Here is a 57671-nt window from a genome sequence, read left to right as displayed (position 1 = left end):
ATTTAAGCGTTTTGAAAAAATATTATATATCTTAATATTTTTATGAGATGACAGGTAATCATTAAACAGCAACACACTTTTTTGAAAAATTCAAAGGAGGGAAATTATTCAAAAAGCTTATCAATTTCTGCTCTGATCATGATATTTTCATTCTTTGAGATACTCATATGGCGATATAAGAACGCGCTGTAGAGACAAGCACAAATATATTGGAGTATAGAGAATAAGATAAGGACAGAAGCGATAATAACAGAAACTACTTTTTTAAAGTTTAATATTCCGATCTCTAACAAATAAAACAACCAGAGACAATTCTGAATATTTTTATGAGGATCTTCAAATTATTGTTCATTTGATCAATAAGAATATAAGATAAAGATACTCTAGCAAGCAACTACACCCATTTCTAGGATTGTAGGCAAAACCTTGATTATGTTAAAAGGTCACTCCAACAAAGCAGATGATTGTTTTAAAGAAACATCTCTCAACGTATCCAAACTTATTTCGCGTTGGTTACCGGTAAATAGAATAGCATAATAATAAAGTCATTAAACATAAATACCTTTACGCTTGTGAAGAAACAGGCCAGCACCACCAAATTATTTTTCAGCTCTGGAATGTTGCAAGCCCTTAGCACTTAAGATTCTTCATAAGAGGCGTTTTTAGTTCTGACTTTAACAGCTCTCCCCACACAGCTGCCCCAATTTTGATGGGAAAGCTAATGGTTTTGATTGATTCAATATAAACAGATATGATATTCGGGTCTCTCATTCAATATGAGGAACGATAAATTATTATTATAAATCAATGTATTATTGATCATTATGAAAGTTTTTTATTGCGTTTAATATAAATAAATCCATATCCCAGCCCCATAAGAGCAGATAAACCAGAGCCACAAAGAACCCCAATTTTTGCTGCATCGAGCAGGATAATATCTTTAAAGGCAAGCATTGAAACAAAGATAGACATTGTAAAGCCAATTCCAGCTAAGAATCCAATAAGTAAAATGCCTGTCCATGTCATCTGAGGAGGAAGGCGGCATAGTCCTGATTTTACGGCGAGATAACTGGCAGTGATAATGCCAAGGGGTTTACCAACGAAAAGACCAATGACAACACCAAGAACAATTAAGAATGATTTGTCAGAAGAAAGGTCAAAGTTTGCAAAACTTACACCTGCATTTGCGAAGGCAAAAATCGGCATGATACCGTACGCAACCCATGGGTGTAATATTTTTTGAACACGTGTTACTGGAGCAATCATAGCACGCTGTCCTTTGCGCATTTTTTTCAATGCCGTTGAAATATGATGGAGATCTGTTTTTGTGTTTTTTTCTTGAAGGATTTGCATAGCATTGCTGAGCATGGTGAGCGGTGCAACAAGCGTGCGGGTAGGATAAACAGGGGTCATCATACCTAAGATGACACCAGCAAGTGATGGATGAACGCCTGTTACCATTAAACCCCACCAGATGATTGCACCAGGTAAAGTGTAAAGCCACGCTGAGGCAAGCCCAATCCATTGAAAAAAGAGGACCAGAGCAATACCTGCTCCTGCAATCATTAACCCACTAGGATCAATGTTTGTTGAGTAGAAAAAAGCAATAATGAGAACAGCGATAATATCATCAATAATCGCTAATGATAGAAGAATGATATGCAGATTAGAAGGAATTTTTTTTCCAAGAAGAGCCAGAATACCAAGAGCGAAAGCAATATCTGTTGCTGTTGGTACAGCCCAACCGTGGATATGTCCACCATTAGAGTTGAAGATGAAATAAATGATTGCAGGGACACAAACACCACCTATTGCAGCAACAATCGGTAAAATTGCTTGTTTAAAATCAGCAAGAGCACCTTCATGAATTTCGCGTCGAATTTCCATGCCTGCGACAAGAAAAAAAATAGTCATAAGGGCATCATTAACCCAGAAATGTAAATCCCATGAAAGAGTGAAATGCCCCAAATTAAAGCCAAGAGGTGTATGCCAAAAAGATTCATAGAGATCAGCATATTGAGAATTGGCAAAAATGAGTGCAGAAGCAGCAGCGAGTAAAAGAACAATACCACTCAAAGCTTCAATATGGAGAAAACGCTCGATAGCGGAAAGCGCCTGATTGGTAACACGAGAAGCGCGATTAGGCAGACGATTTGAAGATAAATCAGACATGAACAACTCCAACTATCGGCAAATTTATGATTCTATATTTTCTATGTAAATGACTCTATTCTGATACTTTCTGTATCATATAAAAGCAAAAAGAGGAATAAGGTTCTAAAGTTTATAGACAAGATCATCATATTGAAAGCGCAATATGTTCAATGATGTTTAAGGAGATTTTTCGTTTTTAATAGCGAGATCTACTTTGCTCAACACTTTAGATAGATCATTTTGTAGAGCAGATTCAAGATCAACCATTGTGAGCCCTTTATTATCTTTTGCTTTAATTTTAACGATCAATGTTTGCGGTTTTTTAGCAAATTCACCTAAAGATTTTGAAATTTTTTCTGCTTCGTCATGATTTTTTAGCAATATTTTTGGAGTTTGCGTCATCATTAAATAGAAATCGTCATAGAGTTCCTTTTTAAGATCATGTTGGCTATCGTTAAGGTTTTTCGCGAGATAAGAAAATAGCTTATCAATAAAACCAGCATCCCTATATTGTATATCAATTTCATTGATGCCAAGGTCTTGAGACGCAGCCATCATGATGTTTTGTTGACCAGAAAAAAGTTTTTCATCAACATCAATAATTTTAGCCGATATATTCCCAGAGCCAACGTCTTTCATATTGAAAGACATTGCATCAAGAAAGAGCATACGTTTTTTTTCGTCGTAAAAAATATCAAGTTTTCCTGAGATGTCAAAGCGCTCAAAATTCAGATTTTTGAAGAACTCTAAGTCTTTTTCATTCATTTTTTTAGGTAGAACGGAAAGGTTATTGAGAGAAAGAAAAAGCTTTTTGGGGATAGGATGTTTCCATAAGCTTGGTTTAAAGTGGAATGATTCGAGAGTTGCTTTCAATGATGGGATATCAACGGTGACATTATCAACTTTGGCATCTGCTGAGGTAATGGCGAGCAGTATGTTTAGAAGAAGACCATTTTGTGCTGCTTTTTCTGCAATTTTATTATTCTCTTTTCTTGCATTAAGATAAGCTTTGACTAATTTTTCAGGGGCTTGTTCAAGCGGTTTCATCTTTAGACCAGATGTTTTAAATTGGCCGAGGGAGAAAGTGCTATTTTTTTCTGCTTCTTCAAAAATATCGATACTGATATTGCTCATAGAAATAGGGCCAGTGACGGTTTTTCCTTTATTGAGAACGTCATTTTTTCCGAAAATGATAGAATAGGCATAATTGATGTCGATGTCTTGGGCTTTTATTGTATCGCTTTTAGCCATCAGCTGCATCTGTTTATTATCATTGACTGCAACCGTTTTAAGATCCATATTTTTGAGGCTAACGGAACGGATATGGCCGCCTTTAAAATCAGAAAGCTGAAAATTCTTAAATTCAATCGTTTCTGTGCGCTTTTTTCCATTTTCTATAGAAAGTTGTATATTGGGTGCAGTAATTGAAGCAAGACTAATACGCATCACTGATTGTAAAAGATGTGATGTGATTGTTCTATCTTTTTCTTTTATGGATACACTTTTAAGAGAAATTTGCGGAATTTTTATATGAATATTATTATACTTTAAATCAACATTATAAAATGTAAAAGTTCCAGGAATAAAAGAAAGAGGAGGACGGGCAGAAATGGCACCAATTTTCAGTGATATACCGGCCGGAACGGGGAGTATAACATTTTTCAAATTGACTTTACCCAGAATGCTGACTTCAGATGTTTCTGCTTTTATGGCACGACGGGCTATCTCTTTTTTTACAAAACTATCAAGATAGGGTTTTGCAATATAAAATCCACCAACAACTATAATTGCCAAGATAGCAAAAAATCCAATAATGCAAGTGAGCCAATATTTTAGGTAATTTTGATACCCACTATTAAGATTGACCATTCTTTCTTCTTTCATTTTTATCACTCTTTAAAATGAGAGTGAAGATAAACTCTTTTAAGCAACGACAAAGGTTAAAATATAGCGTGTACCAGTTTCAACAGTCATCTATTCTCTATATTAGAGTTATTCTCATCTTTTTTGCAATATCACTTTGTCAACTTTTATCGATTTTCTTTGGATTTGGAACGTTATAGAAAAGCATGCATAATTTAAGGAGAGGTAAGTTTATGCACATCATATTTTTTATCACTTTAAATTATTCTAAAATATCCCTATGTCTGCTTTTATCTTGCTGCTGTTTATAGGAACATTTAAAACATAAAAGATATGTTTTTGTTCATGATAATTTAATGGGGAGAGCTAAATGTTATGACAGAAAATCAAATAATGGCCTTTTTGATTATTGGTCTCATGATGGTTGTTTTTATTTGGGATCGATTTCGGTATGATCTTGTCGCTATTTGTACATTATTAATAGCGTGTGCTCTTGGTCTTGTCAGTCCGAAGGAAGCTTTTAGCGGTTTTAGTAATGATATTGTTATTATTGTGGGGAGTGTGTTTGTTGTCAGTACAGCTGTATCACGCTCTGGTATCATGGAGTTTATTATTCAACGCATATGGCCAGATGTGAAATCGGTGCGTCTTCAATTAGCTTTTTTGGTTCTTTCTGTTGTTCTTTTATCAATGTTTGTTAAAAATATTGGTGCTTTAGCGATTATGCTTCCGATCGCTTTTCAGTTTGCGCGTCGTTCTCAGGTTTCTCCTTCTGTCTTTTTGATGCCGATGGCTTTTGGTTCTTTGTTAGGGGGGCTCATGACACAGATAGGAACATCTCCCAATGTTGTTATCTCAGCGATGCAAGAACGTTTAGCAGGAACACCTTTTACGATGTTTGATTTTACACCAGTTGGTGCGGTTATTGCGACGGTTGGTGTCCTATATTTGGTCTGCTTTTATTGGCTTTTGCCTGTGCGTGTTCGTTCAGGGGGATCATTTGATGATGCCATTGATATTCGTAATTATGTTGCTGAAGTGCATATTCCAATAAATTCACCGATTGTGGGGAAAAGTATTGTTGATTTAGTTAAGCCATCAAGTGGTGATGTCATGGTGATTCAAATCATTAGAAACAAAGTATCGATTTCACCATTGCCAGATTTTGTTTTGTCTGAAAACGATATTGTTTTGCTGGAAGGATCGCACACAGGAATAGATAGTGTGATGAACTCTGCGCGTTTAGAGTTTTCTAAGGAGCAAACTCTTTCTACACGTGATAAAGACAGTGACATTGATATTATTGAAGCAGTTATCACGCATAACTCGCCTCTTATTGGCATTAGTGCGAAAGAGTTTTCTCTATTTGATCACTATAATGTCAATTTGCTTGCGTTAAGTCGTCAACATGAAAGGGTACGAGGAAGACTTGATGATATTATTTTCCATCTTGGGGATGTGATTGTTTTGCGAGGACAAGATGCGATTATTCCAAATTTATTAAGGGAGTTGAAATGTTTACCCCTAGCAAAACGCAATATTGTATTTGGAAATTTACGATATGGCCTTATATCTTTAGCGATTTTATTTGTCGCCATTATTTTTACAGCTTTTCATATTGTTCCAGTTGCTTTTTCTTTTTTTCTGCTGCCGCTGCAATGGTTATCTTTCGCGTTTTACCCGCGCGTGATCTGTATCAGGCATTAGATGGTCCAATATTAGTCCTATTAGCAGCTCTTATTCCGGTGAGTGAAGCGTTAGAAAAAACGGGATGTACGGATCTTATTGGTCAATGGTTGAGCCAACTGGCAATATTTTTCCCACCTTCTGGTGCTTTAGCACTGATGTTGGTAACAGCTATGTTGGTCACGCCATTTTTGAATAATGCAGCAACGGTTATGATGGTTGCTCCCATCGCATCAAGTTTTGCGCATTCCCTTCATTATAAGCCTGAAGCTTTTTTGATGGCGGTTGCTATTGGTGCGGGTTGTGAGTTTCTTACACCTATTGGACATCAAAGTAATATGCTCGTGATGGCGCCAGGAGGATATCGTTTTAGTGATTATCCACGTCTGGGGGCTCCATTAGCGGTGTTGATCATTATTGTTGCTGTTCCTATGCTTATGTGGGTTTGGCCATTACAATAAGATACTTTTCAAAAGCCTTGAGTATTAATTACGGAAGGATTTTAATCGTATGAAGGTTAAGTTGAAGGGATATCTTTTGTGTAAAAAAATCTTTGAAGTTTGGGGAACGTGTTTTTAATAACGCTCCAGTATTTTTTCAGCTAGGTGACAATTTTTTATTTGGTTTTTGTCAGAGCGCTTTGGCTATCATTTTTGGTAAAGATTGTGCATGTTTAATACAACTTTAAAACCAAAGATAAGATATCAGTTTTTTTAAGGACTTTAAAAAATTATCTTTGGTATACATTGAATTAGGAAAGAATGGATAACATTATCAAAACGCATGTGAGAATATTAAGTCCGTGATCTTTCTTTATAAGACTCAAGAGATGTAAAAGCAGGAGTATGAACCAAAAGGGCTTTTACATCGTTTTTAATTAAGAGAGTTGCAAAAATATAATTGATTTTGTTACATGCTGATTTGAAATAAATAAATTGAACAATTTAGAGATTTTTCGTTAATTTAGGACTACCATCTTTGTCCCTTTATGCGTAAAAGTGTAGAAAGTAAATTTTTTTACAAGGTATATTATATGTCGTATGATAGTTTTATTGCTGAAGTTAATGCAGAGTTTCGTCAGGAAAAGGCGCTTGCTTTTTGGAGACGTTATGGTTTTTCAATTATTGGGGCGGTTATTCTTTTCATATTGATGATAGTTATTTATCAAATTTATCATCATATGCAAATAAAGAAAGCCAGCTATGTTGGTGATGCATTTGTCAAAAGTCTTAATTTTGCGGATACACGTGATTTTGATAAGGCGATAAAGCAATTACAGAATGTTAAAGACTCTAATTTCGGGGGGTATCCTTTTCTTGCCCGTTTGCGTGAGGCTTCTTTACGCATGAAGCAAGGTGATCTTATCAAGTCAGTGGAGATCTTTGATTCTGTTGCAGCGGATGAGAAAGCACCACAGATTTTGCGGAAAGTAGCAAAAATTCGAGCAGCCTATATTTTAGTTGATACAGGGACCTTGGATGATGTCAAAAAGCGTGTCAAAGATATGGCAGATGATATTGATCCTATGCGTCTGTCTGCACGAGAGGCTTTAGGCTTAGCTGCTTATAAAGCAGGAGAGATTGATGAGGCCGTTGATTATTTTCAGAAAATTTCTGCAGATAGTGCGTTGGGATCAAAAATAACAGATAGGGCTCGAATGATGCTTGAGCTTATGCAAGCTGAGGGCAAGACAAATAAGGAATAAATCGATGAGCCTTACCATTGCTATCGTTGGTCGTCCCAATGTTGGGAAGTCAACACTTTTTAATCGTTTGGTTGGGCAAAAATTGGCTTTGGTTGATGATAAGCCGGGTGTAACACGTGATCGGCGCATTCATGCGGCAAAACTTCAAGATCTACGTTTTGATGTGATTGATACAGCTGGGTTGGAAGAAGCTGGAGATCATACACTTGAGGGGCGTATGCGTTCTCAGACAAAAGCTGCGATTGATGAAGCAGATCTTGTTTTGTTTTTATTTGATGCAAAGAGCGGAATAACACCGAGTGATTTAAATTTTGCTTCATTAGTTCGCAAATCAGGAAAACCGATTGTTCTCGTTGCCAATAAGTCTGAGTCAAAAGCGGCAACAGGGGGAGAGTATGAGGCGTGGTCATTGGGTTTGGGAGAGCCCTGCCCAATATCGGCTGAACATGGTTTGGGACTGAGTGATCTTCGTGATGCCATTATAAATGCCGTTGGGTTAGAGCGTGCTTTTGACAACAGCAAAGAAGAAGATATAACGATACAGCCAGTGTCTAGAGGTGATGATATCAATTCTTCGGAAGAAGAGGGGCTTATTTACGATGAAAGTAAGCCTATTCGGATTGCCATTGCGGGGCGGCCCAATACAGGGAAATCTACCCTTATTAATAGTATGTTGAAGCAAGATCGGTTATTAACAGGACCAGAAGCAGGGTTAACACGCGATTCTATTTCTGTCGATTGGGAATGGCGTGGTCGTCATATTAAACTTTTTGATACTGCGGGTTTGCGTCGAAAATCAAAAATTCAAGAAAAATTAGAAAAACTATCTGTTTCTGATACTTTACGTGCTATTCGTTTTGCAGAAGTGGTGGTCATTGTTTTTGATGCAACAATACCTTTTGAAAAGCAGGATTTACAAATTGTTGATCTTGTGATTCGTGAAGGGCGTGTTCCAGTTATTGCTTTCAATAAGTGGGATCTTATTGAAAATAGTCAGGCCACATTAATTGATTTGCATGAAAAGTGCGCACGATTTCTTCCTCAAGTTCGCGGTTTAAGGGCTATTCCTTTATCGGGACAATATGGTCAAGGAATTGATAAACTCATGGAAAATATCATGATGATGCACCGCGTGTGGAATCGTCGCATTTCCACGGCTAAATTGAATCAATGGCTTGAAACTGTTGTAACACATCATCCACCACCTGCAATTTCGGGGCGTCGACTTAAGGTTAAGTATATTACACAGGTGAAAACACGTCCTCCTGGCTTTATGATTTCTTGCTCGCGCCCCAAAGTCATGCCCCAATCGTATTTGCGTTATCTTGTCAATGGATTACGTGAAGCGTTTGATATGTTTGGTATTCCAGTTCGCCTATCATTACGAGCTTCTGATAATCCTTTTGCGACACGTTCTAAAAGGAAATGAGATCTCTTTGATTTTAAAGTGAATGAAATTTATCGAACTTTAAAAACAAGCTTTTCCGTTAGTTATAGTGTTCTAACTATAGAAAATAAATTGATAACCTCAACAAACGATAATCATCATTTATCATGAGCGTTCTAGAGCTTTCTCATTTTAATTTCTCTTGATAAAGATTTTTTTCTTGCATGCGATAGAAGAATGGAATCGAGAGTATTTCAGAAAGAGCATACAATCCTTTTTAAGGGATTATTTAAATGCAAAAACAGAAGCGCTATGAGGAGAGGGGAATATAATGAGGATGCTCCGTTCGAAAAGAAACTTGAAATTATCTTTTAATTTTCAATATTTTTTCAAAACGAGATCTATTACAACATTGGCAGTTAGCAAAGTGTTTGATGGTGCTGATTTGGCACTTCATAAGTTATGAGAATAATCCTATGAGCTTTATATTATTATGGAGGCTTTTACCCATTTACGGATGTTATCATGAAACTAGTTTGGGAATTTTAAGAAGTATCTTTTAGAAAAACACGTGAATTTAAAAAATGTGTTACTTATGCGATAAAATTTATACGATAAATTGTGATAGATTTCTTTTAATATCTTGACGAATAAATTCGGGAACAATATGATGCACACGATTTTATGAGATGCATTTTTACTTTGCTTTTTGATTAGGGAGCCAATAATGGCTATGGGCGAAAAACCCGTCACAAGCCGCAGAGAGGCTGAAGAGGAAAAGCAAGGGGAGTGTTTCCATTCAGAGGATTTGGAATGTCGTAGTAAGAACTTAAGCGTAGCTTTAGTGCGCAAACAGGCATTAAAGAAGCGAGAACATAAGAATGAGCGGGGAAAGTCACAAGGAAGGATGGCAGATGCAATTAAGCTTTCCAGTGAGTTTCTGGCAAGTGTTATCGTTGGTGTTATTTTGGGGTTAGGGTTTGATAAGTTAGCAGGTTCATGGCCATGGGGATTGGTATTTTTCCTCTTTCTTGGCTTTGCTGCCGGTGTATTAAATATTCTTCGGTCTGTGGGGACTATTCCCTCCAGTCAATTAGGACAAAAAGGCGCGTTGCGCCAAAATGAACAAGATAAAGAGACCCATAAGAGGTCCGATAAATGAGGTTGAAGTGACAGCGCACGCTCCAGATCCTATTCATCAGTTTGAGGTTTCACGGCTGATTAATATTTCCATAGGGAATATAGATTTATCGTTTACAAATGTATCATTGTTTACTGTCATTACCGTTGTTGTAACTTCTATTTTTCTCTTCCTTTCATCCTCAAGTCGTGGATTGGTTCCAACGCGCATGCAATCTCTTTCAGAAATGGCTTATGAGTTTGTCGCATCGACTTTGCGAGAATCATCCGGCGCGCAGGGAATGCAGTTTTTCCCTTTAGTTTTTTCTCTGTTTACTTTTATTTTGGTGGCTAACTTTATTGGTCTTTTTCCTTATTTTTATACGGTAACCTCACAGATCATGATCACGTTTTCGTTAGCAATGGTGGTTATTTTGACGGTGATTGGTTATGGCTTTTATAAGCATGGGGTCAGTTTTTTAAAACTGTTTGTTCCCAGTGGGGTTCCTGTCGTTGTTTTGCCTCTCGTAACAATGATTGAGATTATTTCTTTTCTTTCTCGCCCCATCAGTCTTTCACTTCGTCTTTTTGCGAATATGCTTGCTGGTCATATTACGCTCAAAGTGTTTTCGGGGTTTGTTGTTTCAATGATTGGGGTGGGAATCGTAGGTGTTGGTGGTTCGGTTTTGCCTCTTATTATGACTGTAGCGATTACGGCTCTTGAGTTTTTGGTTGCATTTCTTCAGGCTTATGTTTTTACAGTTTTAACATGTATGTATCTTAATGATGCAATTCATCCAGGACATTAATAAAACTGGCGGGTTTCCGTCGGAGAGTACAATTTTGCTTTAAAGGAGAATAATATGGAAATGGTGCTTGCAGCAAAATATATTGGAGCTGGTCTTGCTTGCTTTGGTATGGCTGGAACAGCTTTAGGACTTGGTAATATTTTTGGGAGCTATCTTTCTGGTGCGTTACGTAACCCATCAGCAGCCGATAGTCAGTTTGGACGTCTCGTCTTTGGTTTTGCTGTGACAGAAGCTTTGGGTATTTTTTCATTGCTTATTGCTTTGTTACTTCTTTTTGGGGTTTGATCGTTATCAAAAGGGTATGTTTGTTCTCACTTTGAGGAAAGATTTACCCTTTTAGCTCTTAACCGGAAAAATGTGCGTTATCATCGGTTATAGAGGGTTAAGCTATTGAAGGGATGAAAGAAGATGTTTGTTTCCAGCGCTTATGCACAGAATACTGAAACGTCGGTAGAACATATCAAGCAAGTGGCAGAGCATGCAAATCGTGTGTTTCCACCTTTTGATTTTGTTCATTTTAGTTCGCATTTTTTCTGGTTGGCCATTTCTTTCGGACTTTTTTATCTGTTTATCTCTCGTGTGATTGCGCCACGTATTGGTGGTGTTATTGAAACACGTCGAGATCGAATTGCCTCTGATTTAGATCAGGCAATGCGCATGAAACAGGAAGCAGATACTGTTGTTGAAACTTATGAGCGTGAATTGGCACAAGCACGCCTGAAAGCTCACACGATAGCACAAGCGGCTGGTGAAGAATTAAAACAAAAGGCTGAGCTTGAACGGAAGGAAATTGAGGAGAGTTTAGAGAAAAAACTTGCAGATGCTGAAAAACAGATAGCAAAAATTCGGGATAAAGCAATGCAAAATGTTGGCTCTATCGCTGAAGAAGTCGCCCTTGAAATTGTGAAAAAATTGATTGATGTTGATATCAGCAAAGAGGCTGTTCGTTCAGTTGTTAAAGCTGCTGATTATTGAGGAAGACAAAGATGAGTGATACTTTTTGGGCTTTTGTTGGGTTAGTTCTTTTCTTAGCTCTTTTAGTCTATTTCCAAATTCCACAAAAAATTATACACCATCTTGATGCACGTGCGAAGCGTATCAAAGAGGAGCTTGATGAAGCTTTGCGTCTTCGCGAAGAGGCGCAGGAAATATTAGCTGAATATCAACGCAAACATGCAGAAGCAGAAAAAGATGCGCAAGAAATTATCGCAGCAGCAAGGCATGAAGTTGAATCTGTTATTGCTGAGGCTCGTAAAAAAGCAGAAGAATATGTAAAAAACCGCAATAAATTGGCAGAGCAAAAAATCGCTCAAGCAGAAGCCGATGCAGTACGCATGGTTTCTTCATCGGCTATCGATTTGGCAGTTTCTACGGCACGTATCCTTATGGCAAAGGAATTAGATGCTAACAGGACAGATGAACTCGTTAAAGAAGCTCTTTCAAAAGAAACATTAAGCAAAATGAAAACACATCTTAATTAATCGTATTTTAGAGATAAAAACTGTTTCTTTAGGTGCATATTTTTCAATGTTGAATATTTTATCTATTATGTTGTGATAGCTAGTCTTGAATGGGTTATGCATTGAATTCAGAGAGCTGTATTCTCTAGCTTAGATTCGTCTTTTGATTCTATTTATGAAGGTTATTGAGACGTGTCATTGTTTGTGTTTTTACGAAGCAATCAGCAAACATTATGATTATGTTATCAGTTAAGATATTATAATACATTGAAAAACTGCTTTTATGTTTAGCGGTTTTATGGAAAACACATCTCTTATTTTTCAAAAAATCTTTTTATCTGTTGTTAATCGCTCTTACGAAGATAATTATGATTCATGGTGGGAGAGTTTGAAGTAAGAAATCTTTATTCTATATTCTCATTGAATATAAAAAAGCGATAAGCTGATGATTATAAATTAATAAATTTGTTTTTCGATGATTGAATCAATCATTACAAAGTGTCATTTATACTTGGGATTCTACAATTTTTTAAAGTTATCTCAAAAATCACAGAGAAATGTTTTTAAGTGGAAGCACGCTTTTTATAAAAAACAGATACTTTAATATGCTATATATTGATTTATAATGATAACTTACTGCTGTTCAATTTGAATGAGAACTCTGAATACCGTAAGATTTTTTCCTTTTAAATCTGTACCATGTTGAATCGAGCAAAATTATTTTTTTTTACACGTTACAAGCGGGGAATGGTTCATGGGAAAAATTGTACAAGAAAGGATTATTTCTTATCAATCGTCTCAAGTGCTAAGAGTTGTCGGTATTGGGATTTGACAAAAGTATGTAACGGGGCTCGCACGCTTCTCTTATAAGCATAAAGATGGCGGGACTCAATGGACTTTATCATTATACATTAATGGATGTTATTGCGAAACGGGTCTAGGTGGCTGAAGAAATGTTTCTTAAAAAAAAGACTGTGAACGAGCATCCCAAAGGCATCTTATCTTACAAAATAAAGATATTTTACACATTTATGTGCTTGTTTTGAAGAGACAATTTTCAACACAGGTTCCTTCTTTATTTTACAACAACACCTATGAATGATTGCGTCCTTCTGTAGAGTGTATAAAATCTATGAGGCATCATCATTGTTTCATTTAAAAAAGTGCAAACTGATAGCATTTATATTATTTGGCTAATTCTTCTTATTTTGCAACAGTACTTGGCATAGCTCATGGGGAGAGCTTTAACTCCTTTTCAATATGTTGTGCGATGCAATAAGGCCGCTTATGGTGTGTTGTAAGAGAGCGGTTTTAATTGTTTCAATATAAGCAAGGTTTGAAATGAAAGAATCCCACGGTATCCAGTTATATTATTCAATATAAGATGATGATATACAATGATAATCAATGGATTAATAATATTTTAAAATTAAAGGACAAGTTTTGAGAAGTCTACAACCGCTTGTGTAATCGTGTGAGTACGTTTGAGAAGAGCAAGACGGTTAGCACGAATATCAGGATTTTTATCGTTCACCAATACCCTTTCAAAAAACATATCAATGACTTTTCCAAGTGGTACGAGCACACTGAGCGCGAGCGATAAATTTATTGCATTGATAGGATCAAGAATCTTTTTTTCGATTTCACAGATTGTATGATAGAGCTGCTTTTCTTCTTCCTCCACAAAGAGTTCAGGATTAATTTCATTTGCGATTGTTGTGCTTTTTTGAAATTCATTTTCAAGAATATTCGCAGTCCGTTTTACAGAGGCTACAAAGCTCATTCCGTCATTTGTATTGATAAAAGCAATCAGCGACTCGACACGGCGTGCAACCAATAAAAAATCATCAGAATCTTTATTTAAAACGGCTTCAAGGGTATCATAACGAGCCCCTTCCTCTTTTAGATAGATTTTCAGACGGTCATGAAAAAAGAATAACAGATCTGATAAAATATAGTCTGTTTTTTCAGGAAGCAGATTTTGCCATTGTGAATTTTCGCTTTGAGAGATCTCATATTTATTTTTTTGTTGTAAAAAAAGGTTCGCTGCAAACTGAAACAGTGGCATAAGATTGATTTGCCAGTCGCGTGAAAGGACAAGCCTAATAATTCCTAAGGCTGCTCGTCTTAACGCATAGGGATCCTTTGAGCCTGTTGGTTTTTCATTAATGAGCCAAAAGCCAACCAACATGTCAATTTTGTCGGCGAGCATAACCGTTATAGCAAGAGGTTCTTGCGGAAGACGATCTGTTGGTCCTTGAGGTTTATAATGCTCTTCAATGGCTTCAGCTATGCGAGGGTCTTCCCCTTGAAGAAGGGCATATTTTTTCCCCATTATCCCTTGTAGTTCAGGAAATTCTCCGACAATTTCTGTTTGTAAATCAGCTTTTGCAAGGATAGCTGCACGTTTCGCTAAAAGAGGCTCTGCTTGTATCAAAGGGGCAATTTTTTGTGTGAGTTTAGCAATCCGCTCTACTCTTGCACCTTGCGTCCCTAATTTGGCATGAAAAGTTACATGCAAATGATCAAGCCGCGCCATTCTTTGATCGAGAGGTTTCTTTATATCAAGATCAAATTTTTTTATAGAAGATTCTAAATGTTGAATATCGGGCAAATCACGCTGATCTGTTTGCCAAAAATAAAGTGCATCAGAAAGACGGGCACGGACAACCTTACTATTTCCTTTTGAAATTTCTTTGCCTTCATCATTTGCAAGAATATTAGAAACGAGAATAAAATGATGAGAAAGTTTTACTGTTTCTCCTTGTTTACGGGTGACAAAACATTTTTGATTGGCTCGAATGGTCAAGCGAATAATTTCTGGAGGAATATCAAGAAATGATTTGTCAAAGTCCCCCATAAGGATAACAGGCCATTCAACAAGACCAGCAACTTCTTCTAAGAGGGCATCGTCTTGAACCAGTTCTAAACCGTTTGCAAAGCAAAGATTTTGGGCATCCGCTAAAATAATATTTTTTCGTCTTTCGGCATCTAGGATGACTTTGTGGGTTTCAAGTTTCGTCACATAATCATCAAAGCGGCGTACTTGGAATGGCTCTCCGTCACTTAAGAAACGATGACCATAAGTAAGATTATTGCTTTTAAGAGAACCAATTGTAAATGGAATAATATGCGTTTCACCAATTTCTGGTCCGAAGAGGCAAAGAATATTTTGTAAAGGTCGAATCCACTTTAGAGCACCACTTTTTTCGGAATCTTTTCCCCAACGCATTGATTTTGGCCACGGAAAGTTGCGGATAATGTTCGGTAAAATATCAGCAATAATTTCTTCTGCTGCACGGCCTTTTTTTACAATTTTAGCAATATAAAAATCACCTTTTTTGTCATCATGTCCAATATGGGCTTCAGAAATATCGTTAAGCCCCGTTGCACGCAAGAAACCATCAATGGCTTGCTGTGGTGACTTTGTAGAGGGACCTTTGCGTTCCTCATGGATATCTTTTGAGCGTATAGAAAGTCCACGTATGTCCAATGTTAGTCGACGAGGTGTCCAATATTCACGAGCCGCTTTATAGGTCAACCCAGCATTCACAAGTTGGTCTGTAACAGCTTTTTTGAGATCAGCAGCAGCTTTTTGTTGCATACGTGCAGGGATTTCCTCACTGAAAAGTTCAAGAAGAAGATCAGACATTAGGCCTCTCCAGAGTATATTTGTCCAGCTTCTGTGAGTAAGAAGGCTTCCCCACAACGGCGCGCGAGATCACGAACGCGAAGAATGTAATTTTGTCGTTCGGTTACAGAAATAACGCCACGTGCTTGCAAAAGATTAAAGATATGACTCGCTTTAATACATTGATCATAGGCAGGAAAGACACAGCGATGGAAGGCATCTTCTTTATTGGGTTTTCCTGTATCAAGAAGTGCATTGCATTCGCGTTCAGCATCGATAAAATGCTGGTGGAGCAATTTTGTATCAGCAAATTCGAAGTTATAATATGAATATTCTTGTTCTGCCTGTAGAAAAATATCTCTATAACTTATTTTGTTTTCTCCCTCCAAACCATTAAAGTTCAGATCATAGACATTATCAACCCCTTGGATATACATCGCTAGACGCTCAAGACCGTATGTGAGTTCTCCTGAAACTGGGGCGCACTCAATGCCGCAAACTTGTTGAAAATAAGTAAATTGAGAGACCTCCATTCCATCGCACCAACATTCCCACCCTAACCCCCAAGCGCCAAGGGTTGGACTTTCCCAATCATCTTCAACAAAGCGAATATCATGCAGCTTTGTATCAAGGCCGATAGCTTGTAGCGATTTGATATAAAGTTCTTGTAGATTGGGGAGAGGGTTTGAGAAGAACTTGGAATTGATAATAGTGCTGTAAACGATTTGGATTTTTACCATATCGGCCATCTGTTGGACGTCGAGAGGGTTGGACATAAGCGACTTTCCAAGGTCGTGGACCTAGAGAGCGTAGTGTGGTTGCTGGATGAAAAGTTCCAGCACCAACTTCCATATCGTAAGGCTGCAAAATCGCACATCCATAGTGGGCCCAATAATTTTGCAAAGTTAAGATTAGTCCCTGAAAAGAACGTTTGGGGTCAAGATGCTCAGGCAGTTTCACGCTTTATACTCTTTAAATATTGAACGATATAGATAGCGAGTAAAGAAACTTTAGTCTCTTTGTTTATTATTTTATGTGGTTTACGGGTAAGTATTATTTATTGCAAACCAAATTTCAATTTTTTTTGAATTTGTTTAGCATTTTCTGGTTTTCCATCAATTGCGTGGTTCCATTGAAATATGGCTTCCCGTTTACGTCCAACTTTCCAATAGGCATCTCCTAAATGATCATTCAATGTTGGGTCTTCAGGTTGAAGTCTGACAGCCTTTTCCAATATTTGCACTGCTTTATTATAGTCTTTTAATTTATAATAAGCCCATCCTAAAGAATCGAGGATATGACTATTATGAGCTTGCAAAGAAGAAGCTTTTTGCAGCATGTGGAGCGATTCTTCAAGCTTCTCACCTCTCTCCACCAGGGAATAGGCTAAATAATTAAGAACTTGTGGTTGGTTTGGAAAAAAATCAAGGGCTTTTCGCAAGTCAATTTCTGCTTTTGTCCACTGTTTTAGACGTTCAAAAGCAATACCACGTTGATAAAAAAGTTTCCAATCGTCTTGCTGAAAGTTTTTTATCTGGGCAATTGCATGGTCTAGAGTTTTCGTGGCTCCAAGAAAATTATTGTTTTGCATATAAAAAGCAACGAGTGTTATCAAAATGTTACGATCATTGGGAAACTTTTTATTTAACAATGTGAGTAATTTTATTGCTTCTTTATAATTGTTGTTACTGGCAAGAAGGAATGCAAGATGAAGTTGTCCATCTTTATAATAAGGAGATTTGGGAGATAAAGCGCGATAAAGCTTAATGGCTTGCTGAGCATCATCCAATTTAGCAGAAATTTGTGCGAGCTGAAAGAGTGTTGCATCATTTTGAGGGTATAAGGTGAAAGATAATTGTTTTAAAATACGTGCAATCCGTCCTGAGTTTTTGTAGTTGAGAGCTGTTCCAAAATTATACAATACCTCGGCTGCTCCTTGTTGAGGTGTTTTTATTAACCTTTCTAAAAAAACATTTTTTTCAATTTTTTCGCGCAAGCTTTTGAAGACTTCTCGAGCTGACAACATTTGTTCGCCATGCTGGATTGTTTGAAGAGCTTGGTTACGCATATTATGGCGCAATTGGAATGAGGCATAGGCTGTAATAATACGTTCATAGGTATTCGGAGCGATAAGAGTCCCCTGTTTGTTACTGAGTGCTTTAATGAAATATTTTTTTGCCTCCTGTGGCCGTTCTGCAAGATCGCTCATAAGTGCTAGATGATAGGATATAAAAAGCTCATACCAGACAGGGCCTTTAAGCTTCTTAAGAGTAGCGATTGCTTGAGATTTTTGTCCAGATCCAAATGTAATCCAAGCACTGATGAGTTCAGGTATTGGATTATTGGCTGTAGGAGGCTTTTTTAATTGCAGAAGAAGCTTGGCATTCTTATAGTCTTTTTTGATGAGGCTTTCTATTGACAATGTTAGGGAAACAAAGGGCGTTATAACGTCTTGTTCTTTGAGCTTGTGGGCTTGTTGTACGGCTTCTTTAAAGTCTCCCACCGAAAGCATAGCTTCAAGGAGCTCTTTTTGTGTTTCAATGTTATCAGGCTGATAGACGAGTGCTTGTTTAAAATAGTCGATGGCAAGATCTATTTTATTTTCATGATTTGCAACCCTTCCAGCGAGATAAGCCCCTGTAAAAGAACTTGTATGAATCGCGGTGCTTATTTTACTGTAGGTAGGGGATGGCATCAGCATGATACCCACGATAAAGAGGGTAAAAATTCGGACTACCGTTACAGAGCACATGGAGCTAATCCTTTTCAAGATAATCAATTGATTGTGTCGTTTATAGATCATATCTCATTACTTTGTTGAGAAATACTGCGATTCTTGCAAGAATCAGTTTACGCGCGCAATACAAAACTCAATAGTTTCAACCAGAGCATTGTAAGCAGGATTTCCATTCATAGGAATAAGAGCATCAATGGCATGTTTCCCATAGATACGTGCTTGTTCTATGGTATCTGCAATGCTATTATATTTCTCCATTAAGTTTTGTGCATGTGTAAAGGCTTCGTTACTATTATTGCCATCTTCAAGCGCTTGTTTCCAGAAAGCTTTTTCAGCCATATTTCCACGCTCATATGCGAGAATAACAGGCATCGTGATTTTCCCTTCTCTAAAATCATCGCCTATATTTTTTCCTAAATTTTGAGCACTGCCACTATAATCAAGGGCATCATCAATCAATTGGAAAGCTAAACCTAAAGATGTTCCATATTCACGTAATGCAGAACGTTCTTTGTTTCCATAACCAGCAATAATGGGGCCTACTTCAGCAGCCGCTGAAAAAAGTGCTGCGGTTTTTGCATTGATGATTTTAAGATAGTCGGTTGAGCTAGTTTTGATATTTTTTGCGGCAGAAAGTTGTAAAACTTCTCCTTCAGCAATAATTGCAGCAGCATTTGCTAGGACAGAAAGCGCTTCCATGGAACCGACATCAACCATCATTTTAAAAGCTTGTCCTAACAAGAAATCTCCAACAAGGACACTTGCTTGATTTCCCCAAATCATCCGTGCCGTAGATTTTCCACGTCGCAAATTACTTTCATCAACTACATCATCATGTAGCAATGTTGCTGTATGCATAAATTCAACAGCAGTTGCGAGTTTTATATGCCCATCACTTTGATAACCGAACATATGAGCAGAAGCGAGTGTAATCATTGGGCGTAATCGTTTTCCACCTGATGAAACAAGATGGTTAGAAATTTCAGGGATCATTTCAACGTCTGATTTTGCCATAGAGAGAATAAATTGATTGACGCGCTCCATATCTTGTTGCGTAAGATTAACAAGAGATTGCAGAGAAATTTGATCATTTCTTATTGGTTCTGGTTTGATAGCTACACTCAATATATTTACTCCTAGAGTATTGCAATGAACATATATAAAAATTATTTTATTGACTAGCATAAAGGGGGTTTTGTTTTGACTCAAGCTTTTGATCGCGCATTAGAGTGTAAGCTTCGAATAATATTGGCAAGAAATGTTTTTTTAGCCAGCGTAATATTATTGTTATGAAATGATAAAAAAATTAAAACAGCAGCTGGAGGATAAAAGTGCGGTTTATAAAGGTGAGCATTAGGCTTTTAAATGGACAAAATGGCGAATCAGAGTGGTGAAACAATAGACAGTTTTCATCGTGGGAAATTTTATTTGGTTCAACCCCATAAACAGGGGCATCGTTCTGGAATGGATGCGATGTTGTTAGCTAGTTTGGTTCCAAGTCATTTAAAGGGTAAGGTTGTTGATTTAGGGGCAGGTAGTGGAGCTGCAGGGTTGGCTGTTGCTTCGCGTTGTTTGAAAGTTCACGTTACCTTAGTTGAACGTTCCGCTTTTATGGTATCTTACGCTCAAAAAACGCTTATGCTCAAACAAAATAAAAAATTTTCTGACCGCGTTTGTTTGCTAGAAGCCGATGTTACCTTTAGAGGGAAGGACCGTATAAAAGCAGGTTTGATAGATAATAGTTTTGACTTTGCGATTATGAATCCACCTTTTAATAATCCTACTGATCGCAAAACACCTGATAAACAAAAATCTGAAGCACATGTGATGCCTGAAGCAATGTTTGATAACTGGTTACGCAGTGCAGCAGCTATTGTTAAACCAGGAGGATACTTAGGGCTCATCGCACGTCCACAATCACTGACAGATATTTTACGCGCTTTAGAAGGGCGCTTTGGGGGTATTTGTATTATTCCTGTGCATGCACGTGCAAAAACAGCAGCAATTCGCCTTTTATTTTATGCAAAACGAGGAAGCAGAGCAGCCTTATCTATTTTACCGGCATTGGTTATCCATGAAAATAATGACCATACGTTTTCGCCACAGATTGATGCGATTAATAACGGATATATAAGCTTGTGGGAACTTTTGTAATGGTCTCTTGTGTTTTTAAGTTTATTATTTAAAGTCTAAACTTTGTTATTAGGGAGGTTTAATTGGGTGAAATTATATTTTTGGTTGTCATGTGGGGCTTGATTGGCGCTTTTGGGTGCTATCGTGTTTTGCCTTTTTTGTGTCCTTGCCTATTTAATTGTTCTTAAATTAAGGAGATTTTGTTTTGATGGATGTTATCAAAAATCTTATTCCACGGCGTTTTTCTTCCAGTAAACTTGAAATTCCTGTTGTTCGCCTTCAAGGGGCCATTATGGATTCATCAACATCTATATCGCGTACGCTTTCCCTTAGCAGATATGCAAATGTTCTAGAGAAGGCTTTTGCATACAAGAAAGCACCGGCTGTTGCACTTATCATTAATTCTCCTGGTGGTTCTCCTGTACAGTCGCGTTTTATCTTCAAGCGTATCCGTGACTTGGCAGAAGAAAAAAATAAAAAAGTTCTTGTGTTTGTTGAAGATATCGCAGCCTCTGGTGGTTATATGATTGCTTGTGCGGGAGATGAAATTTTTGCTGATCCTTCTTCGATTGTGGGTTCCATTGGGGTAGTTTCATCTTCCTTCGGTTTTCCGGAACTTTTGAAGAAAATTGGTGTCGAGCGTCGTGTATACACAGCAGGAAAAAACAAAGTTTCATTAGATCCATTTCAGCCGGAAAAAAAGGCGGATATTGAGCATTTGAAATCTCTCCAACTTGAAGTGCATCAAACTTTTATCGATTTAGTTAAAGAACGGCGTGCTGCAAAATTATCAAATGATCCAAATATTTTTACAGGCATGTTTTGGAGTGGAACAAAAAGTGTTGAACTTGGTTTGATTGACGGATTAAATGATGTACGTTCTGTTATTAAGGAGCGTTTTGGTAATGAGGCAAAACTTCGACTTATTACACTTCCAAAAAGTATTTTAGGGCCTAAAACCCCTGCAGGAGTGACAGCTCATACGGTTTATACAGCCATTGATAGTGCATTGATGGCAGCAGAAGAACGGGCACTTTGGCAGCGTTACGGTTTGTAAGGGAAAGGATTATTCAAACGAGAGGGGAGTTTGTTTCAAAACAGATGTTAGAAAAAAAGGCTTGAAATGATATGAATGAGAACGTGTCATTTATTTTATATGAGAGTTCTTCATAATATGTATTGTTTATTTAGAAAAAAATTTAAGAATATTTCGAATTGTTATAGGGTTGGTGTTCATATGGGTACAAAGGGAATATTTGTAAAAGAACCCTGTAAAAGTGAATATTGCGTCATATGATATCGGATGTACAAGTTTCGTTCCAAAGCCATTCTTATGTGTTTACACCCATTAAATTGAATTTAGCTTTGCATGTTGTAGGGCAACGTGCTGATGGTTATCATTTTATAGAAAGTTTGGTTTATTTTAGTCTTAGCGGTGATTGTCTGTACTATGCGCCTTGTGAAAGTGACCAGTTTGTTTTAACGGGACCGTTTTCAAAAGAGCTTGTGTCTCATTCAGACAATTTGGTTATTCGTGCACGGGATTTGATGCATAAGACTTTTCCTGAAAAGGCTCAACCTGCTTTTTTTCGACTTGTAAAAACACTTCCTATTGCTTCAGGCGTTGGTGGTGGCTCAGGGGATGCCGCCGGGGTTATCAGCATATTACGTCAACAGTGGAATATTGATTGCTCTTGTGAAAAATTAGCAAAAATGAGTTTAGTTCTTGGTGCTGATGTTCCTATGTGTCTTTTTGCATTGGAATATCAGCAGCCACTTTTGGTTAAAGGGATTGGCCAAGAGATTATACGACTAAAAGAAGCCTGTTCTTTTGCAATAGTCTTGGTTAATCATGGTCAAGAGATTTCAACACAAGCTGTGTTTAAAGCGTTAGACAAGCATCATCATCCTTCTTTAAAAATTGACCCCATCGCTTTAAAGAGCGTTGATTCATTGGTTGAAGCTTTAAAAGAAACGCGTAATGATCTTTTTGTTCCCGCATTAAAAATGGCACCTCAGCTCGCTGAAGTGTTATCTGTGTTAAATGAGTGTGGGGCTCTTTTTTCTCGTATGTCTGGAACGGGGGCAACGTGTTTTGGCATTTTTAAAAATCAACAAGCAGCGCAACAGGCTGCTCTTTTTATCAAATCAACACATCCAAACTGGTTTGTAAAACCTATCATGACATTAGGGACTATTTAAGAAATAATGATAAAAGCTTTTATTTCTTCATAATTTTTTATACACAATGGGGAGGGGAAGTAAAGAAATGTATTTTTTTGTTTTTCAGATAAAATGAATACATGCTAGAATGATTTCCTAGAAGAGAAAATAGACAATAGAATACTCTTTATTTCCTGTTTTTTTAAATCTTTTATGCAAGAATTCATAGAGTGTTTGAAGAGCTATTGAAAACTGTGACGTTTGCAAGAAATAAGCAGGTTGCAGAAATAGGTGGGTATTTTTTATATTTGTGATTGATCAAAGATGTTTAATTTGCCACTTCAGCCAAATTTTTCATGCGAATTAGATTTGCAAAACCAGGGTTTTTTGCATATAGCTGGGGTGGATGAAGTAGGACGAGGCCCTCTCGCTGGACCGGTGGTAACGGCCGCAGTTATTTTGGATAAAGATCATATTCCTGATGGCTTAAATGATTCAAAAAAGCTTTCTTTTCTTCAACGCAGTAAACTTTATTATGAAATCTTGCAAAGTGCTTTAGCGGTTTCGATTGCTAGTCTTTGTGCTCGTACCATTGATCAATCTAATATTAGAAAAGCAACTTTAGAAGCCATGCGTCGTTGTATTACAGGATTAGCTATTCCAGCTCACTATGTCCTTATTGATGGACGTGATATTCCCTCTCAACTGCCTTGTCCCGCAACGGCATTGATTAAGGGTGATCAGCGGTCGGTTTCAATTGCAGCCGCATCTATTATTGCGAAAGTAACGCGTGATCGGATGATGGAATGTGCTGGACAGGTTTATAAAGGGTATGGTTTAGAGAAGCATGTAGGGTATGGGACACTCGCTCATCGTACAGCTCTTGATAAAAATGGTCCAATTTTAGGATTACATCGTTATAGTTTTGCGCCACTCAAAGAGCGTTATAGGAATGATGTATCATGACGATTCAACCCCTCAATAGTGCTTCGATAAAAGAAGCAGTAGCGCTTCTTGAACAAGGCAGTTTAGTCGCTTTACCAACAGAAACTGTTTATGGATTAGCGGGCGATGCAACTAATGGAAAGGCGATCTCTTCCATTTTTTCTATAAAAAAGCGTCCGCAATTTAATCCTCTTATTGCGCATGTTAACGGTATTGAAATGGCGGAGCGCTACGTTGAAATTGATATTCTTTCACGCCAATTAATGGAGAAATTTTGGCCGGGTCCTTTGACATTGGTTTTACCTTTAAGGAAACAACATAATATTCATCCTTTAACGACTGCTGGTTTGAATACATTGGCTATTCGTTTTCCAGACAGCCGTTTTGCGGAAATTGTACAATGTTTTGGCCGTCCACTTGCTGCACCTAGTGCGAATCAATCGGGGCGTCTTAGTCCTACTTCAGCTGAGGCTGTTTTTGCATCTTTGGGGGAATCTGTTCCTTTGATATTGGACGGAGGCCCCTCTCAAATAGGGCTTGAATCAACAATTATTAAGACTTGTGGTGAAAATATTTATCTTTTGCGTCCAGGGGGGCTTGCGGCTGATAAAATTGAAGAAGTTGTGGGGAAGTCTTTAAAACGGATCGATCAAAGGGCGGCGATTGAAGCGCCAGGGATGTTAAAGTCACATTATGCCCCCAATGCTGCGATTCGTTTGAATGTAGAAAAGGTGGAAAAGGGCGAAGCGCTTTTAGCATTTGGTCCAAAACGCGTTATGGGGGTTGAAAATGCCGCTTTTATTTTAAACCTTAGTGAAGAAGGAAAGTTGGAAGAGGCAGCTTCTCATTTATTTCAATACATGAAGGAATTGGATTCATTTAAAGTGAGATGTATTGCCGTAGAACCTATTCCATCGTATGGATTAGGGGAGGCGATCAATGATCGTCTGATACGCGCTGCAGCTCCAAGGGAGAAATGAACATGGAGCAGGAATTAATTGAGAGGTTTAAAGAAATTGTTGGTGCCAAGCATGCGATAACAGATCAGGCGTTGATTGCACCCTATTTACTTGAAGAGCGAGGGCTTTTTCATGGAAAAACGCCTTTACTTTTACGTCCATCTTCACCGCAAGAAATTTCATCGATTATGCAGCTTGCGAGCAAAACACGCACACCAATTGTCCCTCAGGGTGGAAATACAGGGCTTGTGGGGGGGCAGCAACCAGATGAAAGAGGAAAGAGCGTTCTTTTATCCATGGAGCGATTAAATAAGATTAGAATGATGAATCTTGAGGGGAATTTTGTTATTGTAGAAGCTGGGGTTATTTTACAGGATTTACAAAAAAAAGTGGATGAATCAGGGCGTTTTTTTCCTCTTTCTTTGGCATCTGAAGGTTCTTGCCAAATAGGGGGAAATCTTTCGTCGAATGCTGGAGGAACAGCTGTTTTAGCCTATGGCAATATGCGTGATCTTTGTCTTGGTTTGGAAGTTGTCTTACCAGATGGCCGACTTTTGGATGATTTGCGCTTTGTTAAAAAAGACAATAGCGGTTACGATTTAAAAAATCTTTTTATTGGTGCGGAAGGGACGCTAGGCATTATAACCGCAGCCGTTTTAAAGATTTTTCCGAAAATAAAAGGAAAAGCTGTTTCTTTGGTGGGATTACATAGTCCAGCAAAGGCTTTAGAGTTTTTATCTTTGGCTCAAGAATATGGAGGAGGGATGGTAACGAGTTTTGAGCTTATGGGAGATCTCAGTTTGCAAATGGCTTTAGATTATAAGATGTGTGAGAAGTCTCCTCTCCAGCAGAAACATGAATGGTATGTGTTGATGAATATTTCATCGTTGCAAGGGAGTGATGAGGCGTTATCCGTATTGAATATTATTCTAGAAAAAGCCCTAAAGAATACGGTGATAGAAGATGCAGTTGTTGCACAATCTTTAAAACAGCAAGATTTTTTTTGGCAATTGCGTGAAGCCATATCACCCGCACAGAAATTAGCGGGAGGATCTATTAAGCACGATATTGCCGTACCCCTTGCCTCCATTCCTGACTTTATTGCTGAGGCAGCACATATTGTTGAAGAGATTGCTCCAGGGGCACGGGTGATTTGTTTTGGACACATGGGCGATGGAAATTTGCATTATAATATTACGCAACCCATTGGTGCTGATCTTAAAGTCTTTTTGAAATTATGGTCAAAAATGAATCATCACATTCATCGTTTAGTGATGGACTATAAAGGTGCATTTTCTGCTGAGCATGGAATTGGTCAGCTTAAGCGTGAAGAACTTCGTTCTTTTAAATCGCCAGTCGCATTGGATATTATGCAAGGGATTAAAAAGACACTTGATCCTTTAGGGATAATGAATCCTGGAAAAGTCTTATAATTCAAGAATGGTGATCATGTATTTTTGTTTAGATTTTAATAACCAAAAAAGAAACCTGTTGTTTTTTATTCAAACTTTTAATAATTCAATGAGGAAAAGCTGCTAAAAGGTGTATGTTATTTAAGATAAATTGGGACACTATATATGGCTAATCAATGCTTTAATCAGGCAAAAGCGGTGCTTGAATTTCGGTTAGATCCGTGCCATTTGCCACAAACGACAGCATATTTTTCACCCAAAACGGGCAATCAGGTTATTTGTTCGTTAAATGAGCGCGGTGTTTTTTTTAAAACGGATAAGTCTTCAAGCTTATCGCATTTAGTACCCCCTTATCATTTCAAAGGAATTGCAGCGCGTACCGTAAAAACACGTTCAGGAGAAAGAGCAGTTGCATTAGAGTTATTTCATGCTGATGAGGAATCTTGTATTCCACTTTTGGTTTCTAGAGATTTGAATAATGTTCTTTTAGACTGGCGGTTATGGGCGGATACTTATGGCCTTCCCATGCTGATGATTAATGAAGATAATCGTATTGTTGTTGTCAAAGATCGTTCTGATTTACATCGATTTTTTTGCACAACGCGGCATTCTAAACAAAAGCGCTTTTTACTTCGTTATAGCAATCCGTTAGGTTTGCGTTTGGTAATTGCGAATCGCATTGCACTCCAGTAAATATTAGCATGCATTGATTATTTTAGTTTTATGCGACCACGAGCGTTTTTCTTGTTGCGCTATAAGATTTCGTTGTTCGGAGCGCTGATATAAGGTGTGTAAACTGCACGCATGATGCGTTTTTAGAAGATGTGGTTGAATATTCTTAATTTTTTTTATTGGTCTTTGTGTGAGCGAAGTGCATGAGTGAGAACTAAAAGGAATCCACTCAATAAGAGATCTAACTTTTAACAAATCAAATAGGATAGGAGTTTCCATTCTTCAGGGCGGGGAGGAAGTTAATGCTTGTAACCAACTGTGAAGGGGAGATTTTTGACAGTAACATTTTCAGCAAGCATATAATTTGTATACCCATTTTGTTGTTAAAACCGCAACGCTTTTTTCAGATAGGGGAGTTTTCACAACAATGGAATAATTTATTGGCAGTATAACTTTTTGTTTTTTTTACATCATTAAAGCAGGAATAGATTTCTTTGAGTATTTTTTAAATTTGCTTTTTTATAAAGTAAATTATTGATTTATAAAAATAATAAAACATTTTATCATATCGAATGAGAGCGAGAAATATAATATTTTCATTTCATTTATTTCGTCTAATCAAAATTATTTTTTTGCATGTTACTGGGAGGGGATGCCCATGGGGATGAAAACCATAAAAACAAGAAAAATGCTCTGATAAATTTTCTAGATAGCAGGGGGTATCGTAACATTGGGTGTTGGCTACAATAACGGTATCGGTTTTTGTCTTTATTCAATAGAGATAATGAGGTGGATTTATACACTTTACGATTAATATCATGAAATGGGAGGAAGAGCACAAAAGCTATTGCTTTATGCATAAATAATATGAAGTGCGTTCTTTTTTAGGCATTTTATTTTTTAAGGAAAATATATGCGTTTTTTCCAAAGTTATGGCTAACGAAAAACAAATAAATATGCATATATCGTGCTCTTAAGTAAAAGAATAAAATCGAAGAAGACCAAAAGATTTATTTTTCTCGCGCAATAGCTCGCCATCCAATATCACGACGAACAAAGCCTTCTGGCCAATCAATACAGTTAACGGCTTCATAAGCACGTTTTTGTGCGTTGGTAATCGTTTTTCCTGTTGCTGTTATATTGAGAACACGCCCACCATTTGCAATAAGTTCTCCATTGCGCAATGCGGTACCAGCGTGAAAAACTTTCACATCGGGAAGCGTGTTTACTTTATCAACATTACGGATAACAGTCCCTTTTTGGGGAGAGCCTGGATAACCATGAGCAGCCATAACAACAGTGAGAGCCATTTTTTCAGACCACTGGAGAGGTTTATTTTCAAGATTTCCTTGAGCTGCGGCAAGAAAAATCGGCAGAATATCATCTTTGAGGCGCATCATAAGAACTTGACATTCAGGATCACCGAATCGTACATTAAATTCAATGAGTTCGGGTCCTCTTTGCGTTATCATCAATCCAACGAAGAGAATGCCTTTAAAGGGTGCCCCCATTTCGTGCATGCTTTTCAAAGCGGGTTCAACAATTTCCTTAAGGGTACGATTTACCATTTCTTCGGTCATGATGGGTGCTGGTGAATAAGCCCCCATACCACCGGTGTTTGCTCCCGTATCCCCATCTCCCACACGCTTATGATCTTGAGCAGATCCAAAGGGAAGGGCAATTTTACCATCACAAAGACAAAAGAAGCTTGCTTCTTCACCTTCAAGAAAAGCTTCTACAACAATTTTGTTTCCTGCTTCGCTGGAGGAACTTTTAAAGCAGGAATCCACAGCATTCAATGCTTCTTCCATAGTTGTTGCAACCACGACACCTTTTCCAGCTGCTAAGCCATCAGCTTTAATGACAATGGGAACACCTTGTTGATGAATGTAAGCTTTGGCCTTATCAGCATTATTAAAGCATTGATAGCTTCCTGTAGGAATATTATTCTTACGGCATAAATCTTTTGTGAAAGCTTTGGAACCTTCCAGTTGAGCTGCTTTTTGAGTTGGACCAAAGACACAGATGTTAGCGCTATTAAGAGAGTCTGTGATACCGGCAACCAATGGCGCCTCTGGTCCTACAATGACAAGATCAATAGAATGTGCTTTACAAAACTCAATAACAAGAGGGTGATCATTAATATCTAAATTAATATTTTCACCAAATTCTGTTGTTGCAGGATTTCCAGGAGCGCAATATAATTTTGTTAGCAGTGGTGACGCTGCAATTTTCCATGCTAAAGCATGTTCTCGTCCGCCTGAGCCAATAAGAAGAATATTCATTGCTTGCTCCTCTCATAAAAGATGATTAATTTCATCTTCTTCTCATAAGAATGAAATGTCTCTATCGCAAGACTAAAGGTAAATCATTTGATGAAAAAAAATAAAAATATTCCTCATATTCAGTCCTATAATAGCCAAGGACGGGTTATGGATGCATCTTCCAAACAATGGGTCTATAATTTTCTTCCCAGTTCTTTATGGTTTTATGCGCAATTGGCGCGTTGGGATCGGCCTATCGGATGGCAATTATTGATGTGGCCTTGTTTTTGGTCAACAACAATGGCTTTTCTCTCTTATGACATGCATTATGAGTCTCTTTTATCAATGTTTTTTCATTGGGTTTGGTATCTTTTTCTTTTTTTTCTGGGATCCATCGCTATGCGAGGGGCAGGGTGCACTTGGAATGATCTTATTGATCATAAAATCGATTCTCAAGTAGAGCGAACACGTTCTCGTCCCTTACCGACAGGTCATGTAAGTCGGTTTCAAGCAAAAATTTTTATACTTGTGCAATGTTTGGTTGGTTTAGGGGTTTTATCACAATTTAATAGGTTTAGTTTTTGTCTAGGTATCTCATCATTGATAGCGGTTGCACTTTATCCTTTTATGAAACGCGTAACCTATTGGCCACAGTTTTTTTTAGGGGTTGCATTTAATTGGGGGGCATTAATGGGGTGGGCTGTTGTGTTTGGAAATTTAAGCTGGGCACCCATTTTACTTTATGTAGGATCAATCTTGTGGACGATAGGATACGATACAATTTACGCACATCAAGATAAAGAAGATGATGCGACGATAGGTGTTCGTTCTACAGCGCTTCTCTTTGGTCAAGGAACCAAGTATGCTTTAGTCTTTTTGTATGGTGGTTTTGTCATATTTGTGAGTTTAGCATTTTATTTGGCTAAAGTACCTCTATTAAGTTTTTTGGGGATTTGCGTGGCAAGCATCCATATGTTTATTCAAATTAAAGTTATTGATATAGATAATAGTTCACAATGCCTCAGGCTTTTTAAATCTAATTCGCTTATTGGTTTTGTGATTTTTGCTGGTTTAGTATGCGGGGGTCTATGGAGGATATTTTATTCTGCAGTTTAATGACACGTTAGATAAAGTCAGATATGCTGTGATAATGAGGAGAGGAATGAAAGTTCAAAGATACTTTCATTGATTTTAAAGTCTCTAATTTTTTGAATTTTCAAAATTTATTTGTATTTTATAATGAGTTGTGTTCAGATTTTTCTGGTTAGAAATAACAGTCTTGTCAAAGTTTATTGAAATCAAAATAGACTTTTAAGAGGAATGAACAACTTTTTAATAGAAAGTGCACTTTCTATTTATTCATTAGAATCAAAATATAGATGACTATTTTATTATTCTAGGTTTCCTTTGAAGATCACAGTTTTTCTTACCAGAAGTTCAAAATTAAGATTATCGTTTTGCTGAATACAGAACTTTCTCTTCAATGAGTTTATCGCTAACCTAACTTCAAGCGATAGAGAATATGATCAACCAACCTTTATCGTAAAAATAAAATTCTTCTTTAAATGAAATAAATCATCTCTTTTTATAATTTTGCAAATAGCAAATAATCGCTTAACTGTTAGGAAGAACTTCATAACGATGAAGCTTGAAGGATTTAAGGATAGAGTTTTTGTCTTTTCCAATTGTTATCTTCAACACAGTCGCGTGTAAAAAGAAGACGATCATGTAAACGAAAAGGACGATCAGACCAGAATTCTATAGAAAGAGGGTTGACACGAAAGCCAGACCAATAAGGGGGGCGTGGAATATTGCCTACAGCATAGCGCGCCGTATATTGAGCAATTGCTTTTTCGAGTACAAAACGACTTTCTAAGGGTTGAGACTGTTTCGATGCCCATGCACCAATTCGGCTGCCACGAGGGCGCGATTGGAAATAGGAATCGGCTTCCTGTTGACTGACTTTTTCAACAATTCCTCTTATTCTGACCTGACGACGGAGCGATTTCCAATGAAATCCTAAGGATGCTTTCATTGATTTTAAAATTTCTTGTCCTTTACAGCTTTCATAATTGGTATAGAAGACGAAACCTTGAGGACTGTAGTCTTTGAGGAGCACCATACGAACATTAGGGAGTCCTGTTTCGTCAACTGTTGCAAGTGCCATAGCATTCGGATCATTTATTTCGCTTATCGTTGCCTCTTCAAGCCACTTTGCAAAAAGTTCAAAAGGTTTTTGCATGTGCATAAAATGATCGCCTGTTGATATTTTATCGCTCATAGTGTCTCCAAATGTCAGTGAACATAGGCGTTTTTTTATTTACTTTTTCATAAAGAAGTAGGGTAGCATTTTTTCTTGTTTTCAAAAAGCAAATGTCTACATATATATTTCATGAGTATTTTTATGGTGGCCGCGTTACTTTTATCTTTAGCATAGATGATAATGAGCTATATTAAATAAAGATCTCATTTTATCTGGTATTTTAGTTTCTTAATAGACATATAAAGAAAAGAAGCAATTATTCTTTAGAATGGATTGATGAATCTGTAAGGAATACTGAGCAACGTATTTGTTGATATTTTGAAAACGAAAAAATTGAAAAGAGGACAATATGCGTGATCCCTACACGATCCTAGGTGTGGCACGTACCGCAAAACCGCAAGAGATTAAATCAGCATTTAGAAGACTAGCAAAGAAGTATCATCCAGACCACAATAAAGATGATGTAAAGGCTAAAGAAAAGTTTGCTGAAATTAATCAAGCTTATGAGATTATAGGTGATAAAGATAAAAAAGCACAATTTGACCGCGGTGAAATCGATATGGAAGGTAAACCGCTTTATCAAGCTTATGGTGCTGGTGAAAATTTTAGCAATAGACAAAATCCCTTTTCAGGCAGAGCAAGAGGATTTGATTTTTCTTCATCAGGGGGGGCTGGTTTTGATGCGAGTGATATTTTTCGCGATCTGTTTGGAGGAGGCGGTAACTTTTCAAATTCCACACATCGTAATCGTCCTCAACAAGGAGCCCATATTCGCGCTAATCTTACCATAACATTAGAGCAGATGGTTGGCGCCGAAAAGGTGGAAGTTGTTTTCCCACATGGAAAAAAATTAAAAATTAAACTTCCAGATTATATTGAGGATGGGCAAACTATTCGTTTAAAAGGTCAAGGAGAAGAAGTGCCTCATGGGCAAGCAGGAGATGCGTTGATAACCATTAAAATTCAAAAGCATCCTCGCTTTCGGGTTGAAGGAAGGGCACTTCATCTTGATTTACCCGTTTCTCTTAAACATGCTGTTTTGGGAGCAAAAGAAGAAGTTGAGACCTTGGAAGGACGTGTAGTTTTAACGATTCCTGCTTGGTCAAGTTCTGATCGCGTTTTGCGGTTGAAAGGAAAAGGGCTTCGTTTAAAAAATGGGACAAGAGATGATCTTTATGTGCATGTTCGTATTATGTTGCCAGAAGATAAAAATGCTGCGCTAGAACAGTTTTTGCAAACGCAAAAAGATTAATTTTTAAATTTTTTTATATATAAAGCATCGTTTTTGTCTGATTTTAATCCAATTACTTGAAGAAAAAGTTGACCTGTGTCATAGGCAGATGAATAATATTAATTTTAAGCAACAATGGGGCAGTGCTAATGGCTAAAGGTAATGGTTTATTGTACGGTAAGCGTGGTTTAATTTTGGGATTGGCCAATAATCGCTCCATCGCTTGGGGAATTGCTAAAGCAGCGAGTGCTGCGGGGGCAGAGCTTGCTTTTACCTATCAGGGTGAGGCAATGAAAAAGCGTGTTGAGCCTTTGGCTGAAGAATTAAAGGGAGTTGTCGTGGGACATTGTGATGTTTCTGACAGTGCCTCTATTGATACGGTTTTTAGCGCCATAGAAAAGAAATGGGGCAAACTCGATTTTTTAGTTCATGCGATTGGTTTTTCTGATAAAGATGAATTAAGTGGTCGTTATATTGATATTAGCGAATCAAATTTTATGATGACCATGAATATTTCTGTTTATTCGCTAACAGCTTTAACAAAGCGTGCAGAAAAATTGATGCCAGATGGTGGTTCAATCTTAACACTGACCTATTATGGGGCGGAAAAGGTTGTTCCCAATTATAATGTCATGGGGGTTGCCAAAGCAGCTCTTGAAGCGAGCGTGAAATATTTAGCGGTAGATTTAGGCCCACAAAATATTCGTGTTAATGCTATATCTGCTGGACCCATTAAAACGTTAGCGGCTTCAGGAATTGGTGATTTCCGTTATATTCTAAAATGGAATGAATATAATGCTCCCTTACGTCGTACGGTAACAATTGAAGAGGTGGGTGATTCTGCTCTTTACTTGCTTTCAGATTTGTCTCGTTCTGTTACCGGTGAAGTTCATCATGTCGATTCGGGTTATAATATCATCGGTATGAAAGCCGTTGATGCACCAGATATTTCCGTCGTTAAAGAATAAAGTTTGGTTTATAGAATTGTATTGGACAGCGGTGATTTGACCAATTGTAAAGCAGCCAAGAATATTTTGGCGTAAAGAGCTGTTTTGTGTAAAGCTCAACATGCGTTGTCGTTGTGTATATTTGACAAAGAAACGGATCTTTTTTCATGTCGCATAATACATTTGGTCATTTGTTTCGTGTAACAACATGGGGAGAAAGTCATGGGATTGCTCTTGGTTGTGTCATTGATGGCTGTCCACCTGGAATTATTTTTACGCTTGCAGAAATTCAAACTTATCTCGATAAACGTAGACCGGGACAATCCCCATATACAACGCAGCGCCTTGAACAAGATCGCGTAGAAATCCTTTCAGGAGCAATTGCTCAGGAAGACGAGACAACATTTGTGACAACAGGCACACCCATTTCTCTGTTGATTCGAAATACAGATCAACGCTCTCAAGATTATGGAGAAATTGCTTATCAATATCGTCCTGGTCATGCTGATTATACTTATGATATTAAATATGGTATTCGTGATTTTCGAGGGGGAGGGCGTGCTTCAGCACGCGAAACTGCAGCGCGTGTTGCAGCTGGTGCCTTTGCGCGTAAAATTATTCCGGGTTTGGTTGTACGAGGAGCCGTGGTAGCCATTGGTCCCCATAACATTAATCGTGAGCGTTGGGATTGGTCAGAAGTTGAGAACAATCCTTTTTTTACACCTGATGCAGAGATGGTTCAGATTTTTAGTGATTATATCCGTAAAATCCGTAAAGAGGGTACATCTGTTGGTGCGGTTATCGAGATCGTTGCAGAAAATGTTCCGGCAGGTTTAGGAGCCCCTATTTACGCAAAACTTGATCAAGACATTGCATCATACCTTATGTCCATTAATGCGGTCAAAGGTGTTGAAATCGGTGATGGTTTTGCGGCAGCCCGCTTGAGAGGAGAAGAAAATGCCGATGAAATGCGGATGGGAAATGATGGAAAACCACTTTTTTTATCTAATCATGCTGGGGGTATTTTAGGGGGAATATCGAGTGGACAGCCAATAGTTGCTCGTTTTGCTGTCAAACCTACGTCATCAATTTTAACGCCTCGTCGTTCTGTGGATGTTGATGGTCATGATGTAGACGTTATAACGAAGGGACGCCATGACCCATGTGTTGGGATTCGTGCCGTTCCTGTTGGTGAAGCAATGGTTGCTTGTGCTCTTGCTGACCATTATTTAAGACATCGTGGTCAAGTTGGGTGATTGAGAAGGTGAATAATGGCGTATGATGAAGAAAAAATTGTCTCAGCACTGAAAGCTTTTGAACGTGGTGAAATTGTTGTGGTGACAGATGATAATGACCGTGAAAATGAAGGTGATTTAACGGTTGCTGCAGCGCATTGTACAGAAGAAAAGATGGCATTTATTCTTCGTCACACAACAGGTATTGTGTGTACACCTATGCCAAAAGAAGAAGCACAACGATTTAATCTTGCTCCTATGGTGCGAGATAATGACTCAGCACACAGGACGCAATTTACTGTTACTGTTGATTATAAACACGGCATAACAACAGGGATTTCAGCGCACGATCGTACATTGGCGGTGCGTAATCTAGCAAATTCAAATGTAGGGGCGGATGATTTTGTTCGTCCAGGGCATATTTTTCCTCTGATTGCGCATGAAGGGGGCGTTCTCATGCGTTCCGGTCATACGGAAGCTGCTGTTGATTTATGTAAATTAACTGGTTTACCGCCGGTTGGTGTTATTGGTGAGTTAGTCAATGATGATGGTAGTGTTAAACATGGCGATCAGATTACAGAATTTGTACAAGAACATCGGTTGCATATCATAACGGTGGCAGATTTAATTGCTTACCGCCAGCGTAACGAAATATTGATCAAGCATGTTGGAGCAATGGCGATTGAAACACCTGTTGGTCCTGCTATTGTTCAAAGTTATCAACTTCCCTGGGAAACCATTCAGCACTTTGCCGTTGTTTTTGGTGATATCTGTGAGGGTGAGGATATTCCTGTGCATGTACATCATGAAAACATTATCAATGATGTTTTTTGTCAATCTTCAGATCTTATGGTTATGATGCGGCGTATGATGGAAAAAGAAAAACGTGGCGTATTTGTTTATTTGCGTGAAGGATCTGTTATAAAATCAACGATTGGCGTTCAAAACATGGCAAGAGAGAGTTTAGAAAACCATATGCAGGCGATTGAACGCGAAGAAGAATGGCGTAAAATTGGTTTGGGATCACAAATTTTAAAATATTTAGGAATAGCTTCTGTTATTATTTATGCTTCTAAAGAGCATCATTATGTAGGTTTAGAAGGTTTTGGAATTCGTGTATCCAGAACAAATATTTTTTGAGGTTCATATGACAAAAGAGATACAAGAGGGGGATATTTCAACTTTAAGTTTTGAGCAAGCGCTTAAGCAGCTTGAAGTTATTGTTGAAAAATTAGAGCGTGGCGATGTGCCTTTGGAACAATCTATTGATATTTATGAACGTGGTGAAGCGCTGAAAAAACATTGTGAAAAACTTTTGAAAGTTGCTGAAGCCAAAGTTGAAAAAATTCAGCTTTCACAGACAGGTTCTCCGGAGGGAGTAGAACCACTTGATGCTCAATAATATTAAATATTTTTGGGATATTTATTGTGGGACTTAACAGATGTAATAATCTTAGTTTATAGAAAACAAGTTTTATTGATTTCTTATTTTATAAAATAAGTTAAAAACAGAAAAAACCATCAATCATTTCAAAGAGAGAAAAGTATTTTTTAGTAAAAGAGATGCAAAGCTCTCAATAAAAGAGTAGAGAAGATATATTGTTTTGTTCTCTTAAGTCTAAGGTAATAGGGAGGATTTTTTTTGTCTCAGGTCTTAACACCATTGCTTGACCGTGTTTGTTTTCCGCAAGATTTACGGGCATTGCCTGAGTCTGATTTGGCACAGTTGGCTGATGAGTTGCGGGCTGAAACAATTGATGCGGTTTCTGTAACAGGTGGTCATCTTGGGGCGGGACTTGGTGTTGTTGAGCTCACTATTGCATTACATTATATTTTTAATACACCAGAGGATAGAATTATTTGGGATGTGGGTCATCAAACCTATCCGCACAAGATTTTAACGGGGCGTAGAGAAAAAATTCGTACATTACGTCAAGAGGGGGGGCTATCAGGTTTCACAAAACGTTCAGAAAGTGTGTATGATCCATTTGGAGCGGGGCATTCGTCTACTTCTATTTCGGCAGGTCTTGGCATGGCGGTGGCGAGTGCTTTGAAGGCGGAGACAAAACGCAATATCATTGCTGTCATTGGTGATGGTGCAATGTCTGCTGGTATGGCTTATGAAGCAATGAATAACGCTGGTGCTTTAGATGCACGTTTGATTGTTATTCTAAATGATAACGATATGTCTATCGCACCGCCTACAGGTGCGATGAGTGCACATCTTGCACGATTAGTATCTCGTCCTTCCTATCGTCATTTGCGTGAACGCGTAAAGGTATTGAGCGAAAAGTTGCCAAAATTTTTTTTGGATAAGGCGCGTCGTTCAGAGGAGCTTGCGCGTGGTCTTTTAGTGGGGGGAACGTTATTTGATAAGCTTGGCTTTTATTATGTTGGCCCCATAGATGGGCATAATTTGGGGCACTTATTGCCTGTTTTAAAAAATATTCGTGAATGTCCTCATGGTCCTGTTTTGGTTCATGTCGTAACCCATAAGGGGAAGGGATATCCGCCTGCGGAAGCTTCATCTGATAAATATCATGGTGTTAATCGTTTTAATGTTACAACAGGGAAACAGATTAAAACATCAAGCAATATTCTACCCTATACGAAGGTATTTTCTAAAGCCTTAATAGAAGAAGCTTGTCATGATGATAAGATTGTTGGCATAACAGCAGCAATGCCAACGGGGACAGGACTTGATGCTTTTGCAGAAAAGTTTCCTGAAAAGATGTTTGATGTTGGGATTGCTGAGCAACATGCCGTAACTTTTGCGGCAGGGCTTTCTTGTGAAGGGTATAAGCCTTTTGTTGCAATTTATTCTACTTTTTTACAGCGCGCTTATGATCAAATTGTTCATGATGTATCCATTCAAAAGTTACCGGTACGTTTTGCTATTGATAGAGCAGGTTTTGTGGGGGCTGATGGTGCAACGCATGCTGGCAGTTTTGATATTGTTTTTTTGGCGACACTTCCTCAGTTTGTCGTTATGGCACCTTCAGATGAACTTGAACTGATGCATATGGTGCGTACAGCGGCAGCTTATGATGAGGGCCCTATTTCTTTTCGTTATCCACGTGGTGAAGGTATTGGTATAGATTTACCACAACGTGGTGAGGTATTGGAGATTGGAAAAGGACGTGTTCTGCGTGAAGGAACTAGAATTGCTCTGGTTTGTTTCGGAACACGGATGTCAGAAGTATTGCGCGCTGCTGATATGTTGGAAGCTAAAGGGTTATCGACAACGGTTGCAGATGCGCGGTTTGCAAAACCTTTGGATAAGGATTTAATACGTCGTTTAGCGCGTGAGCATGAAGTATTGGTGACCATTGAAGAAGGGGCAATCGGTGGATTTGGAGCGCATTTATTACAATTTTTAGCACAAGAAGGGCTCTTAGAGCATGGTTTGAAAGTTCGTACACTCAAATTTCCTGATGAATATTTGAATCATGGTTCACCAGAAAAAGTTCTCTCAACGATTGGGCTTGATGCTATGGGTATTATCAACACGGTGTTGATGGTTTTGGGACGCGAGATTTGAATGGAATAGAAAATTCGAGTATGAGATGGCTTTCAGAAAAAGGCTCGATATTCTTTTAGTGGAAAAAAACTTTTTTAAGACACGTTCTCGCGCACGTGATGCGGTCATGCGTAAAACTGTTAAAGTTAATGGTGAAATCATCTTTAAAGCGGGGCAAACCTTTTTTGATAATGCAGAGATTAGCGTTTGTGATCCAGCACAGAATTATGTTTCACGAGCAGCATTAAAATTGATTGCTGCACTTGATACATTTCCGATTGTAACGGATAAAGTAACAGCCATTGATGTTGGTGCATCAACAGGTGGTTTCACACAAGTTCTTTTAGAGCGTGGAGCAGCGCATGTTATTGCTGTTGATGTTGGGCATCATCAATTTGATAAACGTTTATTAGGCAACAGTGCGATAACCTTATTGGAAGGCTTGAATGTTAGAGATTTTCAACAGGAACATTTAGGTGGGCGGGAAATTGATCTTATTGTTTCAGATGTTAGCTTTATTTCTCTCAAACTTGCATTGCCTCCTATTTTATCGTTAGCTAAGAAGGGTGCTCAAGCTGTTTTACTCGTAAAACCCCAGTTTGAGGTTGGCCGTCAATATCTTGGTAAGGGTGGGATATTAAAAGATCCATCAATGGCTAGAGAAACTGCTGAAAATCTTTTTGATTGGCTCAATATACAAACAGGATGGCGTGCAAAAGCTTTACTGCCTTCCCCCATTACAGGGGGTGATGGCAATGTGGAATATTTACTATTCGGAGAAAAACAACAGTGAGTGACCATGTCATCATCGACCATATAGGAGAAAATGGTTGTGGTGTTGCTAAGACGTCGCACGGCTTTGTTTATGTTCCTTTTACTTTGCCAGGAGAGTGTGCTGAAATTATTGTTCATAGTCAATATGCGACATGTAGAGCATTAAAAGAAAGATCACCAGAACGCATTGATGCTCTTTGTCAGCATTTTGGAGAATGTGGAGGCTGTACTCTTCAACATTGGCGTGCTGACGCTTATCGCGTATGGAAACGACAATTGGTTGTTGATGCGCTTCAAAAATATGGAATTAAGAGCGTTGTTGCGCCTTTAATAGAATGTAAACCCTATAGTCGACGGCGGATAACGCTAACGGCATCCATGACCCCACAAGGTCAAAAAGTTGGTTTTAACCGTTCTCTTTCTCATGAGATTGTTGCTGTGGAGGAATGTCCAGTAAGCTGTCCAGAACTTATTTCTCAGTTGCATAATATCAGAGAGCTCTGTGCTTTTTTAAGCAGCTCTGTCAAACGGTTTCATATTACGATAACGCACGTTGAAAATGGTGTAGATGTTGCTTTAAGCGGTTGTATTGTACACCAATCACTGCGTCAAAAAATGATCAATGTTGCTCTTTCATCGAGGATAGTACGTTTATCTGTTGACGGTGAAGTTTTGATTGAACGAGAAAAACCAGTGATTTATTTTGGAGATGTCCGTGTTGAGTTTCCTTCTGGTGGTTTTCTTCAAGCAACCTGTGAAGCTGAAAATATAATGGGCAATATTATTTTGACTCATTTAAAAAAAGCAAAGAATGCTCTTGATTTGTTTTCAGGGGTAGGAACATTTACTTTGCGTATGGCAAAAAAGATGAATGTTCATGCCGTAGAAAATGATGAGAGTGCATTAGGAAATTTAAAATCAGCCGCTCGTTTTGCAACTGGTTTAAAAACAGTCACGTGTGAAAGGCGCGATCTTTTCCGCCATCCTCTTTCTGTCAAGGAGCTTGAGTGTTTTGAGAGTGTTGTTTTTGATCCTCCTCGTGCTGGAGCAGAGAGACAAGTCCGTGAACTGGCGAAGGCAACAGTATCACGTATTGTCGCAATTTCGTGTAATCCTGCTACATTTGCGCGTGATCTATCTCTTCTTGTTGCAGGTGGATATGAAGTAGAAAAAATCATACCAATTGATCAATTTTTATGGTCACCCCATGTTGAAGTTATTGCTATTTTGAACAAAAAGAAAAAGAAGAAGGGCTGGAAGCTTTAGCCTGAAAATTTTTAAACGCTATGAAGATTTTATAGAAAAATTTACTTGAGAATTATTATAAAATCTCTCCCAAATTTATCGATAACAATAACCTTTCTCTCATTGAATGAAGAGCACTTGAATATAGGAAACCTTCTTATTTGAAATTTTTTTTATTATACAATAAACAAGACAGTATCCTCCGACACAAAAGACGAAGATATTACGAAAAAATATCTTGAGGGCATATCTGAATAAGCCGACATCACCGTTATATGGGCTATCTCTCAATGTTATGACAGCCTTTGGCATGTAAACAGTTCATGAGAAGTATGCCTCTCTTATATAGTTTCTCTCCACATGGCTCTTGTCGCTTGTCACGTACAAATCAATGACTTTTATTGATTCAACATACACAGATTTAAAATAAGAAAATTTTAGGGTATTCGAGGTTCTAAATCAAATTGAATAAAAATAAATTATTTTTTATAAATCAATATGTTGTATCAAAAATATTTTTCCTCATAAACCGTCTTAATAGACAAGGAGAAGAAAATCTTTGGAAGAAATAAGCAAGCTTATTCATTTATAAGCGCAGTTCCACCGATTGTCATATTATTGATTCGAAGATGAGGTTGTCCAACACCAACAGGAACATTTTGCCCAGCTTTTCCGCACATACCAATACCATTATCCAGTTTACTATCATTTCCAATCATTGTGATACGTTTCATCGCATCCGGCCCATTTCCAATAAGAGTTGCTCCTTTGATTGGTGCACCAATTTTTCCATTTTCTACTCGATATGCTTCAGTACATTCAAAGACGAATTTTCCAGAAGTAATATCCACTTGTCCCCCACCAAATGAAACAGCATAAATACCATTTTTTAGGGAAGAAAGGATTTCTTCTGGTGTTTTATCTCCTCCTAGCATGAGAGTATTGGTCATTCGGGGCATTGGGGCATGTGCATAGGATTCACGTCGTCCATTTCCTGTTGATTGTCCCCCCATAAGCCGTGCATTAAGCCTATCTTGCATAAAACCAACGAGTTTTCCATCTTCAATGAGAACGTTATATCCTGAAGGTGTTCCTTCATCATCGATAGTCAGAGAGCCTCGACAATGCGGAATTGTTCCATCATCCACAACTGTCACACCTTTTGCTGCAACTTGTTGTCCTAAAAGTCCAGCAAAAGCAGATGTTTTTTTGCGGTTAAAGTCACCTTCTAAACCATGCCCCACAGCTTCATGGAGCATAACGCCAGGCCATCCATTGGCTAAGACAACATCAAATGTTCCTGCAGGTGCTGCTTCTGCTTCTAAATTTGTTAAAGCCATACGTAAGGCTTCATCCGCGGCTTTTTTCCAATTGTCTTCACGAATAAATTGATCAAATGCTTGTCGCCCCCCACAGCCATAAAAACCATTTTCACGTCGATTACCTTTAGCAGCAACCACAGATATAGAAAGCCGTACAAGGGGACGAATATCACGAATCAAATGTCCGTCTGCCCGTAAAATTTCGACATGTTGTAGTGAACCAGAAAGAGCAACAGTCACTTGATGCAATTTATCATTTTTAGCCCGTAAATAGGCATCAATTTTTTGCAAAAGAGCACTTTTTTCTTCAAAAGACGGAGTATCAAGGGGATTATGCGGTTGATAAAGTCTCTTATTTGTTTGTTGAGGAGCTATGCTATAAGGCCCTGCGTGATTATTATAAGTAACGGCTTTAGCTGCTTCACTAGCACGTTTGAGTGCAGCAGCAGATAATTCACTAGAATGTGCGTATCCAGTTGCCTCTCCAGCAACGACACGTAGACCAAACCCCATATCTTGATGGAAAGAGCCGTTTTTAAGCTGTCCATTATCAAATAAAAGAGCTTCGCTTTCTTTATACTCGAGGTAAAGCTCGCCATCATCAGCATGATGAAGCGTTTCCTGTACCAGAGACTGAACTTTAGAGGAAGCAATATCAAAATGATCGATCAGCGATTTCATAAGAATTATCCTATTATCTTATTTTATTGAGGGCTCAGAAGATTTTTATTGATCTAATTCAAGAAGCTCTTAAAATATATGATGAGATTTTAATCGTCCAATGTGTGTTTATTTCACTCATGTGGGTAAGGCTGCATAGGCATCCTTCAGGCCTTGAAGATCAACGAGACCTCCAATTCCTTGTTCAGGGGTTGTAAAGATAAAATAGGTTGCCATTTTTCCTTTTAAAAAGAGTTGCAATATATCTTCTTTAAGAAAAGCTTCAGCAACACAATTATCACCAAGACAACGACGATATTCCATTCTTCCCATATTTTTATCATCGATTTTAATGCCAACACCGGGACGTAACTCAACGCGAATTGGAACAAAAACACGCATTAACGCTCCTTGTTTGCGAGGAAGTTTATAAAATGTAATGCGCAAGGTAATATCATGACGCCCTTGTGTGTGGACGTTTTGCACAGCTTCACATTGCATATTAGGTGTCCCTGGTGGTAGAGCACAAACCTTTGTCCATGCACCATAGGTTTGTGGAGTAGGCACATTTTGCGCATAGGGCGTTTGTGCAAAAGCATGACTGATCAAACCACCATAAAGTATGTGAAGAACAGCACCAATAAAAAAAGTTTTTTTAAGCAATTTATAAAGTATCACAAAAAATCCTATCCGACTCAACACACACACAATCATGTATAGATTTGCATAAAAAAATGAATTCCCTATATAAAAACTATAACACAAAACCAATATTTACCCAAATATATTCATCTCTATGCCAAAAAATAAAGGGAAATGAGGGACAAGAACATTTTATAGGAGATAAATTTTCAGCATGGCTTTATGATGCTAGGTAGGATACATTTATAATATAAGATATAATATAAGAGAGCGTGTTGATTGAAAAAATGTATTTTTGTTGCAAATATTTCTACCTATTTTTAGGGGAGGCATATAAGAAGGGTGTACCATATTTTCTCAAAAATACGATGGGTCTTAATTGGTCATTGCCATACGCTAGATCAATGTTTGCCAAATAATATGTGCCAAATAATATTTGTTTGTGAATGACAAAAATAAAAAAGGGTTTTGAGTGGAATGTCTGGTTCAGAAGAGTTATCGGTTGCGAAGGGTCAGTCAACGTCACCAAAATCCAGTATCGGTGATTATATCACATTATTAAAGCCACGCGTTATGTCACTTGTGGTCTTTACAGCATTGGTTGGTTTAGTCGTGTCTCCTGTTTCCATCAATCCGTGGTATGGTTTTTTAGCAATCCTATGTATTGCTGCTGGCGGCGGTGGTGCAGGGGCACTGAATATGTGGTATGATGCTGACATAGATGCCGTGATGGAACGGACCAAAAAGCGTCCTATTCCTATGGGGAAAATCAGTTCCCGAAAAGCATTTATTTTTGGTATGGTTTTGTCTCTGCTTTCGGTATTGGTTATGGGAAGCTTTATTAATTGGTTTTCGGCATTGTTTCTGGCGTTTACGATTTTCTTTTATGTCGTTATCTATACAATTTGGTTAAAGCGTATCACACCACAAAATATTGTTATTGGTGGTGCTTCCGGGGCTTTCCCACCAATGATTGGATGGGCTGTGACAACCGGGACAGTGAGTTTTGATAGCTTTTTATTGTTTTTGATCATTTTTATGTGGACTCCTCCTCATTTTTGGGCCCTTTCTTTATTTTCATCTCTTGATTATGAGGCAGCAGGTATTCCCATGATGCCTAATGTACGAGGTGAATATTCAACAAAAAAACAGATCTTATTTTATACTATTTTGATGGTACTATGCGCTGTGGCTCCTTGTTTTACTGGTCTTGGTGGAATTTTTTATGGTATCTTTTCGACAATTTTAGGCATTATTTTTATTTATTTTGCCTATCGTTTGTTGAAAGCTGATACACATGATGAAACTATTTTAATGGCCAAAAAAACGTTTTTCTTTTCGTTACTTTATTTGGCGGCTCTCTTTGGAGCTCTGTTGATTGAATATCTTGTTTGATATTTTATCATTCTTTAGTGCTATGAAAGGCAAAGAAAATTTTAAAAGAGCCTTGCTACAAGAATAACACTATAGAGTGTGTTCTTATGCAAAAGATGGTATTGCGCATTTTTTTACATTACTTATTCGTGTATAACGATAGGTTGTTTGAATACGAGACTAAAGCTATAGAGATTAAGGATGATGTATGTCTGGACTTCCCCCTTTAACGATACGTCTTTGTGGGCCCCGTGGATTTTGTGCAGGGGTTGATCGTGCTATCCAGATTGTTCTCCTTGCCTTAAAAAAATACAGTGCTCCCGTATATGTTCGTCATGAAATAGTACACAACCGCTACGTAGTTGAGGGATTACAGCAACGGGGTGCTGTTTTTGTTGAAGAACTTGATGAGATTCCAGAAGAACATCGCAAGCAACCGGTTGTTTTTTCTGCCCATGGTGTCCCAAAATCTGTCTCAGAAGAGGCACAGCGTTATAATTTGTTTTATCTTGATGCAACATGTCCGTTGGTCTCGAAAGTTCACAAACAAGCAATAAGACATCAACGTCATGGTCGCCATGTTATATTGATTGGTCATGCTGGCCATCCTGAGGTGATAGGAACAATGGGACAGCTTGAAGAAGGAGCTGTAACGCTTATTGAAACGATAGAAGATGCTTTGCATTATCACCCCAATGATCCAGATAAATTAGGGTTCGTTACACAAACAACGCTTTCTGTTGAAGATACAGCAGGAATTCTGGATGTATTAAAACGACGTTTTCCTACATTAGCAGCTCCAGCAGCTGAGTCAATTTGCTATGCTACAACGAACAGACAAGATGCGGTTAAAGCAGCAGCAAAGGGGAGTGATTTATTTTTGATTGTGGGAGCACCCAATTCTTCTAATTCACGACGTTTGGTAGAGGTTGCTGAAAAGTCTGGTGCGCGGCAAGCTATCTTAGTTCAACGTGCTGATGAAATTAATTTTGAAAACCTAAAAGCTCTTTCTGTTGTTAGTCTTTCAGCAGGGGCTTCAGCACCTGAAATTATTATTGATGAAATTATTGCAGCATTTCGTGCGCATTATGAGGTGACAATAGAACTAGCTGAAACACTGGTGGAAACGGAAAGGTTTTTAGTGAGTCGTGAATTACGTGATGTTATTTTAACATCTCAAGATATGGCATTTGTAAATGGTCAAGCAAAAAATAAAAATCAGAATACAGATATATCTACAACGAAAGCAGAATAATGGCCGTTTATACAAATATTCATCCAAATGATTTAAAAGCATTTTTAACACGCTATGCAATAGGGTCGCTTTTGTCTTATCAAGGGATAGAGGAGGGGATTGAGAATTCTAACTTTATGCTGGAAACAACACAAGGGCGGTTTATTTTAACGCTTTATGAAAAGCGTATTTCAAAAGATGATTTACCTTTTTTTTGCCGCTTAATGCAGCATTTAGAACAGCGTGGAATTCCTTGTCCACAACCTCTTATTCAAAATGATGGAACGATGATTGGTGAACTAGCAGGACGTCCTGCTGCTATTATTACTTTTCTGGAAGGAGAGTGGATCCGACAGCCCAATATAGGTCATTGTGGCGAAGTGGGTAGGGGATTAGCACAATTGCATTTAGCAGGACAGGACTTTACCCTCAGTCGTAAAAATACGCTTTCTGTTATGGACTGGCAAGTATTATGGCAACGTTGTCAAAACACAGAAGATGCATTGTTAAAAGAATTTGGACAAAAAATAGAGTTTGAATTGGCTTTTTTACAAGAAAATTGGCCATTCAATTTACCAACAGGCATTATCCACGCAGATTTATTTAATGATAACGTTTTTTTTGTAAATCATCGTCTTTCTGGTATGATAGATTTCTATTTTGCTTGTAATGACTTTTTTTCTTATGATTTAGCAATCTGTTTAAATGCTTGGTGCTTTGAGCCTGATCATTCCTATAATCTTACCAAAGCACGTAAGTTATTAGAAAATTACCAAAAAATAAGACCATTGGTCCCTTTAGAATTGGAAAAGATTGTTTTATTAGCTCGCGGTGCTTCTTTACGTTTTTTACTCACACGTCTTTATGATTGGTTTAATACACCGCCTGATAGCTTTGTTATTAGGAAAGATCCATGGGAATATTGGCACAAGCTTTGTTTTTTCAGTCATGTAAATTCGCTTAGTGAATTAGGTTTTTGAATTTTATGGTAACTCCACAAAAAATCGTTGAAATTTATACAGATGGTGCTTGCTCCGGAAATCCTGGAGTCGGAGGTTGGGGAGCAATTTTACGCTGGAATGGTCATGAACGTGAGCTTTATGGTGGCAAGGCCCACACAACAAACAATCGAATGGAACTCATGGCAGCCATTTGCGCATTAAAAGCGCTTAAAGAGCCTTGTTTGGTCGATCTTTATACAGATTCAGTTTATGTGCGTAATGGTATATCTAAGTGGCTTAAAGATTGGAAAAAAAATAATTGGCGCACTGCATCCAAAAGTCCTGTGAAAAATATAGAACTATGGCAAGCTCTTGAAAATGCTTGTTCTCGTCATACAGTCAGATGGCACTGGGTAAAAGGGCATGCAGGACATCCAGAGAATGAACGCGCTGATGCTCTTGCGCGCAAAGCAATTACTGAATACCGCGAAAATGAGCGTTTCCCAACATAGATGCTGTTTTAAGAATCTTTTCTCTCTCTTATCATGGGATAGTAAGAGGGGATGATTGTGTATGGAATATAAATGTTCCACTTAAATCATAATCTTTAAAAGAAACTGTATAAAAAATTTTTTGATCTGTTTTCTCTGGTACGAAATAGAGTGGAGCACTAAAGAGTGTATATTCTGCATGATGACTGATTTTTTTTGCTGCTCCAATTTGCATTTCTCCTCCATCTAAAAAGAGAGAGGAAGGTGCGGTTTTGTTATTTTGTATTTTTATAAGGAGGGTATTGTTATTTTTTTGGGCGCTTATTTCTAGGGTATTTTGCATCATACGCGGCAAAGAATCTTGGGCACTTTTTAACAAGGAAGCGGGAAGGGGGGTGTTTTTTAGAGCAGATGACAAAAAATCAAAGTTAACAGTCAATGGAAGGCAGATTTTATGGCACAATCCAAGAGTGAAAGTACCACTTAAACTTTTGCTTGAAGAAGATAGATTAAAGGGCAATATCACTTTATCTTTATAGCCTAATGACCAATCATTTTCTGTTTCAAAAAGCTGTGGAGTGGGATAAAAAATTTCATAAGAAACCTGTTGGTTGAAATTAAAAAAGGGGGCTATTCCTGAATTACCAGGATTACGCCAATACGTTTTCCATCCTGGTTTAAGCACAATTTCAATAAAGCCCTCTCTCATTCCAGAAAGAGAAGGTTCAGTGATTGCTAAGCGGATACGTCCCCCCTCTGATTTATACCAAGGGGTTGCAAAAAGCTGGAATTTTTGTTCTGTTTGAGCCTTTACAGAAATATTAAGTAATTCTAAAACGATGAATGTTAAGCTTAAAGTAACGAAAATCTTTTTATAAAAGAAAGCTGCGATATTTTGTAAATTTGTAAATATGTAACTTTTTTTCATTTGAGTTTTATTTTCCTACTGTAATAAATGGACAAACTTTTATCGTGTAAATTATGGAGAATAACAGATTAATGAAGCAGTGTAATGGCTTTTTGGGCGGACAATTACTCATAGCAATGCCTGGGATGAATGACAAACGCTTTATTCGTTCTGTCATTTATATTTGTGCGCATTCTGATACCGGTGCGATGGGCATTATTCTTAATCAATTGCATCATATTGATTTTCCAGAGCTTTTGCTTCATCTTGGTGTCATCGACAGTGGTCAAAAAAAAGGTCTTTCTGAACCAGTAAAACAGTTTCCAGTTCGCTATGGTGGTCCTGTTGATCCTTCGCGTGGTTTTGTCCTTCATTCAGATGATTACGCTTGTGAAGAAACTGTTTTTATTGCAGATAAGGTCTGCTTTACGGCGACAATTGATATATTAAAAGCGATCAGTTGTGAACAAGGTCCGCAGCATGCACTGGTAGCGTTAGGCTATGCCGGATGGAAAGCAGGCCAACTTGAGGCAGAAATTTCTACAAACGGTTGGTTAATCAGTTCTACATCCCCTAGTTTTCTTTTTGAAAGTGATTTAAGTTGCAAATATGATAAGAGTTTAACACGCATGGGGATTGATCCAACCTATCTTGCTTCTGAAATGGGACACGCGTAAAGCTTTTTTTAAGCTTTTTAATTTTACACGTTATTCTATTCCTTATGTTTAAAACACCCCTCAGTGTGCCCAAACCCGTTTCGCGATGGCACTTGTGAATCGTATAATGGTAAATCCATTAAGCCCTCGTCTTTATGCTTGTAAAGCAACAAGTTGGCAGCATCATTACACACTCGTTGCCAGCCCCAAAATTTCTGCGACAGCTTTTAGTACTTAAGACGATGCATAAAAAGGTATTTTTACTTCTTTTTTTAATGGTTTTTTATCCATACGGTTCTCTCTAGTTTGTGATGTGAAAGCGAATGGTTTTGATTGATTCAACATGAGAGAGATTTGAAGTGAGAGAATCGTCTGGTATTCAAAGTTTTAATTCAAGTTATCATAATGATAAAGTATCTTTATAAATCAGTAGGTTGATTTATAAGGGAAATGGCTTTGAACAAGAGTGATTAATTCTTCTATGGCAATTGGTTTTGTTACAAGTGTGCTTTGAACATATTTACAACCCTCTTGACGAAGGAAGATTGCTTCTTTTTCATTTTCAACACCTTCTGCGATAATTTGCAAGTTAAGATCTATCGCCATATTAATAATAGATTTGAGAACAAGTTTCTTTTTGAGTGAGTCAATTGAGATAAGTGAACGATCAAGTTTAACCATATCAAATGGATAACGCACAAGATAGGTCAATGATGAATAACCTGTGCCAAAATTATCGAGTGCGAGATTCATTCCCAGTGCTTTAATTTGTTCGAGAAAGTGTGCTGATTGTTCGGGATTATTTCTTAAAACAAATTCAGATATTTCAATCATCAAACACCCTTTGTGGAGCGGATTACGAAGTAGAGCGGCACGCAGTTGACTAATAAAACGAGAATGAATCATTTCTGCGCTTGGTAAATTAATTGAAATAAAGAAAGACTGTTGGGAAAATTTTTCTTGTACATTTATAAGATCGACAATGGCATTATCGATGATAAATTGTGACAAATCCATAACGATTTGTTCGTTTTCTACGATCTTTATGAAATCAGAGACATTTAACTTTCCATAAGTTGGATGATGCCATTCTACAATTGTTTCAAAACCAATAATATGTCCGTCTGATAAATTAAGAATAGGATGGTAGAGGATTTTCATCTCATGGCGTTTTATGGCATAATGGATATCCTTTTCCAGTGTATTATGTTCAAGGCCCAAAGTGCGAAAATTAGGACGAAAAGGTTCAATATGGTTTCCACCCATTTGTTTTGCACGAATCATTGCTAATTCACTATCATTGAAAATATCCTTAGCTGTTGAGCGGCTTTCACTCCATGTAACCAATCCGATAGACGTTGAAAGGACTATTTTGTTTTCTGAAAGTGAAATAGGGGCTGAAATTGTTTTGTGCAAATGATCTGCAAATGCTGCAATTTTTTGTGGCTCAGTTTCACTGAGTAAAATAATTGCAAAACGGTCTGCTGAAAGGCGCGATAAAGTATCTTGAAAGTTAATAAGGCGATTTAAACGACGGGCGATTATAAGGAGTACGGTATCGCCAACAGCTATGCCTAATTTACGATTAATTTGACGAAAATTGTCAAAATCGATCATGAAGACGGTTGGTCTAATTTTGATATTTGCTTTTGCTAAAGAGGTATAATTTTGTAGTCTATCAAAGAAAATTTGTTGGTTAGGAAGGCCAGTTAAGCTGTCGTGGATTGCATCATGTAATAAGCGTTCTTCAGATTTTTTATGATTCGTAATATTGACAATGGTTCCAATGACACGCGTGATTTTCCCATCTTTTTGCATAGCTGGACGTGCACGAAGAGAAAACCAATGATAATAACCTCCACCAGAAGAAAGTCGAAAAATTTGATCAATGCGTCCTTTTTTATTTTTAAGAATAATATCCAATACGGCTTGAAAGCGCTCACGATCATCGTAGTGTAAGGCTGAAATCCAGTTGCGCATAGTTCCATTGAGGTTATGGCTTTCAGTACCAAAAAGAGTTGTCATGTTTGGATGAACAACAATACGATCACGCTCAATATTCCAATCCCAAATAACATTTCCAGCCCCTTTTGCTGCGAGGACTTGTTGTTCAAGATCGGAAAATATTCCCTCATGGAAAGCGTCATTAGAAAAAGTTTGTTGCAGGACAGTAAAACTAATGAGAAGAACAATGAGAACTAATCCTCCTGCTAATGCTGGCTGAATAATATCATTATTGAGATGTCCTTCTATGCAGGCATAGGCTCCGACACACCAAAAGCTAATAAGCAACCATGTTGGGATAAGCATAATGGCACGGTCATAATTTCTGATTGAAAAATAGATGATTAACAGTATGCCAAGCACTGCGGTAAGGCCAAAGGATAGACGAGCAATTCCTGCTGCTCTGATTGGATCATAAATAGCAAAGGCTCCTAAACTGAAAAAGGCAATGATCCAAGCGATAGCACCATAACTAAAATGATAATGCCAGCGATTAAGATTGAGGTAGGTAAAAAGAAAAATGAAAAGCGTTGCAGCAAGGGCTACTTCTGTACCAGCACGCCAGACTGGTTGGGTTGTGAGCGTAATGGCAAAGAATTTATTTAAAAAATTAAAATCAATCCCAATATAAAAAAGTACGGCCCAAGCGACAGCAGCTGTTGCAGGAAATAGGCCTGTCCCACGGACAACGAAGAGAACAGTTAATAAAAGTGCTAAGAGACCGGATATTCCAAGAAGAATACCATGATAAAGCGTATAAGAATTAATAGCATCCTTATAAGCTTCAGGCTTCCACAAATAGATTTGCGGTAGATTTGCAGCGTTAAGTTCGGCCACAAATGTAACAACAGCACCAGGGTTTAGGGTAATACGAAAGATATCAGAATTTGCACTAGGTTGACGATCAAGAGAAAAACCTTCACTTGGCGTTATAGATTGAATCCGTTCTGATCCAAGGTCAGGCCAAAAAAATCCAGAATGCGCCATGCGGTAATGAGGGGCAACGATGAGACGGTCGACTTGTTCATCCGTTGGATTTGCAAGAGAAAAAACAGCCCAGTTTCCAGAAAATTTTTTACTTTTTGCCTGCACTTCAATACGCCATACAATACCATCTGGTCCTGGTGCTGTACTTGTTTGAAAAATAGAGTTGTTTGTATGATGAATTTCAATTGCCTTTGAGAGATCAAGCGCAGCATCCTGAGAAGAAATTTTAACGGGCTCAATGGCATAGGCTGATGTAAGGTAGACAAGAGAACTAACGACGATAATGAAAATGATGTCAATTATTTTACACAAACTCTTCACAATGTCCCACTCTCAATATTTTAGGATGTTTAATTTTCATTTAGATTTTTGAGAAAAACGTCCACCTTTTATCATTTATTTACATAATAAATTATTATCACTTTCTCTTAAAATTATATGATTTTACATATAAATAGATCAGATATCCATTGGCTTCAATAAAACTCGAAACAGATGGAATTTTATATTTTAAAAGGGCAAAGTTAAACCATGAATCTCTAAATTTTGCAGATATATCTTTACTCATTAGGATCTCTATCACATGAAGAAGGAATTGGATAGTTTTGTACACCTCTTTGTCCAATATTTCCAAAACTTATTTAATGAGTTAAGTTTTTATGGTAAATTTTATAATACAATATATTCATTGTTATATTCATTGTTACGCTTCTTTTTAAAAAGCAATTTTTACTTTAATTTATATGAAAGAGTTGACGTTAAATCATCAAAATTTATGAGAGGTCCTACAGGTCCTACAGCTGTGAGTGTTGGCGTGGAGCTTGTAAAAAGACGATGTGCTAAATCGGTTAATCTTGTAGGTGTGATGAGATTGAGGCGTTCAATTGTTTCCGATATTGGAATGGGGCGACCATAAAGAAGTATTTGGCGCGCAATGAGATGTGCTTGACTAGAAGGATTTTCCTGTGACATTATGAGATTAGCACGATATTGTGTTTGTGCGCGTTGGAGTTCATTGGCATGAATATTTTTGCTTGCCTTGGAAAGTTCATCAAGAATTACAGGCAGAAGTTTTTTGAGACCTTCTTGTCCAGTTGCTGCGTGAACACCAAAAAGCCCAGTATCTGAAAACCCCCAATGAAAAGCATAAATAGAATAACATAATCCACGTTTTTCTCTTACTTCTTGAAAAAGACGTGAGGACATCCCCCCCCAAGAATAATTGAGAGAATTTGGGCTGCATAAAAATCACGCGCGTGATAAGGGCGCCCTTCAAACCCTAGAACAACTTGTGTATCCATTAAATCGCGATATTTACGAAAATCGCCGCCGACATAATTTGCAAGATTAGTAAGAGAGGCGGTTGAATGGGAGCGAAAAGTACCAAGACGACTTTCAACTTCTTTTATAAAGTTTTCGTGTTTTACAGCTCCTGCGGCAACGACAATCATACGATCTGCACTATATTGTTTATTGATGAAATCATGAAGATCAGCAGATGTAAATGATTGAACAGTTTTAACGGTTCCTAAAATAGAACGACCAAGGGATTGATGACGAAAGGCTGTTTCAGTAAAGTGATCAAAAACAATATCATCAGGCGTGTCATGAGCGGCACCAATTTCCTGAAAAATGACCTGCTTTTCCTTTTCTAGTTCATCTTCGTCAAATTTTGAATGCATCAAAATGTCGGCTAAAATGTCGATAGCAAGTGGGATATCGCTTTTAAGAACACGTGCAAAGTAAGCCGTTGTTTCAATACTGGTTGTGGCATTGATTTCACCACCAACATCTTCAATATCGGTTGCAATTTGAAAAGCAGTACGGTTTTCGGTTCCTTTAAAAGCCATATGTTCAAGCAGATGGGCGATACCATGCTGTGTGAAGGATTCATTGCGAGAGCCTACTTTAACCCATATTCCAAGTGCAACACTCTCAATCTGAGGCATTGTATGTGTGGCGATAGTCAAACCATTACTAAGACGACTAACATCTACATCCATGTATTTACGACTCCATTAAACAAGCTACACACCTCATTGTTAAAGGTATTAGAATATTCTTGATTTAAATTAATGCAGCTAACTTTAATAAGATGCACGTGATTTTAAAGAAATATAATCTTTTACTATTTTTTCATCATTAGCAAGGCTTATGAAGTTTTCTTCACATTCCATGATATCATTGAGATGAGATGGCCACGGGGCATGAATCCCACAAGCATTTTTGATTGTATCAGGAAACTTAGCTGGATGAGCTGTGGCAAGGACGATCATTGGAATATGCGGTTTTTTATTTTCGCGCGCTACTTTAAGGGCGACGGCTGTATGTGGATCAATAAGATAGCCACTTTCTTTATAGACACGATCAATAGTTTGTGCTGTTTCTGTCATATTACTTTTTCCAGCCGAAAAGAGGGAACGAATATTTTTGAGTTGCTTTTGATCAAGAGTAAACGATCCCGTTTTTTGCAAGTTTTCCATTGCATTGCGAATCCACATCGGATCACGGTTGCCACTTTCAAAGAGTAAACGTTCAAAATTAGAAGAGACTTGAATATCCATAGAAGGTGATGTGGTATGGACAATTGGTTGTGTTTCATAAGTACCACTCTTCAATGTACGTGCAAGGATATCATTATCATTTGTTGCAATAATCAATTGAGCAATGGGTAATCCCATACGAGCAGCGACATAACCTGCAAAAATATCACCGAAATTTCCAGTAGGAACAGTAAAGGAAACAGCTCTATCAGGGGCACCTAAAGAAAGTGCAGATGAAAAATAGTAAACAATTTGTGCTATGATACGCGCCCAGTTTATAGAATTAACACCTGAAAGGGCTCTCTTTTTACGAAAATCATGATCGTTAAACATTGCTTTAACCAGAGCTTGGCAATCGTCAAAGTTTCCTTCGATGGCAATGGCATGAACATTGGTATTTTTATTGGTTGTCATTTGCCGCTGTTGAATCGGCGACACACGTCCTTTAGGAAATAAAATAAAAATATCTGAGTGTTCTTTTCCAGCAAAAGCTTGTATCGCAGCACCCCCAGTATCTCCCGATGTTGCAGCAATAATTGTTGCACATCTATTTTTTTCAGTTAAAACATAATCCATCAATCGAGAAAGGAACTGCATGGCGATATCTTTAAAAGCTAAAGTAGGCCCATGAAAGAGTTCAAGGATAAATTCATTTGTTCCAGTTTGCCGTAACGGGCAGACGGATGGATGGTGGAAGGTTGCATAAGATTCAGCAATCATATTTTCAAAAGCTGTATACTCAATTTCGTTATTCACAAAAGGCCAAAGAAGTGTTTTAGCAATTGTTGCATAAGACTGACCACGAAGTGCGCGTAACGCATCAAATGATAGTTGCGGAAATTGATCTGGAAGGTAAAGTCCACCATCACTTGCCAATCCTGTCATGATTGTTTCTGTAAAGTTTAAAGCAGGAGATTGACCTCTCGTGCTGATATATTCCATAAGTTTTATCCTTTTTTATTTCTGGTTTTTTATTTCTGGCAAATTGGTGAAGTTATTTATTTCATGTTTTTCATAATATTTAAATTATTAAATCCATAGAATTTTATTTTTTTTGATTCAATAATGAAAAGAGATAATTTTAAGCATTTTTATTTTTGAGATATAAATTCAAACAGTTACAAAAAAACTGTTACAGTTGGAAATTTTCTCTCTATTATTCATTCACTTGAACTTACAACGTATTTTCACTTAATGTATCTTTCTGAATAACGAAATCACATAGATAGAATATTATTTACTGAAGAGCTCTTCTGTAAAACCCAATTGTTTAGAGCTATTTTATGCTCTTAATACTTTGTGACAATTAAGTTTGCTAAAATGAATATTGAAGTGATAGCTCCTAAAGTTCATACTGGAAAATTTATAAGGTAATTTTAGGGCATTTCGTATGCAAATGTATATTTTGAATAATCTTTGTTTAGCTTAATTTATCTGCTTATATACGAAGAATAGAGCGCCGTTGGTTTGCACATTTACGGGCTTATTTTAAAGAGACATCTCTCAAAGCGCACATCACACCCATTTCACGGCGCTGCCTGTGAATGGTATAACGGTAATCCATTGAGCTCCCCATCTTTACGCTTATGGAGTAACAAGTCGGCAGCATCATACTATTTGTATTTGCTAATCCTAGAATGTTGCGACAGACCTTAGTACTTAAGGCGGTTCATGAAAAGCCATTTTTATTATACAAATTTTATCCACACACTCATCCCGTTTGTGATGTGCAAGAAAGCAATTTTGATTGATTCAACATGGGATAGGTTTGAAATGAGAAAATTTTACGATATTCAGGACTCTCATTCAAGTTGAGTGATACTAGATTATCATTATAAATCAATCTATTATTAGAATAGGTGTTATGTTTGTGCTACACAGGGTGTTATTTAAAGCTTAATCCATAGAAAGCATAAAAACAGCCTGCTAAATGATGAAAAGCAGGCTGTAAATTCCTATTTTACATAGAAAAGATAATTGAGTCTCTTTAAATTATTTGCCTTGAACTTTCCCTATGGCCCATCCAATAACCCCACTAAATATAGCCATAATAGATCCGGTTAAGAATCCAAAACCCAAAGCACCTACTGTAGAAAAAACGCCTAGAGTAATGGGTTCAAAGACTTTCTCCACTTTTCCTTCAATGGTAGATTCATTTTTTGTTTTATGAATGAAACCTGGAATATAGAAAGCAGCGATATTGATAGCTTTTTTCTTTTCTTGTTCCATGAGAGAAATCGTTTCCCATTGAGTATTATTTTTCAAATGATTGGCATGAACATTTGTAATTTGTGAAAGTAAAAAAGAAATCGCTATAAAGACATTTAATACGTAAGTTTTCAATACTTTAATCATCATTTCACCAGTACTTTTACTTTTATCTGAATTGAATAGATACATTAACAAAATAAGTGTACATTAAGAAAAACAGAAGCATTCAAAGTTTTTTTATTCTTAATGGGATAATTCACTCACCTTTTATCATCAACAATGGATAAAAGCAGAGTGCATCTATAGTTTATGTTTTATAAGATAAAATTGTATGCTTATGAATTTTCAATTTTAACGAGATTTAAAATAGGATATTATTTTAGTGATCATCCATCCTAAAAACATGCCTACCGTACTTGATGCATATCCAATTGCCATTCCCAAACCAAAAGTCCCCAGTGTAAGAGGTTCAACGATTTTTTCAAAGTTTCCCTCAAGGGTAATTTCATTTTCCACACCGCGATTTAGACTTAGCGTATAGAGAGAAACGGGATGGACTGCATCCTTTCTTTTTTGTTCTATTGCAGAAACAAAAATATTTTCACGATGAGTACTCTCTTGCGAATAGCTTGCATGGACATTGACAACCTGTGAAAGAGAAAAGGTAGATATCATGAAAATACTTAACATATGACTTTTAAAAAACTTCATCATAATTTACCTCAAATACTTTATACTATTCAATATATATGCGTACATTTATAATTTGGATATTTGGTATTTGGATATTTAGATGTAATCTACAGCATTTATATTTTTAGTAAAAGCAGCTTCATTATGTAATTACTTACAATAAATCAATAACACATAATGAAGCATTTATTCTTGTGTTATACTAAGTTGAATTATTTAAACATCAATACGATGTCCTTTATCCAACCTATGATCGATCCTATAAAACTGATTGCATATCCAGCAAATAATAGTCCCACTCCTACAGTCATAGGTTCAACGACCTTTTCAACTTTTCCTTCTGCATTGGTTCCATTTTCTGTTTGATCACTTACAGATGGAGTATAGAAAGCAGTGGTAGAAACTGCATCAGATTTTGCATTTTTGACTTGTCCCATGAGGGGAATAGAAATCTCTTCTTTTGGGGCAGTATTTTCCAAATAGTTTGCATTAACGTTTACAGTTTGTGAAAGAAAAAAAGTGCTCGCCATAAAAACACTTAAGACATAACTTTTAAATATTTTTTCCATAACTTTACCTCAAATATTTTAATTATATAGATAAGTAAATATACAATATGTATATATAACTTAAGTTATAATGAGTGCAGATATGTCATTATGTATTTTTAGTCAATATTAAAAATACATATT

The 57671-nt window shown here is 37.5% G+C and carries 43 protein-coding genes and 3 pseudogenes; 29 read left to right on the top strand and 17 right to left on the bottom strand.

Annotation, left to right across the window (positions count from 1 at the left end; genetic code table 11):
- Nucleotides 1-822: 822 nt before the first annotated feature.
- On the bottom strand, nucleotides 823-2172 hold the full coding sequence (gene nhaA, locus AC6ER8_RS06780; RefSeq protein ID WP_497077951.1) for a Na+/H+ antiporter NhaA: 1350 nt from the start codon (nucleotides 2170-2172) through the stop codon (nucleotides 823-825).
- 159 nt (nucleotides 2173-2331) lie between these two features.
- On the bottom strand, nucleotides 2332-4038 hold the full coding sequence (locus AC6ER8_RS06775) for an aq_1923 C-terminal domain (protein ID WP_497077950.1): 1707 nt from the start codon (nucleotides 4036-4038) through the stop codon (nucleotides 2332-2334).
- A gap of 354 nt (nucleotides 4039-4392) precedes the next feature.
- Between AC6ER8_RS06775 and AC6ER8_RS06770 the strand changes: the two are divergent.
- The 8 genes and pseudogenes from AC6ER8_RS06770 to AC6ER8_RS06735 all read left to right on the top strand — a co-directional run bounded on the left by AC6ER8_RS06770 (nucleotide 4393) and on the right by AC6ER8_RS06735 (nucleotide 12204).
- Nucleotides 4393-6164, top strand: a pseudogene (locus AC6ER8_RS06770) (SLC13 family permease).
- Nucleotides 6165-6736: 572 nt separating this feature from the next.
- Entirely contained in the window at nucleotides 6737-7408 is a 672-nt protein-coding gene (locus AC6ER8_RS06765) for a DUF2659 family protein (RefSeq protein WP_497077949.1), read from the top strand.
- A gap of 4 nt (nucleotides 7409-7412) precedes the next feature.
- Complete coding sequence (gene der / locus AC6ER8_RS06760) at nucleotides 7413-8837, top strand: ribosome biogenesis GTPase Der (RefSeq protein WP_497077948.1); 1425 nt, start codon at nucleotides 7413-7415, stop codon at nucleotides 8835-8837.
- A 685-nt stretch (nucleotides 8838-9522) separates the two neighbouring features.
- Complete coding sequence (locus tag AC6ER8_RS06755) at nucleotides 9523-9957, top strand: AtpZ/AtpI family protein (protein ID WP_497077947.1); 435 nt, start codon at nucleotides 9523-9525, stop codon at nucleotides 9955-9957.
- 7 nt (nucleotides 9958-9964) lie between these two features.
- Nucleotides 9965-10723 (top strand): F0F1 ATP synthase subunit A, encoded by a 759-nt coding sequence (locus tag AC6ER8_RS06750; RefSeq protein ID WP_497077946.1) that lies wholly within the window; start codon nucleotides 9965-9967, stop codon nucleotides 10721-10723.
- Nucleotides 10724-10777: 54 nt separating this feature from the next.
- Nucleotides 10778-11008 carry a F0F1 ATP synthase subunit C gene (locus AC6ER8_RS06745; protein WP_005773968.1) on the top strand — a complete coding sequence of 77 codons (231 nt, stop codon included), beginning with the start codon at nucleotides 10778-10780 and terminating at the stop codon, nucleotides 11006-11008.
- A gap of 123 nt (nucleotides 11009-11131) precedes the next feature.
- The gene (locus AC6ER8_RS06740) at nucleotides 11132-11698 is read left to right on the top strand and encodes a F0F1 ATP synthase subunit B (RefSeq protein WP_497077945.1); all 567 of its coding nucleotides are present in this window, start codon (nucleotides 11132-11134) and stop codon (nucleotides 11696-11698) included.
- An 11-nt stretch (nucleotides 11699-11709) separates the two neighbouring features.
- The gene (locus AC6ER8_RS06735) at nucleotides 11710-12204 is read left to right on the top strand and encodes a F0F1 ATP synthase subunit B (RefSeq protein WP_497077944.1); all 495 of its coding nucleotides are present in this window, start codon (nucleotides 11710-11712) and stop codon (nucleotides 12202-12204) included.
- Nucleotides 12205-13612: 1408 nt separating this feature from the next.
- Here AC6ER8_RS06735 and glyS read toward each other — a convergent pair.
- The 4 genes and pseudogenes from glyS to AC6ER8_RS06715 form a co-directional block, all read right to left on the bottom strand.
- Nucleotides 13613-15835: a glycine--tRNA ligase subunit beta gene (gene glyS, locus AC6ER8_RS06730; protein ID WP_497077943.1), complete on the bottom strand. Its 2223-nt coding sequence runs from the start codon at nucleotides 15833-15835 to the stop codon at nucleotides 13613-13615.
- Nucleotides 15835-16774 (bottom strand): annotated as a pseudogene (locus AC6ER8_RS06725) (glycine--tRNA ligase subunit alpha). Before AC6ER8_RS06725 ends, glyS begins: the two are co-directional and overlap by 1 nt.
- 97 nt (nucleotides 16775-16871) lie before the next feature.
- Nucleotides 16872-18566, bottom strand: coding sequence for a tetratricopeptide repeat protein (locus AC6ER8_RS06720; RefSeq protein WP_497077942.1), 1695 nt, complete (start codon nucleotides 18564-18566; stop codon nucleotides 16872-16874).
- 93 nt (nucleotides 18567-18659) lie between these two features.
- Entirely contained in the window at nucleotides 18660-19736 is a 1077-nt protein-coding gene (locus tag AC6ER8_RS06715; protein ID WP_497077941.1) for a polyprenyl synthetase family protein, read from the bottom strand.
- A 180-nt stretch (nucleotides 19737-19916) separates the two neighbouring features.
- On the opposite strand from AC6ER8_RS06715, the gene AC6ER8_RS06710 reads away from it, so the two are divergent.
- From AC6ER8_RS06710 to AC6ER8_RS06680, 7 genes are all read left to right on the top strand, one after another.
- Nucleotides 19917-20705, top strand: coding sequence for a tRNA1(Val) (adenine(37)-N6)-methyltransferase (locus AC6ER8_RS06710; protein WP_497077940.1), 789 nt, complete (start codon nucleotides 19917-19919; stop codon nucleotides 20703-20705).
- 187 nt (nucleotides 20706-20892) lie between these two features.
- The gene (locus AC6ER8_RS06705; protein WP_497077939.1) at nucleotides 20893-21741 is read left to right on the top strand and encodes a S49 family peptidase; all 849 of its coding nucleotides are present in this window, start codon (nucleotides 20893-20895) and stop codon (nucleotides 21739-21741) included.
- 236 nt (nucleotides 21742-21977) lie between these two features.
- Nucleotides 21978-22886: a 4-(cytidine 5'-diphospho)-2-C-methyl-D-erythritol kinase gene (locus AC6ER8_RS06700; protein ID WP_497077938.1), complete on the top strand. Its 909-nt coding sequence runs from the start codon at nucleotides 21978-21980 to the stop codon at nucleotides 22884-22886.
- A 285-nt stretch (nucleotides 22887-23171) separates the two neighbouring features.
- Nucleotides 23172-23813 carry a ribonuclease HII gene (gene rnhB / locus AC6ER8_RS06695; RefSeq protein ID WP_497077937.1) on the top strand — a complete coding sequence of 214 codons (642 nt, stop codon included), beginning with the start codon at nucleotides 23172-23174 and terminating at the stop codon, nucleotides 23811-23813.
- On the top strand, nucleotides 23810-24772 hold the full coding sequence (locus AC6ER8_RS06690; protein ID WP_497077936.1) for an L-threonylcarbamoyladenylate synthase: 963 nt from the start codon (nucleotides 23810-23812) through the stop codon (nucleotides 24770-24772). Before rnhB ends, AC6ER8_RS06690 begins: the two co-directional genes overlap by 4 nt.
- Nucleotides 24773-24774: 2 nt before the next feature.
- On the top strand, nucleotides 24775-26184 hold the full coding sequence (locus AC6ER8_RS06685) for an FAD-binding oxidoreductase (RefSeq protein ID WP_497077935.1): 1410 nt from the start codon (nucleotides 24775-24777) through the stop codon (nucleotides 26182-26184).
- Between the two features lie 144 nt (nucleotides 26185-26328).
- On the top strand, nucleotides 26329-26856 hold the full coding sequence (locus AC6ER8_RS06680; protein WP_497077934.1) for a DUF6101 family protein: 528 nt from the start codon (nucleotides 26329-26331) through the stop codon (nucleotides 26854-26856).
- 989 nt (nucleotides 26857-27845) lie between these two features.
- Here the strand turns inward: AC6ER8_RS06680 and purD are convergent.
- Entirely contained in the window at nucleotides 27846-29120 is a 1275-nt protein-coding gene (gene purD, locus AC6ER8_RS06675; RefSeq protein ID WP_497077933.1) for a phosphoribosylamine--glycine ligase, read from the bottom strand.
- Between the two features lie 90 nt (nucleotides 29121-29210).
- Here purD and ubiA point away from each other — a divergent pair, with 90 nt between their 5' ends.
- Nucleotides 29211-30215: a 4-hydroxybenzoate octaprenyltransferase gene (gene ubiA, locus AC6ER8_RS06670; RefSeq protein WP_497077932.1), complete on the top strand. Its 1005-nt coding sequence runs from the start codon at nucleotides 29211-29213 to the stop codon at nucleotides 30213-30215.
- 541 nt (nucleotides 30216-30756) lie between these two features.
- Here ubiA and pdxH read toward each other — a convergent pair.
- Entirely contained in the window at nucleotides 30757-31380 is a 624-nt protein-coding gene (pdxH, locus tag AC6ER8_RS06665) for a pyridoxamine 5'-phosphate oxidase (RefSeq protein WP_497077931.1), read from the bottom strand.
- A 331-nt stretch (nucleotides 31381-31711) separates the two neighbouring features.
- On the opposite strand from pdxH, the gene AC6ER8_RS06660 reads away from it, so the two are divergent.
- From AC6ER8_RS06660 to AC6ER8_RS06625, 8 genes are all read left to right on the top strand, one after another.
- Nucleotides 31712-32614: a DnaJ C-terminal domain-containing protein gene (locus AC6ER8_RS06660; RefSeq protein ID WP_497077930.1), complete on the top strand. Its 903-nt coding sequence runs from the start codon at nucleotides 31712-31714 to the stop codon at nucleotides 32612-32614.
- Between the two features lie 128 nt (nucleotides 32615-32742).
- A complete protein-coding gene (gene fabI / locus AC6ER8_RS06655) occupies nucleotides 32743-33561 on the top strand; it encodes an enoyl-ACP reductase FabI (protein ID WP_497073860.1) in 819 nt (272 codons plus the stop codon).
- Between the two features lie 146 nt (nucleotides 33562-33707).
- Nucleotides 33708-34796 (top strand): chorismate synthase, encoded by a 1089-nt coding sequence (gene aroC / locus AC6ER8_RS06650; protein ID WP_497077929.1) that lies wholly within the window; start codon nucleotides 33708-33710, stop codon nucleotides 34794-34796.
- Nucleotides 34797-34811: 15 nt separating this feature from the next.
- Nucleotides 34812-35915 (top strand): 3,4-dihydroxy-2-butanone-4-phosphate synthase, encoded by a 1104-nt coding sequence (ribB, locus tag AC6ER8_RS06645; protein ID WP_497077928.1) that lies wholly within the window; start codon nucleotides 34812-34814, stop codon nucleotides 35913-35915.
- 7 nt (nucleotides 35916-35922) lie between these two features.
- Entirely contained in the window at nucleotides 35923-36177 is a 255-nt protein-coding gene (locus AC6ER8_RS06640) for an exodeoxyribonuclease VII small subunit (RefSeq protein ID WP_497077927.1), read from the top strand.
- Nucleotides 36178-36417: 240 nt separating this feature from the next.
- A complete protein-coding gene (gene dxs / locus AC6ER8_RS06635; protein ID WP_497077926.1) occupies nucleotides 36418-38316 on the top strand; it encodes a 1-deoxy-D-xylulose-5-phosphate synthase in 1899 nt (632 codons plus the stop codon).
- Nucleotides 38317-38341: 25 nt separating this feature from the next.
- Entirely contained in the window at nucleotides 38342-39088 is a 747-nt protein-coding gene (locus AC6ER8_RS06630) for a TlyA family RNA methyltransferase (RefSeq protein ID WP_497077925.1), read from the top strand.
- Nucleotides 39085-40335, top strand: coding sequence for a class I SAM-dependent RNA methyltransferase (locus AC6ER8_RS06625; protein WP_497077924.1), 1251 nt, complete (start codon nucleotides 39085-39087; stop codon nucleotides 40333-40335). Before AC6ER8_RS06630 ends, AC6ER8_RS06625 begins: the two co-directional genes overlap by 4 nt.
- Nucleotides 40336-40892: 557 nt before the next feature.
- On the opposite strand, the gene tldD is transcribed toward AC6ER8_RS06625, so the two are convergent.
- Nucleotides 40893-42317, bottom strand: a complete 1425-nt coding sequence (gene tldD, locus AC6ER8_RS06620) for a metalloprotease TldD (protein WP_497077923.1) — start codon at nucleotides 42315-42317, stop codon at nucleotides 40893-40895.
- Between the two features lie 117 nt (nucleotides 42318-42434).
- Nucleotides 42435-42974, bottom strand: coding sequence for an invasion associated locus B family protein (locus tag AC6ER8_RS06615; protein ID WP_497077922.1), 540 nt, complete (start codon nucleotides 42972-42974; stop codon nucleotides 42435-42437).
- 441 nt (nucleotides 42975-43415) lie between these two features.
- Between AC6ER8_RS06615 and AC6ER8_RS06610 the strand changes: the two genes are divergently transcribed.
- From AC6ER8_RS06610 to rnhA, 4 genes are all read left to right on the top strand, one after another.
- The gene (locus AC6ER8_RS06610; RefSeq protein ID WP_497077921.1) at nucleotides 43416-44333 is read left to right on the top strand and encodes a heme o synthase; all 918 of its coding nucleotides are present in this window, start codon (nucleotides 43416-43418) and stop codon (nucleotides 44331-44333) included.
- A 187-nt stretch (nucleotides 44334-44520) separates the two neighbouring features.
- Nucleotides 44521-45567 carry a 4-hydroxy-3-methylbut-2-enyl diphosphate reductase gene (gene ispH / locus AC6ER8_RS06605; protein ID WP_497077920.1) on the top strand — a complete coding sequence of 349 codons (1047 nt, stop codon included), beginning with the start codon at nucleotides 44521-44523 and terminating at the stop codon, nucleotides 45565-45567.
- Complete coding sequence (locus AC6ER8_RS06600; RefSeq protein WP_497077919.1) at nucleotides 45567-46526, top strand: homoserine kinase; 960 nt, start codon at nucleotides 45567-45569, stop codon at nucleotides 46524-46526. The genes ispH and AC6ER8_RS06600 overlap by 1 nt, the downstream gene beginning before the upstream one ends.
- Nucleotides 46527-46531: 5 nt before the next feature.
- Nucleotides 46532-46999 (top strand): ribonuclease HI, encoded by a 468-nt coding sequence (rnhA, locus tag AC6ER8_RS06595; protein ID WP_497077918.1) that lies wholly within the window; start codon nucleotides 46532-46534, stop codon nucleotides 46997-46999.
- A gap of 31 nt (nucleotides 47000-47030) precedes the next feature.
- Here rnhA and AC6ER8_RS06590 read toward each other — a convergent pair whose 3' ends face one another.
- Complete coding sequence (locus tag AC6ER8_RS06590) at nucleotides 47031-47906, bottom strand: protein-disulfide reductase DsbD domain-containing protein (RefSeq protein WP_497077917.1); 876 nt, start codon at nucleotides 47904-47906, stop codon at nucleotides 47031-47033.
- 71 nt (nucleotides 47907-47977) lie between these two features.
- Between AC6ER8_RS06590 and AC6ER8_RS06585 the strand changes: the two genes are divergently transcribed.
- Entirely contained in the window at nucleotides 47978-48562 is a 585-nt protein-coding gene (locus AC6ER8_RS06585) for a YqgE/AlgH family protein (protein ID WP_497077916.1), read from the top strand.
- A gap of 405 nt (nucleotides 48563-48967) precedes the next feature.
- On the opposite strand, the gene AC6ER8_RS06580 is transcribed toward AC6ER8_RS06585, so the two are convergent.
- From AC6ER8_RS06580 to AC6ER8_RS06555, 6 genes and pseudogenes are all read right to left on the bottom strand, one after another.
- Nucleotides 48968-51853 carry an EAL domain-containing protein gene (locus tag AC6ER8_RS06580; protein ID WP_497077915.1) on the bottom strand — a complete coding sequence of 962 codons (2886 nt, stop codon included), beginning with the start codon at nucleotides 51851-51853 and terminating at the stop codon, nucleotides 48968-48970.
- Between the two features lie 408 nt (nucleotides 51854-52261).
- A pseudogene (locus tag AC6ER8_RS06575) lies at nucleotides 52262-53535 on the bottom strand (M16 family metallopeptidase).
- Between the two features lie 84 nt (nucleotides 53536-53619).
- Nucleotides 53620-55017 (bottom strand): threonine synthase, encoded by a 1398-nt coding sequence (thrC, locus tag AC6ER8_RS06570; protein ID WP_497077914.1) that lies wholly within the window; start codon nucleotides 55015-55017, stop codon nucleotides 53620-53622.
- 1050 nt (nucleotides 55018-56067) lie between these two features.
- Entirely contained in the window at nucleotides 56068-56430 is a 363-nt protein-coding gene (locus AC6ER8_RS06565) for a hypothetical protein (RefSeq protein ID WP_497079659.1), read from the bottom strand.
- Nucleotides 56431-56637: 207 nt separating this feature from the next.
- The gene (locus AC6ER8_RS06560; RefSeq protein WP_497077913.1) at nucleotides 56638-56961 is read right to left on the bottom strand and encodes a hypothetical protein; all 324 of its coding nucleotides are present in this window, start codon (nucleotides 56959-56961) and stop codon (nucleotides 56638-56640) included.
- A gap of 230 nt (nucleotides 56962-57191) precedes the next feature.
- A complete protein-coding gene (locus tag AC6ER8_RS06555; protein ID WP_497077912.1) occupies nucleotides 57192-57548 on the bottom strand; it encodes a hypothetical protein in 357 nt (118 codons plus the stop codon).
- Nucleotides 57549-57671: the final 123 nt, after the last annotated feature.

The sequence above is a fragment of the Bartonella sp. SL320 genome (assembly GCF_059687635.1).
Note: the sequence above shows the minus strand (reverse complement) of the source record. Positions and strands in the feature narration are given on the sequence as shown.

Bases quoted from the DNA above. Each gene is read 5' to 3' on its own strand.
- nhaA (WP_497077951.1), bottom strand. From the start codon at position 2,172: ATGTCTGATTTATCTTCAAATCGTCTGCCTAATCGCGCTTCTCGTGTT.
- AC6ER8_RS06775 (WP_497077950.1), bottom strand. From the start codon at position 4,038: ATGAAAGAAGAAAGAATGGTCAATCTTAATAGTGGGTATCAAAATTAC.
- AC6ER8_RS06765 (WP_497077949.1), top strand. From the start codon at position 6,737: ATGTCGTATGATAGTTTTATTGCTGAAGTTAATGCAGAGTTTCGTCAG.
- der (WP_497077948.1), top strand. From the start codon at position 7,413: ATGAGCCTTACCATTGCTATCGTTGGTCGTCCCAATGTTGGGAAGTCA.
- AC6ER8_RS06755 (WP_497077947.1), top strand. From the start codon at position 9,523: ATGGCTATGGGCGAAAAACCCGTCACAAGCCGCAGAGAGGCTGAAGAG.
- AC6ER8_RS06745 (WP_005773968.1), top strand. From the start codon at position 10,778: ATGGAAATGGTGCTTGCAGCAAAATATATTGGAGCTGGTCTTGCTTGC.
- AC6ER8_RS06740 (WP_497077945.1), top strand. From the start codon at position 11,132: ATGTTTGTTTCCAGCGCTTATGCACAGAATACTGAAACGTCGGTAGAA.
- AC6ER8_RS06735 (WP_497077944.1), top strand. From the start codon at position 11,710: ATGAGTGATACTTTTTGGGCTTTTGTTGGGTTAGTTCTTTTCTTAGCT.
- glyS (WP_497077943.1), bottom strand. From the start codon at position 15,835: ATGTCTGATCTTCTTCTTGAACTTTTCAGTGAGGAAATCCCTGCACGT.
- AC6ER8_RS06720 (WP_497077942.1), bottom strand. From the start codon at position 18,566: ATGTGCTCTGTAACGGTAGTCCGAATTTTTACCCTCTTTATCGTGGGT.
- AC6ER8_RS06715 (WP_497077941.1), bottom strand. From the start codon at position 19,736: ATGCTAGTCAATAAAATAATTTTTATATATGTTCATTGCAATACTCTA.
- AC6ER8_RS06710 (WP_497077940.1), top strand. From the start codon at position 19,917: ATGGACAAAATGGCGAATCAGAGTGGTGAAACAATAGACAGTTTTCAT.
- AC6ER8_RS06705 (WP_497077939.1), top strand. From the start codon at position 20,893: ATGGATGTTATCAAAAATCTTATTCCACGGCGTTTTTCTTCCAGTAAA.
- AC6ER8_RS06700 (WP_497077938.1), top strand. From the start codon at position 21,978: ATGATATCGGATGTACAAGTTTCGTTCCAAAGCCATTCTTATGTGTTT.
- rnhB (WP_497077937.1), top strand. From the start codon at position 23,172: ATGTTTAATTTGCCACTTCAGCCAAATTTTTCATGCGAATTAGATTTG.
- AC6ER8_RS06690 (WP_497077936.1), top strand. From the start codon at position 23,810: ATGACGATTCAACCCCTCAATAGTGCTTCGATAAAAGAAGCAGTAGCG.
- AC6ER8_RS06685 (WP_497077935.1), top strand. From the start codon at position 24,775: ATGGAGCAGGAATTAATTGAGAGGTTTAAAGAAATTGTTGGTGCCAAG.
- AC6ER8_RS06680 (WP_497077934.1), top strand. From the start codon at position 26,329: ATGGCTAATCAATGCTTTAATCAGGCAAAAGCGGTGCTTGAATTTCGG.
- purD (WP_497077933.1), bottom strand. From the start codon at position 29,120: ATGAATATTCTTCTTATTGGCTCAGGCGGACGAGAACATGCTTTAGCA.
- ubiA (WP_497077932.1), top strand. From the start codon at position 29,211: ATGAAAAAAAATAAAAATATTCCTCATATTCAGTCCTATAATAGCCAA.
- pdxH (WP_497077931.1), bottom strand. From the start codon at position 31,380: ATGAGCGATAAAATATCAACAGGCGATCATTTTATGCACATGCAAAAA.
- AC6ER8_RS06660 (WP_497077930.1), top strand. From the start codon at position 31,712: ATGCGTGATCCCTACACGATCCTAGGTGTGGCACGTACCGCAAAACCG.
- fabI (WP_497073860.1), top strand. From the start codon at position 32,743: ATGGCTAAAGGTAATGGTTTATTGTACGGTAAGCGTGGTTTAATTTTG.
- aroC (WP_497077929.1), top strand. From the start codon at position 33,708: ATGTCGCATAATACATTTGGTCATTTGTTTCGTGTAACAACATGGGGA.
- ribB (WP_497077928.1), top strand. From the start codon at position 34,812: ATGGCGTATGATGAAGAAAAAATTGTCTCAGCACTGAAAGCTTTTGAA.
- AC6ER8_RS06640 (WP_497077927.1), top strand. From the start codon at position 35,923: ATGACAAAAGAGATACAAGAGGGGGATATTTCAACTTTAAGTTTTGAG.
- AC6ER8_RS06630 (WP_497077925.1), top strand. From the start codon at position 38,342: ATGGCTTTCAGAAAAAGGCTCGATATTCTTTTAGTGGAAAAAAACTTT.
- tldD (WP_497077923.1), bottom strand. From the start codon at position 42,317: ATGAAATCGCTGATCGATCATTTTGATATTGCTTCCTCTAAAGTTCAG.
- AC6ER8_RS06610 (WP_497077921.1), top strand. From the start codon at position 43,416: ATGTCTGGTTCAGAAGAGTTATCGGTTGCGAAGGGTCAGTCAACGTCA.
- ispH (WP_497077920.1), top strand. From the start codon at position 44,521: ATGTCTGGACTTCCCCCTTTAACGATACGTCTTTGTGGGCCCCGTGGA.
- AC6ER8_RS06600 (WP_497077919.1), top strand. From the start codon at position 45,567: ATGGCCGTTTATACAAATATTCATCCAAATGATTTAAAAGCATTTTTA.
- rnhA (WP_497077918.1), top strand. From the start codon at position 46,532: ATGGTAACTCCACAAAAAATCGTTGAAATTTATACAGATGGTGCTTGC.
- AC6ER8_RS06590 (WP_497077917.1), bottom strand. From the start codon at position 47,906: ATGAAAAAAAGTTACATATTTACAAATTTACAAAATATCGCAGCTTTC.
- AC6ER8_RS06585 (WP_497077916.1), top strand. From the start codon at position 47,978: ATGAAGCAGTGTAATGGCTTTTTGGGCGGACAATTACTCATAGCAATG.
- thrC (WP_497077914.1), bottom strand. From the start codon at position 55,017: ATGGAATATATCAGCACGAGAGGTCAATCTCCTGCTTTAAACTTTACA.
- AC6ER8_RS06565 (WP_497079659.1), bottom strand. From the start codon at position 56,430: ATGATTAAAGTATTGAAAACTTACGTATTAAATGTCTTTATAGCGATT.
- AC6ER8_RS06560 (WP_497077913.1), bottom strand. From the start codon at position 56,961: ATGATATCTACCTTTTCTCTTTCACAGGTTGTCAATGTCCATGCAAGC.
- AC6ER8_RS06555 (WP_497077912.1), bottom strand. From the start codon at position 57,548: ATGGAAAAAATATTTAAAAGTTATGTCTTAAGTGTTTTTATGGCGAGC.